The 56,872-nt window shown below is 62.3% G+C and carries 58 protein-coding genes; 28 read left to right on the plus strand and 30 right to left on the minus strand.

The annotated features are described in order from the left end of the window. From EPN31_RS01315 to rpsL, 4 genes are all read right to left on the minus strand, one after another. On the minus strand, positions 1-119 hold a 119-nt coding region (locus tag EPN31_RS01315; protein WP_291768640.1), incomplete at its 3' end, for a GTP-binding protein. A 66-nt stretch (positions 120-185) separates the two neighbouring features. After that, on the minus strand, positions 186-2,288 hold the full coding sequence (fusA, locus tag EPN31_RS01320) for an elongation factor G (protein ID WP_291768343.1): 2,103 nt from the start codon (positions 2,286-2,288) through the stop codon (positions 186-188). 41 nt (positions 2,289-2,329) lie between these two features. Beyond that, complete coding sequence (rpsG, locus tag EPN31_RS01325; RefSeq protein WP_291768347.1) at positions 2,330-2,800, minus strand: 30S ribosomal protein S7; 471 nt, start codon at positions 2,798-2,800, stop codon at positions 2,330-2,332. Positions 2,801-2,954: 154 nt separating this feature from the next. Continuing rightward, positions 2,955-3,329, minus strand: a complete 375-nt coding sequence (gene rpsL / locus EPN31_RS01330; protein WP_291768350.1) for a 30S ribosomal protein S12 — start codon at positions 3,327-3,329, stop codon at positions 2,955-2,957. A 374-nt stretch (positions 3,330-3,703) separates the two neighbouring features. Between rpsL and EPN31_RS01335 the strand changes: the two genes are divergently transcribed. The 9 genes from EPN31_RS01335 to EPN31_RS01375 all read left to right on the plus strand — a co-directional run bounded on the left by EPN31_RS01335 (position 3,704) and on the right by EPN31_RS01375 (position 11,950). Beyond that, positions 3,704-4,597 (plus strand): VOC family protein, encoded by an 894-nt coding sequence (locus tag EPN31_RS01335; RefSeq protein WP_291768353.1) that lies wholly within the window; start codon positions 3,704-3,706, stop codon positions 4,595-4,597. Next, on the plus strand, positions 4,594-5,475 hold the full coding sequence (locus EPN31_RS01340) for a sugar phosphate isomerase/epimerase (protein ID WP_291768356.1): 882 nt from the start codon (positions 4,594-4,596) through the stop codon (positions 5,473-5,475). The genes EPN31_RS01335 and EPN31_RS01340 overlap by 4 nt, the downstream gene beginning before the upstream one ends. After that, positions 5,459-6,289, plus strand: coding sequence for an amidohydrolase (locus EPN31_RS01345; protein ID WP_291768359.1), 831 nt, complete (start codon positions 5,459-5,461; stop codon positions 6,287-6,289). The genes EPN31_RS01340 and EPN31_RS01345 overlap by 17 nt, the downstream gene beginning before the upstream one ends. Before the next feature lie 46 nt (positions 6,290-6,335). Continuing rightward, the gene (aroE, locus tag EPN31_RS01350) at positions 6,336-7,163 is read left to right on the plus strand and encodes a shikimate dehydrogenase (protein WP_291768363.1); all 828 of its coding nucleotides are present in this window, start codon (positions 6,336-6,338) and stop codon (positions 7,161-7,163) included. Between the two features lie 165 nt (positions 7,164-7,328). Further along, positions 7,329-8,498: an ABC transporter substrate-binding protein gene (locus EPN31_RS01355; protein WP_291768366.1), complete on the plus strand. Its 1,170-nt coding sequence runs from the start codon at positions 7,329-7,331 to the stop codon at positions 8,496-8,498. Positions 8,499-8,602: 104 nt separating this feature from the next. Then, entirely contained in the window at positions 8,603-9,478 is an 876-nt protein-coding gene (locus tag EPN31_RS01360) for a branched-chain amino acid ABC transporter permease (protein WP_291768370.1), read from the plus strand. A gap of 9 nt (positions 9,479-9,487) precedes the next feature. Then, complete coding sequence (locus tag EPN31_RS01365; protein WP_291768374.1) at positions 9,488-10,468, plus strand: branched-chain amino acid ABC transporter permease; 981 nt, start codon at positions 9,488-9,490, stop codon at positions 10,466-10,468. Next, complete coding sequence (locus EPN31_RS01370; RefSeq protein WP_291768377.1) at positions 10,465-11,208, plus strand: ABC transporter ATP-binding protein; 744 nt, start codon at positions 10,465-10,467, stop codon at positions 11,206-11,208. Before EPN31_RS01365 ends, EPN31_RS01370 begins: the two co-directional genes overlap by 4 nt. A gap of 4 nt (positions 11,209-11,212) precedes the next feature. After that, positions 11,213-11,950, plus strand: a complete 738-nt coding sequence (locus EPN31_RS01375) for an ABC transporter ATP-binding protein (protein WP_291768380.1) — start codon at positions 11,213-11,215, stop codon at positions 11,948-11,950. A gap of 59 nt (positions 11,951-12,009) precedes the next feature. Here EPN31_RS01375 and EPN31_RS01380 read toward each other — a convergent pair whose 3' ends face one another. Genes EPN31_RS01380 through EPN31_RS01400 form a run of 5 tightly spaced genes read right to left on the minus strand, consistent with a single transcriptional unit; the run spans position 12,010 to position 16,211 of the window. Then, entirely contained in the window at positions 12,010-13,179 is a 1,170-nt protein-coding gene (locus tag EPN31_RS01380; protein ID WP_291768383.1) for an acyl-CoA dehydrogenase family protein, read from the minus strand. A gap of 12 nt (positions 13,180-13,191) precedes the next feature. Further along, positions 13,192-13,962, minus strand: a complete 771-nt coding sequence (locus EPN31_RS01385) for an amino acid ABC transporter ATP-binding protein (RefSeq protein WP_291768386.1) — start codon at positions 13,960-13,962, stop codon at positions 13,192-13,194. A gap of 31 nt (positions 13,963-13,993) precedes the next feature. Next, on the minus strand, positions 13,994-14,830 hold the full coding sequence (locus tag EPN31_RS01390) for a transporter substrate-binding domain-containing protein (protein WP_291768389.1): 837 nt from the start codon (positions 14,828-14,830) through the stop codon (positions 13,994-13,996). 49 nt (positions 14,831-14,879) lie between these two features. After that, positions 14,880-15,542, minus strand: a complete 663-nt coding sequence (locus tag EPN31_RS01395; RefSeq protein WP_291768392.1) for an amino acid ABC transporter permease — start codon at positions 15,540-15,542, stop codon at positions 14,880-14,882. Then, positions 15,543-16,211 carry an amino acid ABC transporter permease gene (locus EPN31_RS01400; protein ID WP_291768395.1) on the minus strand — a complete coding sequence of 223 codons (669 nt, stop codon included), beginning with the start codon at positions 16,209-16,211 and terminating at the stop codon, positions 15,543-15,545. Positions 16,212-16,454: 243 nt separating this feature from the next. Here EPN31_RS01400 and EPN31_RS01405 point away from each other — a divergent pair, with 243 nt between their 5' ends. The 5 genes from EPN31_RS01405 to EPN31_RS01425 all read left to right on the plus strand — a co-directional run bounded on the left by EPN31_RS01405 (position 16,455) and on the right by EPN31_RS01425 (position 20,553). Then, complete coding sequence (locus tag EPN31_RS01405) at positions 16,455-17,348, plus strand: shikimate dehydrogenase (RefSeq protein WP_291768398.1); 894 nt, start codon at positions 16,455-16,457, stop codon at positions 17,346-17,348. 65 nt (positions 17,349-17,413) lie between these two features. After that, positions 17,414-17,863, plus strand: coding sequence for a type II 3-dehydroquinate dehydratase (gene aroQ / locus EPN31_RS01410; RefSeq protein ID WP_291768401.1), 450 nt, complete (start codon positions 17,414-17,416; stop codon positions 17,861-17,863). Between the two features lies 1 nt (position 17,864). Further along, on the plus strand, positions 17,865-18,506 hold the full coding sequence (locus tag EPN31_RS01415; RefSeq protein WP_291768404.1) for a TetR/AcrR family transcriptional regulator: 642 nt from the start codon (positions 17,865-17,867) through the stop codon (positions 18,504-18,506). A gap of 125 nt (positions 18,507-18,631) precedes the next feature. Beyond that, on the plus strand, positions 18,632-19,453 hold the full coding sequence (locus EPN31_RS01420; protein ID WP_291768406.1) for a TIM barrel protein: 822 nt from the start codon (positions 18,632-18,634) through the stop codon (positions 19,451-19,453). 56 nt (positions 19,454-19,509) lie between these two features. Beyond that, a complete protein-coding gene (locus EPN31_RS01425; RefSeq protein WP_291768408.1) occupies positions 19,510-20,553 on the plus strand; it encodes a Gfo/Idh/MocA family oxidoreductase in 1,044 nt (347 codons plus the stop codon). Positions 20,554-20,617: 64 nt separating this feature from the next. On the opposite strand, the gene EPN31_RS01430 is transcribed toward EPN31_RS01425, so the two are convergent. Further along, positions 20,618-21,520, minus strand: a complete 903-nt coding sequence (locus EPN31_RS01430; RefSeq protein ID WP_291768410.1) for a LysR family transcriptional regulator — start codon at positions 21,518-21,520, stop codon at positions 20,618-20,620. Between the two features lie 120 nt (positions 21,521-21,640). Here EPN31_RS01430 and EPN31_RS01435 point away from each other — a divergent pair, with 120 nt between their 5' ends. Genes EPN31_RS01435 through EPN31_RS01450 form a run of 4 tightly spaced genes read left to right on the plus strand, consistent with a single transcriptional unit; the run spans position 21,641 to position 24,657 of the window. After that, complete coding sequence (locus tag EPN31_RS01435) at positions 21,641-22,585, plus strand: ketopantoate reductase family protein (protein ID WP_291768413.1); 945 nt, start codon at positions 21,641-21,643, stop codon at positions 22,583-22,585. Then, complete coding sequence (locus EPN31_RS01440; RefSeq protein ID WP_291768415.1) at positions 22,582-22,974, plus strand: VOC family protein; 393 nt, start codon at positions 22,582-22,584, stop codon at positions 22,972-22,974. Before EPN31_RS01435 ends, EPN31_RS01440 begins: the two co-directional genes overlap by 4 nt. 4 nt (positions 22,975-22,978) lie before the next feature. After that, positions 22,979-23,437, plus strand: coding sequence for a MaoC family dehydratase (locus EPN31_RS01445; RefSeq protein WP_291768417.1), 459 nt, complete (start codon positions 22,979-22,981; stop codon positions 23,435-23,437). Beyond that, on the plus strand, positions 23,437-24,657 hold the full coding sequence (locus EPN31_RS01450; protein ID WP_291768419.1) for a CaiB/BaiF CoA-transferase family protein: 1,221 nt from the start codon (positions 23,437-23,439) through the stop codon (positions 24,655-24,657). The genes EPN31_RS01445 and EPN31_RS01450 overlap by 1 nt, the downstream gene beginning before the upstream one ends. Before the next feature lie 34 nt (positions 24,658-24,691). Here the strand turns inward: EPN31_RS01450 and EPN31_RS01455 are convergent, their stop codons facing one another. Together EPN31_RS01455 and EPN31_RS01460 are read right to left on the minus strand one after the other, a co-directional pair. Further along, positions 24,692-25,483, minus strand: coding sequence for a shikimate dehydrogenase (locus tag EPN31_RS01455; RefSeq protein WP_291768643.1), 792 nt, complete (start codon positions 25,481-25,483; stop codon positions 24,692-24,694). Positions 25,484-25,589: 106 nt separating this feature from the next. After that, positions 25,590-26,564, minus strand: coding sequence for a LysR family transcriptional regulator (locus tag EPN31_RS01460; protein WP_291768422.1), 975 nt, complete (start codon positions 26,562-26,564; stop codon positions 25,590-25,592). A gap of 124 nt (positions 26,565-26,688) precedes the next feature. On the opposite strand from EPN31_RS01460, the gene EPN31_RS01465 reads away from it, so the two are divergent. The 6 genes from EPN31_RS01465 (at position 26,689) to EPN31_RS01490 (ending at position 32,645) form a co-directional block, all read left to right on the plus strand. Further along, the gene (locus EPN31_RS01465; RefSeq protein WP_291768425.1) at positions 26,689-27,270 is read left to right on the plus strand and encodes an isocitrate lyase/PEP mutase family protein; all 582 of its coding nucleotides are present in this window, start codon (positions 26,689-26,691) and stop codon (positions 27,268-27,270) included. Positions 27,271-27,459: 189 nt separating this feature from the next. Further along, positions 27,460-28,737, plus strand: coding sequence for a sugar ABC transporter substrate-binding protein (locus tag EPN31_RS01470; protein ID WP_291768428.1), 1,278 nt, complete (start codon positions 27,460-27,462; stop codon positions 28,735-28,737). A gap of 183 nt (positions 28,738-28,920) precedes the next feature. Further along, complete coding sequence (locus tag EPN31_RS01475; protein ID WP_291768431.1) at positions 28,921-29,841, plus strand: carbohydrate ABC transporter permease; 921 nt, start codon at positions 28,921-28,923, stop codon at positions 29,839-29,841. A 3-nt stretch (positions 29,842-29,844) separates the two neighbouring features. Continuing rightward, positions 29,845-30,690, plus strand: a complete 846-nt coding sequence (locus tag EPN31_RS01480; RefSeq protein WP_291768433.1) for a carbohydrate ABC transporter permease — start codon at positions 29,845-29,847, stop codon at positions 30,688-30,690. A gap of 98 nt (positions 30,691-30,788) precedes the next feature. Next, positions 30,789-31,460, plus strand: coding sequence for an RraA family protein (locus tag EPN31_RS01485; RefSeq protein WP_291768436.1), 672 nt, complete (start codon positions 30,789-30,791; stop codon positions 31,458-31,460). A gap of 78 nt (positions 31,461-31,538) precedes the next feature. Beyond that, positions 31,539-32,645 carry an ABC transporter ATP-binding protein gene (locus EPN31_RS01490; protein WP_291768438.1) on the plus strand — a complete coding sequence of 369 codons (1,107 nt, stop codon included), beginning with the start codon at positions 31,539-31,541 and terminating at the stop codon, positions 32,643-32,645. Here EPN31_RS01490 and EPN31_RS01495 read toward each other — a convergent pair. From EPN31_RS01495 to EPN31_RS01560, 14 genes are all read right to left on the minus strand, one after another. Further along, on the minus strand, positions 32,642-34,240 hold the full coding sequence (locus EPN31_RS01495; protein WP_291768440.1) for a GMC family oxidoreductase: 1,599 nt from the start codon (positions 34,238-34,240) through the stop codon (positions 32,642-32,644). The genes EPN31_RS01490 and EPN31_RS01495 overlap by 4 nt on opposite strands. An 11-nt stretch (positions 34,241-34,251) precedes the next feature. Next, on the minus strand, positions 34,252-35,043 hold the full coding sequence (locus EPN31_RS01500) for a shikimate dehydrogenase (protein WP_291768443.1): 792 nt from the start codon (positions 35,041-35,043) through the stop codon (positions 34,252-34,254). A gap of 37 nt (positions 35,044-35,080) precedes the next feature. After that, positions 35,081-35,845 (minus strand): SDR family NAD(P)-dependent oxidoreductase, encoded by a 765-nt coding sequence (locus tag EPN31_RS01505; protein WP_291768446.1) that lies wholly within the window; start codon positions 35,843-35,845, stop codon positions 35,081-35,083. Beyond that, positions 35,835-36,833 (minus strand): NAD(P)H-quinone oxidoreductase, encoded by a 999-nt coding sequence (locus EPN31_RS01510; RefSeq protein ID WP_291768449.1) that lies wholly within the window; start codon positions 36,831-36,833, stop codon positions 35,835-35,837. The genes EPN31_RS01505 and EPN31_RS01510 overlap by 11 nt, the downstream gene beginning before the upstream one ends. A gap of 256 nt (positions 36,834-37,089) precedes the next feature. Then, a complete protein-coding gene (gene lpdA / locus EPN31_RS01515) occupies positions 37,090-38,487 on the minus strand; it encodes a dihydrolipoyl dehydrogenase (RefSeq protein ID WP_291768452.1) in 1,398 nt (465 codons plus the stop codon). A gap of 7 nt (positions 38,488-38,494) precedes the next feature. After that, complete coding sequence (locus EPN31_RS01520) at positions 38,495-39,769, minus strand: pyruvate dehydrogenase complex dihydrolipoamide acetyltransferase (protein WP_291768455.1); 1,275 nt, start codon at positions 39,767-39,769, stop codon at positions 38,495-38,497. 1 nt (position 39,770) lies between these two features. Then, positions 39,771-41,978, minus strand: a complete 2,208-nt coding sequence (locus EPN31_RS01525; protein WP_291768458.1) for a thiamine pyrophosphate-dependent enzyme — start codon at positions 41,976-41,978, stop codon at positions 39,771-39,773. Between the two features lie 14 nt (positions 41,979-41,992). After that, positions 41,993-42,811, minus strand: a complete 819-nt coding sequence (locus EPN31_RS01530; RefSeq protein WP_291768461.1) for an SDR family NAD(P)-dependent oxidoreductase — start codon at positions 42,809-42,811, stop codon at positions 41,993-41,995. Between the two features lie 64 nt (positions 42,812-42,875). Continuing rightward, positions 42,876-43,352, minus strand: a complete 477-nt coding sequence (locus EPN31_RS01535) for a VOC family protein (RefSeq protein ID WP_367188286.1) — start codon at positions 43,350-43,352, stop codon at positions 42,876-42,878. A 30-nt stretch (positions 43,353-43,382) separates the two neighbouring features. Next, a complete protein-coding gene (locus tag EPN31_RS01540; protein WP_291768646.1) occupies positions 43,383-44,105 on the minus strand; it encodes an ABC transporter ATP-binding protein in 723 nt (240 codons plus the stop codon). Next, the gene (locus EPN31_RS01545) at positions 44,105-44,860 is read right to left on the minus strand and encodes an ABC transporter ATP-binding protein (protein ID WP_291768467.1); all 756 of its coding nucleotides are present in this window, start codon (positions 44,858-44,860) and stop codon (positions 44,105-44,107) included. Before EPN31_RS01545 ends, EPN31_RS01540 begins: the two co-directional genes overlap by 1 nt. Beyond that, complete coding sequence (locus EPN31_RS01550; RefSeq protein ID WP_291768469.1) at positions 44,857-46,140, minus strand: branched-chain amino acid ABC transporter permease; 1,284 nt, start codon at positions 46,138-46,140, stop codon at positions 44,857-44,859. Before EPN31_RS01550 ends, EPN31_RS01545 begins: the two co-directional genes overlap by 4 nt. Positions 46,141-46,144: 4 nt before the next feature. Next, positions 46,145-47,086, minus strand: coding sequence for a branched-chain amino acid ABC transporter permease (locus EPN31_RS01555; protein ID WP_291768473.1), 942 nt, complete (start codon positions 47,084-47,086; stop codon positions 46,145-46,147). 77 nt (positions 47,087-47,163) lie between these two features. After that, complete coding sequence (locus tag EPN31_RS01560; protein ID WP_291768476.1) at positions 47,164-48,411, minus strand: branched-chain amino acid ABC transporter substrate-binding protein; 1,248 nt, start codon at positions 48,409-48,411, stop codon at positions 47,164-47,166. Between the two features lie 342 nt (positions 48,412-48,753). On the opposite strand from EPN31_RS01560, the gene EPN31_RS01565 reads away from it, so the two are divergent. After that, positions 48,754-49,491, plus strand: coding sequence for a FadR/GntR family transcriptional regulator (locus EPN31_RS01565; protein ID WP_291768479.1), 738 nt, complete (start codon positions 48,754-48,756; stop codon positions 49,489-49,491). A 21-nt stretch (positions 49,492-49,512) separates the two neighbouring features. Continuing rightward, positions 49,513-50,256: an SDR family oxidoreductase gene (locus EPN31_RS01570; RefSeq protein WP_291768484.1), complete on the plus strand. Its 744-nt coding sequence runs from the start codon at positions 49,513-49,515 to the stop codon at positions 50,254-50,256. Between the two features lie 54 nt (positions 50,257-50,310). Here the strand turns inward: EPN31_RS01570 and EPN31_RS01575 are convergent, their stop codons facing one another. From EPN31_RS01575 to EPN31_RS01590, 4 genes are all read right to left on the minus strand, one after another. Then, a complete protein-coding gene (locus EPN31_RS01575) occupies positions 50,311-51,015 on the minus strand; it encodes an ABC transporter ATP-binding protein (RefSeq protein WP_291768487.1) in 705 nt (234 codons plus the stop codon). Then, positions 51,008-52,789: an ATP-binding cassette domain-containing protein gene (locus EPN31_RS01580; protein WP_291768490.1), complete on the minus strand. Its 1,782-nt coding sequence runs from the start codon at positions 52,787-52,789 to the stop codon at positions 51,008-51,010. Before EPN31_RS01580 ends, EPN31_RS01575 begins: the two co-directional genes overlap by 8 nt. A gap of 19 nt (positions 52,790-52,808) precedes the next feature. Beyond that, a complete protein-coding gene (locus tag EPN31_RS01585; protein WP_291768493.1) occupies positions 52,809-53,675 on the minus strand; it encodes a branched-chain amino acid ABC transporter permease in 867 nt (288 codons plus the stop codon). Between the two features lie 91 nt (positions 53,676-53,766). Then, positions 53,767-54,960: an ABC transporter substrate-binding protein gene (locus EPN31_RS01590; protein WP_291768496.1), complete on the minus strand. Its 1,194-nt coding sequence runs from the start codon at positions 54,958-54,960 to the stop codon at positions 53,767-53,769. A gap of 221 nt (positions 54,961-55,181) precedes the next feature. On the opposite strand from EPN31_RS01590, the gene EPN31_RS01595 reads away from it, so the two are divergent. Together EPN31_RS01595 and EPN31_RS01600 are read left to right on the plus strand one after the other, a co-directional pair. Further along, the gene (locus EPN31_RS01595; RefSeq protein WP_291768500.1) at positions 55,182-56,237 is read left to right on the plus strand and encodes a substrate-binding domain-containing protein; all 1,056 of its coding nucleotides are present in this window, start codon (positions 55,182-55,184) and stop codon (positions 56,235-56,237) included. A gap of 137 nt (positions 56,238-56,374) precedes the next feature. Next, positions 56,375-56,797: a thioesterase family protein gene (locus EPN31_RS01600; RefSeq protein WP_291768503.1), complete on the plus strand. Its 423-nt coding sequence runs from the start codon at positions 56,375-56,377 to the stop codon at positions 56,795-56,797. Positions 56,798-56,872 lie beyond the last annotated feature (75 nt).

Here is a 56,872-nt window from a genome sequence, read left to right on the forward strand (position 1 = left end):
CTCTTGCGTGCCAGCACCGTCGTGATCGCCGCCGTCAGCGTCGTCTTGCCGTGGTCAACGTGTCCGATCGTGCCCACGTTCACGTGCGGTTTGGTCCGTTCAAACTTGCCTTTTGCCATGATAAATCCCGTATTCCTGAGAAATTTGAAGGGGAAGCGCCCGATCCCGAAGGATCGGACCGCCCATTACTTGCTGCGAGCAGCGATGACTTCTTCGGCGACGTTGCGCGGCGCCTCCGCGTACTGCTTGAACTCCATCGTGTAGGTGGCACGACCCTGGGTCTGCGAACGCAGGCTGGTCGAATAGCCGAACATCTCGGCCAGCGGAACTTCGGCCTTGATGATCTTGCCACCGCCCGGAATGTCGTCCATGCCCTGCACCATGCCACGGCGGGACGACAGGTCGCCCATCACGGTACCGGCGTAGTCCTCGGGCGTCTCGACTTCCACGTGCATCATGGGTTCGAGCAGCACCGGGCTGGCCTTGCGCATGCCGTCCTTGAACGCCATGGACGCGGCCATGCGGAACGCGTTTTCATTCGAGTCCACATCATGGTAGGACCCGAAGAACAACGTGACCTTGACATCCACCACCGGGTACCCGGCGACCACGCCAGCCGGCAAGGTCTCACGGATACCCTTGTCCACTGCGGGGATGAACTCGCGCGGCACCACGCCGCCCTTGATCGCGTCCACGAACTCGTACCCGCCACCCTGGGGCAGCGGTTCGAGCTTGAGCACCACGTGACCGTACTGGCCGCGGCCGCCGGACTGCTTGACGAACTTGCCTTCGACTTCGTCGCAGGTCTTGCGGATGGTTTCGCGGTAGGCAACTTGGGGCTTGCCCACGTTGGCTTCCACACCGAACTCACGGCGCATGCGATCGACCAGAACTTCCAGGTGCAGCTCGCCCATGCCGGAGATGATGGTCTGACCGGATTCCTCGTCGCTGTGCACGCGGAAGGACGGATCCTCGGCAGCCAGGCGGGACAGGGCGATGCCCATCTTTTCCTGGTCAGCCTTGGACTTGGGTTCCACGGCCTGCGAGATCACGGGCTCGGGGAATTCCATTTTCTCGAGCAGGATGTGATCGCCCACGTCGCACAAGGTCTCGCCCGTGGTCACGTCCTTCAGGCCCACCACGGCGGCGATGTCGCCCGCCACCACTTCCTTGATTTCGGAGCGGTTGTTGGCGTGCATCTGCAGGATGCGGCCCACGCGTTCTTTCTTGCCCTTGGCCGGGTTGTAGATGGTCTCGCCGGACTTCAGCACGCCCGAATACACGCGGATGAACGTCAGCTGGCCCACGAACGGGTCGGTCATGAGCTTGAATGCGAGCGCGGACAGGTCTTCGCTGTCGTCAGCCTTGCGCTCGATCACGTTGCCCTCGTCGTCCGTGCCCTTCACCGGCGGAATATCCACCGGCGACGGCAGGTAGTCGATGACCGCGTCCAGCATGCGCTGCACGCCCTTGTTCTTGAAGGCGGTGCCGCACAGCATGGGCTGGATCTCGCAGGCGATGGTGCGCAGACGGATGCCCAGGTTGATTTCCTCTTCGGACAACTTGCCCGATTCGAGGTACTTGTCCATCAGCTCTTCATTGGCCTCGGCCGCTGCTTCGACCAGGTTCTCATGCCACTCGTTGGCCTGATCGACCAGCTCCGCGGGGATGTCGATGTAATCGAACTTGGTGCCCTGGGAGGCTTCGTCCCAGACGATGCCCTTCATCTTCACCAGGTCAACCACACCCTTGAAGCTGTCTTCGGCGCCGATCGGGATCACGACGGGCACGGGATGGGCCTTCAGGCGCGTCTTCATCTGGTCGTAGACCTTGAAGAAGTTCGCACCCGTGCGGTCCATCTTGTTCACGAAGGCCAGGCGCGGCACACCGTACTTGTTGGCCTGGCGCCACACGGTCTCGGACTGCGGCTGCACGCCGCCCACCGAGCAATACACCATGCAGGCACCGTCGAGCACGCGCATGGAACGTTCGACTTCGATGGTGAAGTCCACGTGTCCCGGGGTGTCGATGATGTTGATGCGGTGCTGCTCGTACTGATGGTTCATCCCGCTCCAGAACGCCGTGGTCGCCGCCGACGTGATGGTGATGCCGCGTTCCTGTTCCTGTTCCATCCAGTCCATGGTGGCAGCACCCTCATGGACTTCGCCGATCTTGTGGTTCACGCCGGTGTAGAACAGAATGCGCTCGGTCGTGGTGGTCTTTCCGGCGTCGATGTGCGCGGAAATGCCAATGTTGCGATAGCGCTCGATGGGGGTTTTGCGGGCCATAATGCTTGTCCTAGTAAATAACCGTCTGATAACCGACTGGATTACCAGCGGAAGTGGCTGAAGGCCTTGTTGGCCTCGGCCATCTTGTGAGTATCCTCACGTTTCTTCATGGCGCCCCCGCGGCCTTCGGCGGCTTCCATCAGTTCGCCGGCCAGACGCAGGTCCATGGATTTTTCACCGCGCTTCTTGGCGGCCTCACGCAGCCAGCGCATGGCCAGCGCCAAGCGGCGCACGGGCCGGACTTCGACCGGGACCTGGTAGTTCGCACCACCCACGCGGCGCGACTTGACCTCGACCACCGGCTTGATGTTGTTGATTGCAGCGTTGAAGACCTCGATGGGCTCCTTCCCGGTCTTGGTCTGGATCTGGTCCAGAGCGCCGTACACGATGCGTTCCGCCACGGCCTTCTTGCCGGACAGCATGACGACGTTCATGAATTTGGCCAGATCGACACTGCCGAACTTGGGATCAGGGAGAATTTCACGCTTGGGTACTTCGCGACGACGGGGCATTTCGAATTCCTTGTGACGATTCAGTTGAACTGTCCTGGGACAGCCACGGCTTCCATGTCGGAGAGCCACTTACCTGCCGGAAGATGCGTTTTCCGGCTGCACGTTCGGTCCCCACGGACCGATGAAAAACAGCTAAATCAGCGCGCGGGCCTGATTACTTCTTAGGGCGCTTGGCACCGTACTTGGAACGGGCCTGTTTGCGGTCTTTCACGCCCTGCAGGTCCAGAGAACCACGCACGATGTGATAGCGCACACCCGGAAGGTCCTTCACGCGGCCGCCACGCACCAGAACCACCGAGTGTTCCTGGAGATTGTGGCCTTCGCCGCCGATGTAGGAGATGACCTCGAAGCCATTGGTCAGGCGCACCTTGGCGACCTTACGCAAGGCCGAGTTCGGCTTCTTCGGGGTGGTAGTGTAAACACGGGTGCAGACGCCGCGTCGCTGGGGGCAATTTTCCAGCGCCGGGCTCTTGCTGCTCTCGCGACTGACCTGGCGCGGCTTGCGCAGCAGTTGAGCAATGGTAGGCATGACCTTTACGCATCCTTTGTACTTGCGTACATTTACGTCAATATTCATGGGTCTGGCACTACGGAGTCTGGTGCTGTGACTGAACCCCGAATCCCAGGCGGTTCATGCAAAATCCGCCGGGCACGAATGACGTAAAGAGCGGGTCTTGCACGATGGGGCCTGGCATGTCAAACACGCTCAAGCCCCGATGCTGCCAGGCAAAATCATGATCGATTTCAAAGACATGAGACAGGCAGCGCATACTGCTGCCAAATGCCAATAACCCAGCAAGCCTGTAAGTTTAGCATGGTCGCGAACTCGAAGGCAATATGCTCTACTGCCATTATGATAGAGGCGCAAATGGGTAACCAGGCGGCAAACCAGACGGAGCGATCATGACCCGCGCAGGCACCGAGGAAAGCAACCCGCTGGGAATGCAGGGGATCGAGTTCGTCGAATACCTGTCCCGGCATCCGGACGAACTGGGTGGGGTGCTCGCCCAGCTCGGGTTCCGCCTGATCGCCAGACACCGCTCGCGCGCCGTCTTCCTGTACCGCCAGGGGTCGATGAACATCATCATCAACGCCGACGAGGCGGCGCTCTCCAGCCACGACCGGCCTGACGAGGGCGATCAGATCAACGCCGTGGCATTGCGCGTGGCGGACGCCAACCTGGCCTACCGCCGCTGCATGCAATGGGGAGCCTGGCCCATCCCCACCCGCGCAGACGTGATGGAACTGAACATCCCCGGCATTCACGGCGTAGGCGATTCGGTGATCTATCTGGTGGATCACCGGCGCAATGTCTCCATTTACGATGTGGACTTCGAGTACGTCAGCGACGAACGGGAAGTCCCGACCGTAGTGCCAGGGCTGCACTTTTTTGGCCTGGTGCAGTACATCAACCCAGACCGAACCGCCGAATGGATCGATTTCTACGCCCAGCTCCTGGGGTTCCGCGCGCTGCCGCCCGACACGCACTTTGGCATTCTGCCCAACGGCACGATCCTTCAAAGCCCCTGCGGGCACTTCTACCTGCAGCTGGTCGAACCGATGGGCGACGCGCTGTTCGATGTCGAATGGTATGAACAGTTTGCCCGTCTCGCCTTCGGCACACCGGACGTCGCGCTCACGGTGCGTTCCCTGGAGGCCCGCGGCGTACCCTTTGAAAACAATGAATTCTCGAGGCCGGACAGCCACGGTGCCGTAACCTCCGGACTGTCCTACGACGTGAACTTCGAGCTGGTGCGCCAGGACCCCGCGCCCCCACCCGCCGGAGACCAGGCGTGAACCGCAACAGTCTCGGCCTGGATCTGGCCTGTCTGGCAGGGTCCCTCGAAGAGCGCCTGACAGCCGCCAAGGCGGCTGGTTTCTCGCAGGTCATGCTGTGGGCGCGCGATCTGGTCAACTACCCGAGCGGCTACCACGCAGCGCTGGAACGGGTGCACGCCAGCCGGCTGCGGGTGACGGGCCTGCAATTGATGCGCAACTACGAGGGCATGAACGGCCCATCGCACGAACATCGGCTGGATATCGTCAAGGCGCTGCTGGACGTCTGTGTGGACGTGGGGGCGCCGCTGCTGCTGGTGCGGGCCTCGGCCGCCATCGAAGCCCAATTCGACCCCGCCCGCGCCGAAGCCGACCTGTGCAAGCTCGCGAACCTGGCCGTGCCCACCGGGGTACGCATCGGCTTCAAGGCCATCCCCTGGAGCCACTCAGTCGCGGACACCGCCCAGGCCTGGGAGCTGGTGAGCCGGGTCCGACACGCCAATCTGGGCCTGGTGCTCGATGCGTTCCACTTCATCGCCGGCGGCCGGGCACTGGAAAGCCTCAACGAGATTCCGCCCGAGAAAATTCTGCTGGTCCAGCTTGCGGACTTCGGGGTGCCGGTCTTCCATGAACTGGGCCAGAAGACCGGCGACCATCTGCGCGTATTCCCGGGCGATGGTGTACTGCACGACAAGGTCGCGGCTTTCGTGCGACACCTGGACTGGCTGGGCTATGACGGGGACTACAGCCTGCTGGTCTTCAACGAGGACTACCAGGCGCTGCCGGCGCAGGCTGTCGCCCAGTTCGCGGCGCGCTCGGCGGCCTGGGTCAACACCCAGGTGCTGCGCCGGCGGCTGCCACTGAATCGAAAAGGACCGGGCCATGACCATCTTCGATGAACCCAAGATCGACTGTCACAATCACGTCATCGATCCTCTGCATTTTCCGTACATCGAAGGCACACGCTACCGCCCGAGCGGCCAGGAAATCGGTACCGCCATCCAGTTTCGCGCCGTCATGCAGGCATACGGCGTCCAGTACGCGCTGGTCGTGCAGCCCACCTCGGGCTACGGGACCGACAACCGCTGCATGCTGGACGCGCTCGCGCACGGCGAAGGCCGTCTCAAAGGCATCGGGCTGGTTTCCAACGATGTTTCGTCCGCGCGGCTGGCTGAACTCAAGGCGCAGGGCGTCCTGGGCGTGACCGTGAACCTGTCCATCGAAGGCGTGGACTACTTCAGCCATGCGGACACGCTGTTCAACCGGCTGGCGGACCTGGACATGTTCGCGCAGATCCAGTACCAGAAGGATCAACTGGTCGGCCTGCTGCCGCTGATCGGGCGCACCCGGACCCGGCTGCTGTTCGACCACTCCGGCTGCCCGGATGTCCGCGCGGGCCTGAACCAGCCAGGGTTCCAGGCGCTGCTGCGCCTGGCCGACAGCGGCCGGGCCCACGTGAAACTCTCCGGGATGTCCAAATATTCCAACGAGCCCTACCCCTTCGAAGACACCAAACCCTACCTGCGGGCCTTGCTGGCTGCTTTCGGCCCCCAGCAGTGCCTGTGGGCGTCCGACTGGCCGCACCTGAAGGCTCCCGAGCGGCTGGACTACGGTCCATTGCTCATGTACGCCCAGGCCCTGATGCCCGACGCCGCCATCCGGCATCAGGTCATGTGGGAGACTCCGTTCCATCTGTTCGGCTTCGGCGGCTGAACGCGCACTATCGTAGTAATCTTCATGGTTTCGTGGAGGCTCCGACATGACTGACCGCTACGCCCTCGTGGGCAACCCTGTGGCCCAATCCAAATCCCCCATCCTGCACGCGGCGTTCGCTCGCCAGTTGAATCAGGACATGACCTACGAGGCCATCCTGGCCACGAAGGAAAACTTCCACGAAACGGTGCGCCGGTTCATCGACGAGGGCGGAAAGGGCATGAACATCACCGCCCCCTTCAAGCTCGACGTGCTGGATCTGGTCGACACGATGTCCGAGCGTGCGCAGGCGGCGCAGGCCATCAATACGCTCAAGTTCGACGAGAACGGCGTGTACGGTGACAACACAGACGGCGCCGGGCTGGTCAGCGACATCCAGGAATACATGGGGGTCAAACTGAAGGGCCGACGTCTGCTGGTGGTCGGCGCGGGTGGCGCTGCGCGGGGCATCTTCCTGCCGCTGCTGCAAACCGAGCCCGCCTACTTCCTGGTGGTGAACCGCACGGCACACAAGGCCCACGAGATCATCGGCGACCACGCCGACCCTGGCAAGGTGGAAGCGGGTGCCATCGAGCTCGCCGCAGACGGCCAATTCGACGTGGTGATCAACGCGACGTCCGCCAGTCTGACGGGCGATCACTTGCCGCTGCCGCAAGGCACCTACGCCAAAGGCTCCCTGGCGTACGAGCTGGCCTACAACAAGGGGCGCACGCCCTTCATGGACGACGCCACCCGGGGCGGGGCGGCACGGCTGGCCGACGGTCTGGGCATGCTGGTGGGCCAGGCTGCGGAAGGCTTCCTGCTGTGGCGCGGCATCCGCCCGGACGTCACGGAAGTCATGCGCATGTTGCGCAGTACGGTCAAGCCGATCTAGGAATCCCCAGCGCCCCGCCAAGGGGTACGGCCCATACGTTCGCTGTGAACATGCACGAACTAACCAGACCGTACACTAGGATGTGCCCGTATTTCAAAGGCCTGCGGCACCATGCTATAAGCAGCAAAAGCCCCCGTTTCGCGCCAACACCATCAAGGAGACAACATGAAAACACGGGTTCTGTTCACAAAATACGCAATCGCCAGCACACTGGCGTTCGCAGCCTCAGGCCTGGTCCTGCCAACATTCGCCGCCGACACGGTCAAGATCGCTGAAATCATCGAGCTGACCGGTCCGGGCACCACGTCCGGCACCAATTTCCGCGATGGCGCCAATCTGGCGATCAAAGAGGTCAACGCAGCGGGTGGCATCCTGGGCAGGAAGATCGTCACCACCGTGGCCGACACACAGTCCAACCCCGGCATCGCCAAGGGCCTGGCCCAGAAAGCCGTGGACGATGGCGCCTTTGCGGTGTTCGGCCCGGTCTTCACCGGATCCGTCATGGTGAGCATGGCCGTCACCTCGGCGGCCGAGATTCCGAACTTCACGGGAGCCGAGGGCGCACCCATCACCCAACAGGGCAACAAGTACATCTTCCGCACCAGCCTGACCCAGTCCGACGCCATGCCCAAGGTGGCACGCTACCTCGATACGCGCAAGGACATCAACACGATCGCCGTGCTCTTCGTGAACAATGACTTTGGCGTGGGTGGGCGCGATGCCATCGTCAACGCGCTGAAGAAGACCCACGTCAAGGTCGTGGACGTCATCTCCACCGCCCAAGGCCAGGTCGACTTCAGCTCGGCCGTCGTGAAGCTCAAACAGAGCAACGCCGACGCCTTGTTCGCCTACACCAACGAAGAAGAATCCGCCCACCTGCTGCGCGAACTGAAGAAGCAGGGGTGGAACAAGCCCATCATCGGTGAAACCACGATCGCGGGTCAGAAGGTCATCGAATTGGCGGGCGCCGCCGCAGCCGACGGTGTCGTGGCCGATGTGGGCTTGACCGTAGACGCACCCGTGCCGGGCATGGCCAAATTCAACAAGGACTTCCAGGCTGCCTACCACTACGTGCCCGACCACAACGGCATCAAGGGGTACACCGGGATCTACATCCTGAAAGCCGCCATCGAGAAAGTCGGCAAGTTCGATCCCAAGGCCGTCGCCGCCGCCATGCACGGCATCCACCTGAAGGCCAAGGACCACCCCGGCATCCTGATGGACGTGTCCTATAACGACAAGGGCGACCTCGACCGCGAAAGCTTCCTCGTGAAGATCGTCAACGGCGAGCAGAAGATCGTCGGCGTCTTGCCGCCGCTGGGATCGGGCTCCTGAGCCACTGAACCACCGGCCGGCGTGGCCCCCGCGGGTCACCCCGGCTGGTCATTTTCCCGGGCAGGTGTCCGGGTCCGCCGCCCCTTCGTCGCACGAGCGTTCCGATGATCAATTTCATGCAGCTGGTGATTTCCGGCATGGCGACCGGCTCCATCTACGCCCTGGTTGCACTGGGCTTCACGCTCCTGTGGCAAGCCTCGGGCACCATCAACTTTGCCGCGGGCGAATTCGTCATGCTCCCGGCCTTCTCGATGCTGGCCTTCCAGGCCCTGGGTTTGCCGCTGCTGGCGAGCTTCGTACTCACCCTGGTGGTCGCCACCGCGGTGCTGGGGTATGGCTTCAAACGGGCCATCGTCGACCCGATGCGCAAATTCGGTGTCATGCCGCTGGTCGTAGCCACCATCGGCCTGGCGCTCATCATGCGCAGCGGCGCGCAGATCGCCTTTGGCGCACAGGCGATGCCCTTCAAGAACATCTTCGGCTACCACGTCTTCAGCATTGCGGGCGTCCACGTGTCGGCCAGCGACATGGGCATCCTGGCCTGCACCTTCGTGGTCGTCTTCGGGCTGCAGGCGTTCCTGCAACATACCGTGACCGGCCGCGCCATGCAGGCTGTCGCACAAAACACCGAGACGGCGCGTGTGCTGGGGATCCGCGTCAACCGCATGATCTTCTACACCTTTGCCATCAACGCCATGCTGGCCACCCTGGCCGCGCTGCTGGTCACGCCCATGTACCTGGCCAAATTCGACATGGGTATCCTGCTGGGCCTGAAGGCCTTTCTGGCCGCCATCATCGGCGGGTTCAACAATTCACGGGGGGCGCTCCTGGGCGGGGTGATCATCGGCGTGAGCGAAAACCTGGTGGGGGCCTATATTTCTTCATCCTATATGGACGGCGTCGCACTGGCGCTCTTCCTGCTGGTGATCCTGTTCAAGCCCGATGGCCTGCTGGGCGCCCCCGTCGTGCGCAAGGTCTGAGGGGCTGCCATGAAGAAACTGCATCTCGCACTGGGCCTGATCAGCATCATCGCATTGATCGCAGCGCCCCACTTCTTCAAGACCTACGGGGTGTACCTGCTCACCTACTGGCTGGTCTACGTCATCGCCAACCTGGGGCTGAACCTGATCGTGGGCTACGCGGGACTGAAGGCGCTGGGTCACGCCGCATTCTTCGGGGTGGGGGCCTATACCTCGGCCATTCTGATGAGAGCCGGGATGGACTTCTGGCCGGCCATGGCCGTGGGCATGGTGCTGTGCTTCGTGCTCGGCCTGCTGGTGGGATTCCCCGCCCTGCGGGTACAGATGCACTACCTGGCCTTTGCGACGCTGGGCCTGAACGAAATCTTCGTCCTGGTCGTCAAGAACGAGAGCTGGCTCACGGGTGGCACCTTCGGCATCTCGAACATTGCGCGGCCCAGCCTGTTTGGCTATGTTTTCAAGGCACCCATTCCTTTCTACTACTTCGTGCTGGCCTTCGCTCTGCTGTCCTTCTTCATCCTGTGGTGGATCGTGCATTCACCCTGGGGCAAGGCCTTCACGGCGCTGCGCGACAACCCCATCCGCGCCGAAAGCCTGGGCGTGAACATCCAGCGCTACACGCTGCTCACCTTTGCCATCGGCGGGGTCTACGCCGGGATGGCGGGGTCGCTGTTCGCCTCCCTGGTGCAGTACATCGACCCTTCTCCCTTCGACGTGCAGATCTCGATCCTCATGTTCCTCATGGTCATCATCGGCGGTCCGGGCTACCTGCTGGGTCCGGTGCTGGGATCGTTCATCGGCGTCTTCGCTCCTGAATGGCTGCGCTTCACCCAAGGCTGGTATCTGCTGCTCTTCGGTCTGGTCGTGGTCGTGCTCATGGTCTGGCTGCCAGGCGGCCTGCTGTCCCTGCGTCAGCGGCTCGCCTCACGCCGCGAAGCCAGGGCGCACGAACTCGCGCGCCTCCAGACCGCTCACCGGAAAACCGCATGAAGCCCATTCTGAGTGTCAAGGGGCTGAAGAAGTCCTACGGGGCCATCCAGGCCGTCAACGACGTATCTTTCGACGTCATGCCGGGCGAGATCTTCGGCGTCATCGGCCCCAACGGCTCGGGCAAGACCACCATGTTCAACAGCATGCTGGGGCAGATCCAGGCAGACGCCGGGCAGATCTTCCTCAACGGGGAAGAGATCACCAACCTCAAACCCCAGCAATTGAGCATGCGGGGCGTGGGACGCACCTTCCAGACATTGCAAGTCTTTGGCAACATGACGGTGCGTGACAACCTCATCGTGGCCGCCCAGGAACACCACGGCACCATGCTCAACCGGCTGTTCGCCGCGACAGACTCGGGCCTGGGGCCGCAGGCCGATGCGCTCATCGAGATGTTCAACATTGCCCACGTGAGCCGTAAGCCCGCCGGGGCGCTGAGCTATGGCCAGCAAAAGCTGGTGGACATCGCCATGGCCTTCATGAGCGAACCGTCGCTGGTGCTGCTCGACGAACCGTGCGCGGGTGTGAACCCTCTCCTGGTGGTCGGGATCTCACGCATGCTGAAGGAACTGAACCAGCAGCGCAAAAGCTCGTTCATCGTCATCGAGCACAACATGGACTTCGTCATGAGCCTTTGCCAGCGCGTCATGGTCATGGTCGAGGGCGAGGTGATGATGATAGGGACGCCCGCCGAGGTGCGCGCCAACAAGCGGGTGCTGGACGCCTATCTGGGGAGCTGAGTCCATGTCCGATATCGCAATCGAGTTCGAAGACGTGGTGGCCGGCTACAAGGATCTGATGATCCTCAACGAGCTGTCGTTCACCGCGCGCGAATCCGCCATCACCCTGCTGCTGGGCCCCAACGGGGCGGGCAAATCCACTGTGCTCAAGACGCTCTTCGGCCTGCTGCGCGTACGCGCGGGCAAGATCCGCCTGCACGGCGAAGACATCACCCATGCCGATCCGCGCGATTTGCTGGCACGCGGCATCGCCTTCGTTCCTCAAGGGCGCAATCTGTTCAGCCAGCTCACGGTGTACCAGAACCTGGAGTTGGGCGGCATCACGCTGGGGATGAAGACCACCCACGAGCGCATCGCAGAGGTCCTGGACCGGTTTCCCCGACTGAAAGAGCGGCTGCATTCTCAGTCGTCAACGCTTTCGGGGGGCGAGCAGAAGCAACTCGAGATCGGCCGCGCCCTGCTGCTGCGGCCCAGGGTTCTGCTCATCGACGAACCGTCTATCGGCCTGTCACCTCAGATCGTCGCGGGGGTGTTCGACCTGTTGCGCGGTCTGGTCGCCCAGGGGCTGACAGTGCTGATGGTGGAGCAGAACGTCAACAGCGCGCTGAAAGTCGCCAATGACGCCGTGGCACTGGCATCAGGCACCTGCGTGCTGCAGAAGCCGGCGGCGGAACTGCTGGCCGACCCCGACATCGAACGCCTGTTTCTCGGCACGGCCGCCGAAGACTTCGAGGACAAATAGCGCACGAGGCAAGGCATGCGCCCCGGCGTTCTAGGTTTTATGCTGCGCTGGCGTCTGTCCTACAGCGTGCCGTAAAGTGCCTCGCCATGCCTGGACAGGCTGCGCGCGATGACGCTGCGGTGAATTTCCGAGGTGCCGTCGAAGATCCGGAAGATCCGCGCATCACGGTACAGGCGCTCGACCGGAAGATCTGCGCAGTACCCCATGCCGCCGTACACCTGGACGGCGCGGTCCGCTACGCGCCCCAGCATCTCGGAGCAATAGACCTTGGCCATGGAGATTTTCTCGCGCGGATCCTTGCCCCGATCGATGTCGTGGGCGGCGTCCCAGACCATCCAGCGCGCTGCATTGATCTCGATGGCGCTGTCGGCCAGCATCTGCTGAATCATCTGGAAATCCGCGATGGCGCGCCCGAACTGCTTGCGTTCATTGGCATAGGACACCATCAGGTTCATCAGACGCGTGGCCTTGCCGACGGCCCGGGCGCAGACCTGGGCCAGGCGTACCCGTCCCAGCGTTCGCAGGATCTGGCCAAAGCCCGTGTTTTCCTCGCCCAGCAGACAATCGTTCGAGAGCGGGACCTCGTCGAAATGCAGCTCTACGTGGCTGGTGCCGGTGAGCCCCATCATCTTTTGGTTGCGCCCCACCGTCAGCCCGGGCAGCGCCTTGTCCACCAGGAAAAGTGAAATTCCCCGCGTACCCGCCTGTGGGTCGGTGACGGCCGACACCACGAAAAAGTCGGAGAATTCGCCGTCGCTGATGAAGTGCTTGCCGCCGTTCAGAACCCAGCGATCGCCCTGACGGGTCGCCCGGGTGCGAATGCCGCCCGCATCCGACCCCGCACCGGGCTCCGTAATGGCAATGGCGCAGGTCCGTTCGCCCCGCACCGTCGGCAACAGCCAGCGTTCACGCTGCGCCGCGTTCGCGTTCAGCAGGACCTCGTAGACGTTGCCGAATGCCCGGCGGATCAGGATGTCCTTGGCGTGGCCGAATTGCTCTTCGGCCAGCATGGTGTCGAGTGCCGACAGGCCACCACCACCGAACTCCTCCGGGATGTTCATGGCATACAAGCCATTTTCCCTGGATTTCTCGAATAGCGCGCGCGCCAGGAGCGGGTCCAGGAAACCCTTTTCCTCGATCCCCTCTTCCAGCGGAAGGAGTTCCTTTTCAACGAATTTGCGTACCGTCTCGACCAGCATGACCTGTTCGACGGAAAGTTCCAGATCCATGTACGGTCCCCTTCAGCGATGCAGAATGTCCCCCAGGAAGGCCTTGGCACGGGGATGCTGGGGATTGTCGAAGAAGGTCGCGGGAGGCGCTTCTTCCAGGATCCTGCCCTCGGCCATGAAAATCACCCGATTGGCCACGGACCGGGCAAACCCCATTTCGTGCGTCACGCAGATCATGGTCATGCCATCTTCGGCAAGACCCACCATGGTGTCCAGCACTTCCTTCACCATTTCGGGGTCCAGCGCCGAGGTGGGCTCGTCAAAGAGCATCACACGGGGCTCCGTGCATAGTGCGCGCGCAATGGCGACGCGCTGCTGCTGCCCACCCGACAGTTGCGCCGGGTATTTGTCGGCCTGGTTCAGCACATGGACACGATCGAGCAGGCGCCGCGCCCGTTCTTCGGCCTGCTCCTTGGACTGCTTCAGCGTATAAATGGGCGACAGCGTGCAGTTTTCGAGCACCGTCATGTGCGGAAACAGGTTGAACTGCTGAAACACCATGCCCACATCCAGGCGCACGGCATTGATGGCCTTGGGGTCGTTCGTGAGCGAAATGCCGTCCACGGAGATCTGACCTCTGGAATAGCTCTCGAGGTGATTGATGCAGCGGATCAGCGTGGACTTCCCGGAGCCCGAAGGCCCGCAGAGCACAATCCGTTCACCCGGCTGCACCGACAGGTTGATGTCGATGAGGGCGTGATAATCGCCATACCACTTGTTCACCTCTTCCATGAGAATCATGGGGCCAGCGGACTGGACGGCGGCGGATCGGATAGTGCTCATGAGGAACCTTCTGGGAACGGCGCGAATCGGATTACTTGGCCACAAACGGAATGCCGGGGATCGAGGCCGGGAAATCCATCATGGAGTAGCCCATCCATTTGGTCTGGATCTTGGCGAGTTCTCCATTGGCCTTGATCTTGCTGATGAAGGCATTCAGCGCCTCGTTCAGTTCCTTGTCGCCCAGGGGAGAGCAGGCGCCGTTGTACAGGCGGGTGAAGGTCAGCTTGTTCTCGAACGTACCCGGCTTTGCATCATTGAGGCGCTTGACGTAGAACGCGTTGCCGCCAACGGCCTGGACCTGGCCGGACAGCATGGCCTGGATGGTGGCCGCATCGTCATCGAAGCGGCGGATGACCGTTCCCTGGGGGGCGGCCTTGGTGATGTCAATGTCCTGCACGCTGGAGCGGGGCACCCCGATGGTGTATTTCTTCATGTCGGCATCGGTCTTCACAACCGTGGTCTTCGGAGCGACCAGCGTGATGCTGTTGGCGATGTAAGGTTGGCTGAACTGAACCGCCTTCGCCCGCTCGGGCAGCATGGCCATCGTGGCGAACAGGACGTCGACACGGCCCGAGGTCAGCGCAGGAATGCGGTTGGCGACCTCGAGTCCCACGAATTTCGCCTTGACGCCCAGGTACTTGGCAAACAGATTGCCCATGTCGGCATCGATGCCGTCCGCTTTACCGGTGGTGGCATTCACATAGCCCCAGGGCGGGTTTGCGGCCTGGATGCCGATGACGATCTCGCCCTTGGCCTTGATCTGGGCCGGCGTGGCGGCCGAAGCGGGCGCGCTGAACAGCAATGACGTGGAAGCCAGCAGGCTGGCCGCCGCGAAGAGCCCGCAGGCTTTGAGTGTGGTGAATTTCATGAGGCTTGTCTCCTGTGGCTGGAAAAACCAGCGGTGATGATGAAGGTTTTCAACGGTTTGATGAATCGCTGGCTGCCAATCGGGCTTCAAGCCGGGAACCGTAGATGGAAAGCGGCCAGCACAAACAGAAATATACGACCCCGACCCCCCCGTAAACCAGCAATGGCGTGAAAGTCTGATTGGCCACGATGGTGCCGCTGCGGGTCAGTTCGGTGAACCCCACGATGGCGGCCAGCGACGTGCCCTTGATCAGCTGCACCAGGAAGCCGACGGTGGCCGGCAGAGAGATGCGCAACGCCTGCGGCAGGATGATCTTGCGCATGCGCACCCAGTAGCTCACGCCGAGCGCCGTGGCGGCCTCGGTCTGCCCCTTCGGGATGGCATCGATCGAACCCCGCCAGATTTCGCCCAGGAAAGCGCTGGCGTACAAGGTGAAACAAACGGCCACCGATACCCAGGCCGTGATGTTGAACCCTATCAGCGCCAACCCGTAATATGTGACGAACAGCTGCAGCAGCAGCGGCGTGCCCTGAAAAATGCCAATGTAGGTGGCCGTGACGGTACGCAGGAACTTGAAGCGCTCTGAGGTGCGGGCCAGCGAGATGGCGAATCCCACGACACCGCCCATCACGACGCCAATGATCGAAAGCGCGATGGTCCAGCGCACGCCGCCCAGCAGGAACACCCATTCGGGAAAGGTCGGGTTGTGCATTTACTTCACCGGATACTGGAACAGCTGGTTGAACACGGCGCGCAGGCCCAGCAGCATGATGGTCGAAATCACGAGATACATGCCCGTGACGGTGAAGAAGACCTCGAAGCTGCGGAAGGTGTCGGATACGATGCGCTGCGCCACCGAGGTCAGCTCGTAGGCCGAGATGGCGGAAGCGATACTGGTGGTGAGCGTCAGGAGGATGAACTGGCTGGACAGGGAGGGGAACACCGCACGCATGGCGGGCTTCAGCACCACCAGACGAAACACGTTCAGCTTGCTCAGGCCCAGGGCGAAGCCCGCTTCGATCTGCCCTTTCTGGATGGACTGAACCCCACCGCGAATGATTTCGATGGCATAGGCCCCCCCATTGACACCCAGCGCAATGATGGCCGTGGGCGTGGGGTTCAGCCGCACACCCGCGAGCGGCAGCGCAAAGAAGATGAAATAGATCTGGACCAGAAAGGGCGTATTGCGAATGATCTCGACGAAGGCAATGACAAGATTCCGAAGCACACGATTGTGCGAGCTGCGCAAGATGACGCCCAGGATGCCGATGACCGTGGCCAGCGCCATCCCCGCCAGCGCCAGGCCCATCGTGCCCGCGCACCCGGCCAGCAGTTCCGGAAACTGCTGGAAGACGGGTTCAAAGTCGAACTGATAAGCCATGACTCATTCCGTCCGGATCGTATTGGAGACAACCATGAGAAATCACAATATGTACTATATAGTTAACTAGAAGATACTGTTTTTGATGATCAAATCACAGCGCTTTGTTCTTGAGGTAAATCAACGTTTTTCCCAGTAGAGATGCGACTTCATGTGTTTGACGGATCAGGATTGACGTACTATCTGACAACTCGTATATTACTCGAATGTACCAGATGGTACGCTACATGTTTACCCTAATCCATGCGACTCAAGACAGAAAAACCGGCCATGTTGCTCGGGCTCATCGGCGAAGGAATCGGGCAGTCCCTCAGCCCCACCCTATACGAAAATGAAGCCGCGCACCACGACATCCTATGCATCTACCAGCGCGTGGATCTGAACGAACTGCATCTGACCGCCGACGCCCTGCCCGAGCTCCTCACCGCTGCCGAACGCTTCGGGTTCCACGGGCTGAACATCACCCACCCCTGCAAACAGGCGGTCATTCCGTACCTGCACAGTCTATCCGATGAGGCCCGTACCATCGGCGCCGTGAACACGGTGGTCCTTCGCGGCGGCCAGCGGATCGGGCACAACACCGACCACTATGGGTTCACCCAGAACATCAAGACCAACCTGCGGGATCGGGCCATCGGGCATGTGGTACAGCTGGGCGCCGGCGGTGCCGGGTCGGCAGTCGCCGACGCGATCCTGCGGCTGGGCGCCACCAGCCTCACCCTGTTCGACCAGGTCAGCGACCGCGTCGAACACCTGGTCCATGCGCTGCAAGCACGCTTCCCACAAGCCAGGGTCAGTGTGGGCCATGATCTGGCGGGCGCCATGCACCAGGCCGACGGCCTGATCAACGCCACCCCGGTCGGCATGCGCACGCACCCGGGCACCCCCCTGCCGCCCGCCCTGCTGGAAAGCCGCCACTGGTTCGCCGAAATCATCTACTTCCCGCTGGAAACCGAACTGCTGCACATCGCACGGCAAAAAGGCTGCCATACAATCGACGGAATCGGCATGGTGGTGCACCAGGCCGCCCGCGCATTCGAGCTTTACACCGATGGCATCCCGGCCGACGTGACCCGCATGAAGGACCACATCACCGACGTGCTCTCGAAGCGCGCCAGTGCCGCAGGCCAGCACTGACCGATCACCCGGACCGGGACCTCGCACCCCCCACTCGAACTACTTTGACCCACGAGGCGACACCCATGAAGTTCCTCCTTCTGCACGGCATCAACCACAACATGTTCGGCAAGCGCGACCCCAAGCAGTACGGAACGATCACGCTGGAACAGATCGACGACAGGGTGCGCGGCCTGGCAAAGGAACTGGGCGTCGAACTCGAAACCTACCAGACCAACTTCGAGGGCGCCATGTGCGAGCGCATCCATCAGGCATACCTGGACGGCGTGGACGGCGTGATCATCAATGCCGGTGCCTGGACGCACTACAGCTACGGCCTACGCGACGCGCTGGCCATCCTGACCGTGCCCATCGTAGAGCTGCACATGTCGAACATCCATGCGCGCGAAGAGTTCCGCCACAAATCCGTTCTCGCTGAAATCTGCCTGGGCCAGATCGCCGGCTTCGGGGTCGACAGCTATCTGCTCGCGCTGCGCGCGGCGGTCTCGGCGGCACAAGCCCGGAAGGCTGCGTGACATGCCCAGGACCTCGGCGGCCGTCAGCCGCAGCAACGATCCGGCCGCGACGCGCCAGAACATCCTGGACGTCGCCATCCGTGAGTTTGCCAAAAAAGGCCTGGCTGGCGCCCGCATCGACGAAATCGCCGCCCAGACGGCCACCAGCAAGCGCATGATCTATTATTACTTCCAGAGCAAGCAGGGCCTGTACCTTGCCGCCCTGGAAGAGTCATACCGCGGCATTCGTCAGATCGAGGGCACGCTGCACCTGGAGGATCTACCGCCCATCGAGGCCATGCGCACGCTGGTCGGATTCACGTTCGACTACGAATCCCAGAACCAGGATTTCGTGCGTCTCGTCATGAACGAGAACATGCACTACGGGCACTATCTCAAGCAGTCCGATACCATCAACGACGTGAACTGGCCGGTCATCAGCAGCATCCGTGACATCTACGCCCGGGGCTGCAAGGAAAACCTGTTCAGAACCGGGCTGGATCCGGTCGACATCCACGCGTCGATCAGCGCACTGTGCTTCTACAACGTGTCGAACCAGTACACGTTCTCGCTCATCTTCCGGCGCGACATGATGTCCCCCGGAGCCTCCGCGAAGCGCCGCACCAGCGTCATCGACATGATCCTGCGCTACATGCAAGTCTGATCGGGCGAGACCGAGACACTGAGAAACACGAGGCGGAAGTGAGCTTCCGCTCTTTTTGAATATAAATGTACTATACAGTTCGTATAAGAGGCTTCCACCTCTCCCCTCATTGAAGGATGAGCATCATGCAAAGAAGTTATTCCCTCGCTCATTTGACCGTTCTGGAACTGGACCCGCCCACCATGATCAGGGCGGCAGCCCAGGCCGGATATCAGGGGTGCGGACTGCGCCTGCTGCCTTTCGCACCGGGCGGCACCGCCTACCGGCTGATGGACGACCCAGCGTCGCTGCGCAACACACTGGCTTGCATGCAGGACACCGGGCTCCGCATCCCGGACATCGAAATCATCCGGATCGAAGGCCCTCTGGACGTGCGTTCCTATCTGCCGTTCTTCGAGGCCGGACAGAAGCTGGGCGCGCGGCACGTGCTGGTCACCGGAGAAGACCCCGACCAGAACCGCCTCATCGAGTCGTTCGCACGCCTGTGCGAAGCCTGCAAGCCATACGGACTGACGGCCGACATGGAGTTCATGCCCTGGATGACCGCCGACTCCGTCCGCACAGCGCGCAAGATCGTCGAAGCGGCCGGCCAGGACAACGGCGGCATCCTCATCGACCCGATCCACTTCCAGCGTTCGACCAGTACGCTGGCCGACATCCAGCAACTGCCGGACCGCATGATCCATTACGTCCAGATCTGTGACGCGCCGGCCAAAGGGCCGACGGACACCGACGGGCTCATTCACGCCTCCCGCCACGAACGCCTGCTGCCGGGTGAAGGCGACATTCCGCTGAAAGACATGTTCCGGTGCTACGCTCCCGATCTCACCATCAGCGTGGAAATCCCCAACACGAAACGGCGCGCACAGGTCGGCACACAGGCGTGGATCACGCAATGCCTGCAGACTTCGAGAAAAGTCGCCAACGCCGCGACGACGGCCCATTAGCATCAAGGACCGGAACCGACAATCACATCTGGGATCAGACAGGAGGAGAAAAAGTCATGACCACCACCCGTATCGCCGTCGTGGGCGCCGGCTATATCGGCAGGGCTCATATCGAAGCCGCGCGACAGAGCGAGACCTGTTCCCTGTCGGCGATCGTGGACCCGGTACCGGCCTCCGGGCAGCTTGCCGCGGACTTCGGGGTGCCGCTGTATGCAACGATCGACGAACTGCTGGCAAAGGACCGGCCCGATGGCGTCGTCATCGCGACCCCCAATCACCTGCACGTGGCGCACGCCCTGCAGTGCATCGCGGCCGGGCTGCCGATGCTGCTGGAGAAACCGATCGCGCCCACGGTCCCGGAGGCCGAATCACTGGTGCGGGCCGCCGACGAGGCGGGTGCCAGGATCCTCATCGGTCACCACCGGGCGCACAGTCCCATCATGGCCAAGGCCTGCCAGGTCATCCAGTCCGGCGTGCTGGGCCGGCTGGTGACCGTGACGGGCAGCGCGCTGTTCCTGAAGCCTGACCACTACTTTGCCGATTCGCCCTGGCGCAGCCAGCCGGGGGCCGGGCCCGTGTTGCTGAACATGATCCACGAGGTCCACAACATGCGCATGCTGTGCGGCGAGATCGCCAGCGTACAGGCGTTCGCCTCCAATCAAGTGCGCCAATTTGCCGTTGAAGACACGGTGGCCATCAACCTGCGATTCGCAAACGGTGTCCTGGGGACGTTCATGCTGTCCGACACCGCAGCCAGTGCGCGGAGCTGGGAACAGACTTCACAGGAAAACAAGGCCTATCCGACCTATGAAGACGAGGACTGCTATCTGGTGGCCGGCACGAACGGCAGCCTGGCAATCCCCACGATGCGCCTGAAAACCTACCCTCGCCCAGCGGACCGATCTTGGTGGAAGCCGTTCGAGGTCGGGGTCGTCGGGATGGTGCGCGAGGATCCGATCAAGCGCCAGATGGAGCACTTCGGCGCCCTGGTACGTGGCGAAGCGGACCCCTTGGTGTCGGCGCTTGACGGACTGCAGAACTTGCGCGTCACGGAAGCGATCGTGGCGGCTGCGAAGTCGGGGTCCACGGTCGAACTCTGACTTCAACCTCTCGGTGTCGGCGCGGTGACGACGCTTCGGGGCGTTTCGGGGCCTATAGGAGGCTTCACACCCCGAACAACTGCACTACCACGCCCCTCAACCAGCGGTTTCCCGGCTCATGGTGATAGCGCGTGTGCCAATGTTGACGCACAGGAAACCCGTCGATGGTCAGCGGACAGTTCAGCACCTGGATGCCGCTGGCTTGCGCAAGCGTCTCGCCGATGTGGCGCGGCAGTGTGGCGATCAGGTCGGTTGTCTGAATGATGGCGCCCAGCCCGAGAAAACCCGGCAGTTCAAGCACGACATTGCGATGCACGTCCTCGCGTGCCAGCGCCTGATCCAGCAACTGGGCGCCCGTCCCGGCGGCAACCGCTACATGCCCTTGCTCACGATACTGTTTCATGGTGAGACGACCGTGCAACCGGGAATGCTCCTGGGTGGCCAGGCACACCCAGTCCTGGTCATACAGATGCTGCTGATACATTCCGCCACTGAGCCAAGGCACATAACCAATGGCAAGATCAGCCTCGCCCGATTCCAGCGCCTGCTCGGTACGGCCGTCGATTCTCACGGCATCCAGCCGCACGCCAGGCGCCTGTTCCCGGACGTGCGCCAGCAAACGCGGCAGCAAGGTAATGTGACTGGCGTCCGTCATGCAGATGCGAAAGCGCCGCCGAGCGGTCCCCGGGTCAAAGGCGACGTCCCAAGCGGCGAGCCGCCGCATCATCTCGAGGATTTCGCGGCAGGTTCCAATCAGGGCATCCGCTTGCGGGGTGGGGACCATCCCGCGCGGGGTGCGGACGAAGAGCGGGTCGCGCAGGTACGCACGCAGATGCCGCAGCCAGATGCTGATGGTGGGCTGGCTCTGCCCCAAGCGCTCGGCCACGCGCGTCACGCTGCGCAGGTCGTAGAGCAGATCGAAGAGCTGCAGCAGCTTCAAATCCGGAACATCGCCAAGCGCCGCCATGACGGCCTCCATTATTTATTTTCACAATGTACAGATTGTGATCATTGTATTGTCAACATGACTGGTCTCGCCTATCGTTGGTGGCACGATCGTGGACTGCATCCACTCAGGAGAACAGCATTGAAAATCGCAATTCTCGGGTCCGGCGCCCTGGGCTGCACCTTTGGAGCAGCCCTGACCGAAGCCGGCCATGAGACCTGGCTGGTGGGGCGGTCGGCCGCCCACACAGAAGCCATGCGGCAAAACGGTCTGCAGGTAGAAGACGCCAACGGCACGCGCCGCGTCGCGGTCCATGCCACCAACCAGGCCGCCGAAGCGGGTCCCGTCGATCTCGTAGTCGTCCTTGTGAAATCGATGCAGACCGAGGCCGCCATGCGCGGCGCGCTTGCGCTGGTGGGGCCGGACACCCTGGTGATGTCCTTGCAGAATGGCCTTGGGCATGAAGAAATCCTCAGCCAGATTGTCGGGCGCGAGCACGTGCTGGCCGGCAAGACATATGTGGGCGGAGTGCTGCTCGGCCCCGGCCGTGTCCTGTCGGGCATCCAGGGCAAGCCCACCCTCATCGGCGAGCTCGACGGCGGGATCACACCGCGCGTGCAGCGTATTGCCGAAGCATTCAACGGAGCCGGGCTGGTCACCACCATCAGCAACAACATCATCGGCACCATGTGGGACAAGCTGCTCATCAACGTTGCCACCGGCGCACTGAGCGGAATCACCCGGCTCACCTACGGCCAGCTCTACGATGAGCCGCTGTTGAAGGCTACCGCGCTGGCGGCCGTCGCCGAGGCGATGGAGGTTGCCGGCGCCATGGGTATCCGCCTGTCCATCACACAGCCCGAGCAGGCGTGGGAGATGGCCTCCAAAGGGCTGCCCTACGCCTTCAAGGCCTCCATGCTGCAGAGCCTGGAAAAAGGTTCCGTCACCGAGGTCGATTTCGTCAACGGATCGGTCGTACGCTATGGTCAGTCGGCGGGGGTCGCCACGCCGGTGAATGTGACGCTCGTGGCCTGCCTAAAGGGCGTGGAGCGGGCAATGAAAGACCAACAGGGAGCCTCGCAATGAGCACGCCGAAAACGTACGTGGAACATGTCGCCATTCGGGTGCGGGACATCCACTGGCACCTCCGCTTCTTTGAACAGGTCCTGGGCATGACGCTGCGCGAGATCCGGGGAACGCCGGAAGCGCCCACGCAATGCTGGACCCACGAGGGAATACAGCTCATTCACGCGCCACAACAGGCCACCGCACACGGGCCACTCGCGCACATCGGGATCATGTGCGAAGACCTGGAAGCCTCACTGGCCCTGGCCCAACGGCACGGTGTCGAAGTGACCGAGGGAAAACGCGACTGGCTCCAGCTGCCTGACGGCATTGTCATCGAACTCATCCAGGCCAGCCCTGCCGGCAGTGTGTCGCAGGTACTGGCCGTCAACCCTAGAATGAAGCCATAGCCACATGTCAGCCGCTGAAAAATACTGGGACGATGCTCAAGTGGGCGACGAATGCGACAGCCCCAGCTACCGGGTCACAAAAGAACGCATTCTCGCCTACGCCGACCTGACCGGCGACCACACGCCCGTGCATGTGGACGAGGCCTACGCCAAGGCCAGCCACTTCGGGGGCCTGGTCGCGCACGGCCTGTTCGGCCTGTCCATCGCGGACGGACTCAAGACCCAGAGCGACTACCGCTTCCTGCCGGGCATGTCGCTGGGCTGGACCTGGGATTTCCGCCAGCCCATCCGGGTGGATGACGTGCTGCACGTCCATTTTCGCGTGGATTCGATGCGCGCCAGCAAGAGCAAGCCGGATTGGGGCATCGTCGTGCTCGCCTCCGATCTGATCAACCAGGACGGACTGACCGTCCAGAGCGGCGAACACCGCCTGATGGTGCCGCGCAAACCAGGAGCATTCTGATGCAGGCCAGTCCTCTCAAGGGCATTCGCGTCGTCGACTACAGCCACTTCCTGGCGGGCCCGTATGTCGGGCGCTGCCTGGCCGCGATGGGCGCGGAAGTCATCAAAGTCGAGCGCCCAGGCGCGGGCGACGCCGGCCGCCGCCACTCCGCGATCCTGGATGATCAGCAAAGCGGCTACTTCCTGCAGCTCAACATGGGCAAGAAGGGCGTGAGCGTCAATCTCAAGGACCCGCGTGGCAAGGATTTCATGCTGCGCCTGTGCGATTCGGCAGATGTCTTCATCGAAAACTACAGGCCCGGTGTCCTCGACAAACTGGGGTTCGGCTTCCAGGCGCTTTCACAGCGCAACCCGAAGCTCGTGTACTGCTCCATCTCGGCCTACGGGCATACGGGCCCCGACTCCCATCGTGCGGGCTTCGGGCTGATTGCGGAAGCCAAGAGCGGGATCATGCAGATGGTGGGCACGCCCGACGCGCCGCCCCCCATGCTGCGCATCGCGCTGGGCGACATGTACACCGGGATTCACGCGGTCGCGGCCATCAATGCGGCCCTGCTTGGCCGCACGACCAGCGGTCGCGGCCAGCACATCGACATGGCCATGTATGACGCACTGGTGTCCATGCACGACTACGCCGTACAGTGCTACACGCTGCAGGGTCAACTGCCCGAGCCGGCCGGACACGATCTGCCGACCTCGACGCTCTACGGGTCCTTCCGGGCATCGGACGGTGACCTCGTGATCGCCGCGCAAGTGGACGACGCCTGGAAGCGGTTCGCCGCACTCATCGAGACCCACGGCGGACCGGGCGGGTTTGGCACGGACGTGCGGTTTCACACTACAAACGGTCGCAACGCCCACAGGGCTGAGATTCTTGCTGTCGTAGAGCCGTGGGTCGCGGCGCGACCCGTCGCACAAGTGCTGGGACTGCTGGATGCAATCGATGTCCCCTGTGCCAAGATCCAGCGCATCGACGAAGTGCTGCGCGACCCGCAGATCGAGGCCAGGGGCATGGTTCTCGAGCAACACCACCCACGCTATGGGACGCTGAGGCTGCCCAATCTGCCGTTCCGGTTTTCGGATTGCGAGTCGACTGTCCCCGACGTCGCGCCCGATCTGGGGCAGCACAACGCCGAAGTCGCCCGGTCGCTGGGTTTCAGCGACGCGGAAATCGACGCGATGGAACGCGACGGCACGCTGTATTCCAGAGGGGGTACGTAGCCGCCGCGCGCGTCGCGAGCCACCGACCCAGTTCTCATTCCGTATAGAAACGGAGCATGTGCTGGGCCACGCAGGCGAACATTTCCGGCCCCGTGACTGTGCGGCAACCGGCGGCCCGAGCGGCAGCAATCAGCGGCGAAATCTCCGGAACCGTGATGGCATCCCCCACCACCATGTGGGCCGTCAATGACGCGATCCGCACCGGACAGGGATCCTCTGCCCGCATCCCCATGGGCGTCGCATTGACCACCACGTCCATCCCGGCTGGGTCTGCGGACGCAGCAGAAACGGCGCCAAGCTTCAGCGTGGACAATCGATCTACCAGGTGCTTTCGACGATCGCCATCCTGGTCGCAGATCGCCAGCGACCCCACGCCCGCCGCCAGGAGCGCCTCGGCAATCGCTGACCCGGCACCCCCCGCCCCCACGACCAAGACGCGCACTCCATGCGGATCCAGCCCCGTCTTGCGCAGCGCCTGTACGAACCCCAGCCCGTCGACCTGATCGCCAAACCAGGTCCCATCGGCCCGACGTCGGGCGACGTTGACCGCCCCAAGCAGCCGGGCCCTGGGCGTCAGATCGTCACACTGCTCGGCGATACTGAACTTGTGCGGTACCGTGGCGATCACCCCGTCGACATTCTGTGTCGCCTTCACGCCCGCGAAAAAGGTGGCGAATGCTTCGCGGCTGACGTGAGCAGGCAATACCACCGCATCCATGCCCAGGGTCCCGAACCCGGCCGTCATTCCGCCGGGTGACTTCACTTGCTCGATGGGGTCACCGACGATGTAGTAAACCCGCGTTTTTCCAGACAAACTCAGCACGATTTTCGGTCCTTGGTTTTCCCGCCGGGCTCCGCCGGCGCAGGAACCGTATCACGCTACTGCCTGGGCGGCGATCCGGCAAGATCTGCGCCGCCGCACCGCTGCCGTACTACGGCGCCACATCCTCCACCTCCGCCTCCCGGGTCTGCTGGCGTGCGCTGCGCTTCAATGCATCGATCAGCAACCCCGCCGACGGTGACAAGTCGGACCCCCGGCGCGTCACCAGCTCGTAGGGCTCGGTGCGCGCCCGGATGGTCACCGGCAAAATGGACACAAGCCGTTTGGCGGCAAAGATCTCGGCTGTTTCCCGGGAGACCAGACTGACCAGGCCGGGGTCCGCGTTCAGCAAGAGGATAGTGACGAAAGTCGATGAGGCTTCGATCGGATGCGTGGGCATCTCCAGTCCCTGCTCCATGAGTTCCCGTTCGAGCAACCGCTGAGCCGGCATGCGGTTCGGGTACAGCACCCAGCGGCGGGTGCACAGATCCGCCAGGGATGACACTCCGCCCCGCGACAGCGGGGAGTCGGGCCCGGCCACGACGGCAATCCGCTCAGCGCCGAATTCGACACGATCGAAGATGTCCGGATTCGCACAGACGGCGGTCCGGCAGATGGCCACATCCAGCAGGCCCTCGCTCAGGTCCGCGAGCAGAGAGGCGCTTGTGCCTTCCCGAAGCTTCACAGTGATTCCGGGGTGGTTGCGCTGCATGTTGATCACGGCCCGCACCGCAATGGTTGGAAAGGCGCCGGCAACGGCGCCCAGAGACACCGTACCGCCCTGCCCGGCTTCCAGCGCCCGGACCTCCGCGGACATTCGGGCCAGTTCGGCGGACATGACGCGGGCATACCGGATGACGCATCGGCCAGATGGCGTGGCCACTACGCCATGGGCGGAACGCTCGAACAACTGGACGCCGATGGCGGATTCCACCTCCAGCAGAATCTTGGTGACAGCAGGCTGGGTCAGGCACAGAAGATCGGCCGCTCGATGCATGGACCCGGATTCATCCAGTGTGATGAGAACCCGCAGGTGGCGAAAACGCAGCTTGGTTACCAGGGCCTGGATGTCTTCTGTCGTGTCCATATGGGTCATAACGATTCCTCATCACCGGATGTCTCATTGTCACTATCGGCGCCACAGGTGTCCAGATACACTCAAAACCACTGAATACACAGCGTTTGATTTCCTGATTCAATGGAGCGCCGCAATGACCGCTGAGGGTCCGTGCCTGGCCGAACGACTCGATCGCGGAGATTTCATCGTCGCCCCAGGGTGTCACGATGCACTGGGTGCCAGGATTCTCGCGCAGGCTGGATTCGGGGCGATCTATCTGTCGGGCAATGGGCTGTCGGCGAGCCTGCTGGGCGCACCCGACATCGGCCTGCTGACGCTGACGGAAATGGCTGAACGCGCCCGCGCGGTTGCGGCGGCCGTGCCGGTGCCGGTCATTGCGGACGCCGACACGGGATACGGGAATCTGAACAATGTCGCCCGTACCGTGAAACTCTACGAGCAGGCCGGGGTGGCCGCGCTGCACCTCGAAGACCAGTCCACCCCCAAGAAATGCGGCGCGATGGATACGCTGAGCCTGATCGACGCCGACGAACACGCCGAAAAGATCCGCGCGGCTACTGCGGCTCGCACCCATTCCCGATTCCTGATCATCGGCCGGTCGGACGCGCGCGCATCGCTGGGGCTAGACGAAGCCATCCGCCGAGGGCAGACCTATGCGCGGGCTGCCAGCCGCCGAGCAAGCGACTTCGCTGGACGAATACCAGAAGATCCTTGATCTGAACGCCTATCACTGAACTAGCGTCAGACGATCATATCGAAAGCAGCGCGCCAGACGAAACAGAGGAATACCGAACAAACAAATCACGGTTAGGAGACTCCGACAGCCAGCAACAAGATGAATGTCGAAGCCGCTTATACGCAGGCATCATCAACAAAGCCACCGGAGTGGCTGTAGGAGACTGACATGAAGTTTTTGTGGAGTTGTATCAAGATACCGGCGATAGTTGCCGCCGCGGCTTTCGCATTCGGAAGCCCCGCCTCGGCAAAAGAAGATCCGCTGGTCGTGGCACTCATCACCAACATCAGCGACTACCACACGGTAAAGCCGTTGATGGACAAGTGGACCAAAGAGACCGGCCACCCGGTGAAGATCATCGAGGAGAGCACGGAAACCTATCTGACGAACTATATACTCGCAGCCCGCACTGGCACTCCAAAGCTGGACGTCGTGTACTTCTGGGATTATTCAACGGGTTCGCTTTATCCGTTTCTGACTCCGCTGGATGGCAGCGCCGATCCAGCCTTGAAACTGAGCAAAACCGATGAAGACGACTTCATAAAGCCTTTTCTCGACCCTTACAATGGCCACCTGTATTCCATCCCGTACAGCATCGATGTGAGGCTGCTCTATTACCGGACTGATCTGTTCAAGAAGGCCGGGATCTCCGAGCCCCCAAAAACGTGGGATGAGTTGATGGCCGATGCCAAGGCCCTGACCAAAGACACGAACGGCGGTGGCGTCACCAACCAATGGGGCTTCGTATCAGTGGGCAAGCCGGCCGGTTTCTGGAACATCTCCACCTTCACGGATTTCCTGGTCCAGGCAGGCGGACACCTCTTCGTCGACGGAAAGCCGGCGTTCGATACCCCGGCCGGCGTGAAAGCACTGCAGTTCTACGTGGATCTCTACAACTCGGTGATGCCGCCGGATTCCACAACGTACACCAGCAGCAACGTCCATACCGGCTTCCTGAACGGCTCGTTCGCGATGGCCAACCACTGGCCCTATATGCAAGGCATGATCGAGCAATCGAAGCTGGCCGGCAAGACAGGGTATGCGATGGAGCCGACGCCACCGGGCGGGATCCACGGCACAATGACCAACACGTGGGGCTTCGGCATCATGAAGAACTCCACCCAGAAGAAGCTCGCGTTCGACTTCATCAAGTGGATGACGAGCACACAATCGGGCATCTATGAGTTCAGCAAGCAGCAGGATTACTCGCTGAGAAAGTCCGTGTATGCCTCACCTGAAGCAAAGGCACTGGTGCCGGCAAGCTATTGGGACTTTTCTCAGTTTGTCTTCAAGGTCATGCAGGGTAACCAGCCCGTTCGCCCGCCATCACAACAAGCAGCACAGGTACTGCTGGAACAGATCGACAACGCTCTGCACCGCAAGGTCACGCCGCAACAGGCTCTGGATACCGCAAAACAGAAGATAGAAGCCCTGCCAAAGGCGTAGGAACCCTGCTCTGCAATATTTGCGCAACATGGCAGCGTGTACCCGATGCCGTCGGCGCGACGGCACGGATCGTGTCCCGCCTCCGGGAGAATCTCGCAATACCCGGGGGCGGGACATGGCACGAGCATCCTATGATCGGTCGGGGAACGTATCTCCTATTTCATCCGGACAGATGAGGGCCATGTGGCTAACCTGAGAGACAAGCTTCAAGATTGCATCCGGCGATGGACGACCGAGACGGACGCCGTCGGCTTGTTGTTCACGATTCCAGGTCTGCTTCTCCTGGTGGCAATACTGGCCTACCCGGTGTTCCAGGGCCTCTGGCTGAGTCTGCAGCACTACGATCTGTCCAGTATCGCCGCACCTTTTTTCGTCGGCCTGCAAAACTACATACAGGCCTTCCACAGCGACGATTTTCTCGCGGCGCTCTGGCATACCCTGTATATCGTCGCGGTTGCGCTCGTGCTGGAATTTGTCCTGGGCCTGGCACTTGCCCACCTCTTCAATCAGGAGTTTCCGTTTCGGCGCATCCTGCTGGGTCTCATCCTAGTTCCCTGGATGGTCGCCCCGGTCGTTGCCGCGCTCGTATGGTCGCAGCTTCTCAACGAGAGCTACGGAATCGTCAACTATTTCCTCTTGAAGACGGGGCTGGTCCACCACAGCGTCGGCTGGCTGACGAATCCCACGCTAGCCTTGCACGTCATGATAGGAGTGGACGTCTGGCATGAGACCCCATTCGTCTTCATCATCCTGCTGGCGGGTCTCCAGGGAATCAACAAAGATGTGTACGAAGCGGCGGAGCTCGATGGAGCCGGACCATGGCAGCGCCTTTGGTTCGTCACGCTGCCAATGTTGCGCCCGGCCATCGCCTTGGCCCTGCTTCTGAGAACCATGATCGCCCTGCGATTCTTCGATATCCCCTGGATCATGACAGGGGGCGGGCCCGCGGGTGCGACGGAGGTGCTCGGCACCCGATCCTACGAAGCCGCCTTCATGTCGTTCAAGCTGGGGTATGGGTCCGCCATCGCCACTGTGATTCTCATCCTCTCGTTGATCTTATCTTTGGCATACATAAAGATCCTGTACAAGAAAAGGGCGTCATAAGCCATGGGCCACAATGAATCGTCTCGCGGCAGGAAACTCGTCTATCTGGTGATCGCGCTGATAGCCGCCGGAATTTCACTTCTGCCGGTGATATGGCTCGTCTTCACGTCGTTCAAAGATCACGACGAGATATTCGCATCGACACCGACACTGGTACCGCATCACTTCACCGCCATCCAGTACATCAATCTCTTCGTCAAAGACGACTATGCCCAGTACATATGGAACAGCATCGTCATTTCCGCAATAACCACCGCCGTGGTATTGCTGCTTGGCATTCTGTCCGCATTCGGCTACTCCAAATTTTTCAGCTTCAAGGGCAAAAACACGATGTTCCTGTTCGTGCTGATTTCCAGGATGTTGCCGCCGATTGCCATCGTGGTGCCGCTTTACGTCCTATTTGCCGCATTTGGCCTTTTGAACACGAGACTCGGGCTGATTTTCATCAATTCGGCAATCGCCTTGCCGCTGGCGATATGGATGCTGACCACGTTCTTTGACGACATTCCGAAGTCACTGATCGATGCCGCCAGGATCGATGGGTGCAATTCGTTTGGCATACTCTGGTACGTCATCATCCCGCTATCGAAATCTGCGATAGCAAGCACCGTCACCATCACCTTTCTGACTGCGTGGAACCTGTTCCTCATACCGCTGATTTTCGGCAAGAGCGACAGTACTCAATTGTTGCCTGTGGCGATTTCCAAACTTGCATACGGCGAGTATGGAACCGCCTGGGGAGGACTTGCCGCCCTGTCGGTGGCAATGATCGTGCCCGTCGCGCTGATCGGGTTGTTCGGCCAGCGATATCTAGCCTCCGGACTGACCGCGGGAGCCGAGAAGGGCTGACCATCGACGGCGGATGATGGCTCCGAATTCGCCCGTCATATGCCGCGGCTTTCACACCGACTGGAGCCAGCGACGGATTCTTATCACGTGAGGAAGAAATGCTCAAACAGATCAATGAATTCAACAGAGACCGGGACATGCTCGAACAGTTCGACAGCATCTTGTCGACCTATTCGATCTCGGCCGTGATCGCCGATTCACAGTACAGAACCGGCGTGATGGATAGCGGCATCAAACCCGTCTTCCGTGCAAAGGTTTGCGGCCAAGCCGTCACCGTCCAGCTCTCGAAAGGAGATCTGGTCGACCCATTGAAGGCTTTGGAGGTCTCCCAGCCGGGAGACATCATCGTGGTGGACGCCGGCGGTGATCTCAATACATCAGTATGCGGCGGACTCATGGGAGGGTTGGCCAAGAATCGCGGAATCAGGGGCATGATCGTCGACGGCGCGGGCCGTGACATCGATGAGCTGGAAGACATTCATTGGCCCATCTGGGTCAGAGCGGTTACTCCGCGCGGCACCCACACCATGTTCTCGGGCCGAAAGGACGAGCTGTCCATCAACGTACCGATCTCGGTGGGTGGAGAACTGGTCAAGCCGGGGGACTTCATTGTCGCGGATCTCCTGGGCGTGGTGGTCGTGCCGTATGAAAACGCGCGAGAGGTCGTGCAAAAGGCCAGGGAGCAGGCGGCGCGCGAAGCGGCAACTCGCGAGCAAGTTGCACAGGGGGCCACGGTGGATGAACTACTTGCCAAGTTTGGCCGCATATAGGTCTTGGAAGCCGGGTACCCATCAGACTGCTGCAGACCAGGACCCCCTAGAGCCCTGAACAACAAAGGACATCGTTTCATGGCAATCGTAGAACTCCGACAAGTCAGCAAGCGTTATCCTGGTGCGGAACAATTAGCGGTGGATGACTTCAACCTGGTGACGAAAGACGGTGAATTCATCGTGTTGGTCGGTCCTTCCGGCTGCGGCAAGACGACGACGATGCGCATGATTGCGGGCTTGGACCGGCATACTCATGGGCAAATCCTTATCAATGGGCGCGATGTCAGTGGTGTCCCGGCCAAGGATCGCGATATCGCCATGGTGTTCCAGAGCTACGCCCTATACCCGCATATGACTGTGCGCGAAAACATGGGGTTCTCGCTCAGGCTGAAAAGATACGGCAAGACGGATATCAGCAAGCGAGTCAATGAGACCGCCGCAATACTGGGCATCGAGAAACTGCTTGACCGCAGGCCCAAGGATCTGTCGGGTGGCCAGCAGCAGCGTGTGGCGCTGGGACGCGCGATCGTACGCCAACCGCAAGTCTTTCTGATGGACGAACCACTGTCGAATCTCGACGCGAAGCTTCGGGTGGACATGCGGGCCGAGATCGTCAAATTGCACCACCAGCTTGGTGTCACGACGTTTTATGTCACCCACGACCAGATCGAAGCCATGACCATGGGCCAGCGTATCGCCGTCATGCGAGACGGCGTCATCCAGCAACTAGATCCACCCAACAGCCTTTACAAGAAACCGGTCAACGTCTTCGTGGCGGGATTCATCGGTACACCGTCCATGAATTTTCTTGCCGCCATCGTCGATGGCAATCGCGTGTCTGGAAAAGGCTTCTCGTTGCTGCTCGACGATGCGAAGCACAGCGCCATCGGCGAACGCGCGGAAGTATTGGTGGGCATTCGGCCAGAACACCTTCATTCAGCAACCGCAGGCGCGCTCGATCTGAAATTCACGGGTGCGATCGAGGTGGTGGAGCCTGTGGGCTCGTTCACCATGATCCAGGTTCGCGTCGGTGATACCGTCTTGACAGCGCAAATCGGATCGTCGGAACCCGCCAAGATCGGCGACCCCGTCGTACTCACCTGCCAATCGAACCAGATTTACTTGTTCGATCCACGGACTGATCTGGCATTGAGCGGAATCGACGGCCAATCGGAAACACACTAGGATGCATCCTGCAGGATCAGATCCGCGCCCTTCTCTGCCACCATCATGACGGCGCCCTGGGTATTGCCGGATACCATGGCCGGCATGACCGAAGCATCCACGACTCGCAAGCCGGACAAGCCCTTTACCCGCAGCCGAGAATCGACCACCGCCAGCGGATCGGCACCCATGTGGCAGGTACCGATGGGGTGATAAATGGTCTGCCCGTTGGTGCGCGCAAAGTCCAGCCACTGCTCGCGCGTACGGATCTCCGCACCCGGGCTGATTTCCTGGGCAACGTAGCGGGCCATCGAGGGTTGGGCCACGATACGCCTGGCCACCTCCATGCCGCCGATCAGGCTGTCCTGATCCTCCTCGCAGTCCAGGAAATTGGGACGTATCGACGGGCCGTCAAACGGGTCGGCGGTGCGGACATGGATGCTGCCTCTAGACTGAGGCCGCATCTGCGCGACGCCCATTGTCATTCCCGGTAAATGATCCAGAATGCGCTCGGCAGCGTTGGAATAGCTCGCGTGCATGAAGAAATACTGGACGTCGGGCGCCGTCAGCTCGGGGCGGCTTCTGATGAAGCCAAACACCAGTCCCGTTCCCAGGGTCAGGATTCCCGTATGGCGGGTGAAATACTCTCCTACCGCCAGCGCAAGCCGCCAGCCCCGGGTCAACTCGTTGAGCGACTGCGTGTGATGCACCCGCCAGTTCATGCGCGTGCAGAAGTGATCGATGTAGTGCTCGCCCACACCGGGCAGGTCATGACGCACGGTCACACCCGCACGCTGCAGGATTTCGGGGCAGCCGATGCCGGACAGCTCCAGGATCTGCGGGGTCTGTATCGCACCCGCCGCCATGATGACCTCGACCCGGGCCTGGACCGGGACATCCTGTCCATTCTGGCGATAGGTCACTCCCGTGCACCGGTTACCCGCTTCATCCAGGTCCACGCGAAGCACATGCGCCCGCGCCCGGATGGTGAGATTGGGCCTGCCGCGCGCGGGCTTCAGGTATCCATCGACCACGCTCCAGCGCCGCCCGCGGTGCTGCGCCACCTGATAATAGCCAAAGCCCTCTTGTGAGGCGCCGTTGTAATCGGGATTCAGTGGCTGGCCGTCCTCGCGGGCGGCCGCCAGCATGGCAGCCGACAGCGGATGCCTTTCCGCCACCTCGGTGATGTGCATGGGTCCGTCGTGCCCGCGCAAATCGCCGCCCCCGGCATAGTTTTCAAACCGGCGGAAATACGGCTCGACATCGGACCACGCCCAGCCCGAAGCGCCCAGTTCATTCCAGCGATCGTAATCGGAGGGTTGGCCACGGACGAAGATCATGCCGTTGATCAGCGTGGACCCACCCAGCCCCTTGCCGCGCGGCACCGCGATGCGTCGGTTCAGCGTATTGGACTCCGGCTCCGTCTCGAAGCGCCAGTTGAAGCGCGGGTCCACCAGCAGCTTGCTGAAACCGGCCGGGATCGGAATCCAGAATCCCTGTTCGTCGGTACCGGCCTCCAGCATCAGCACGGTATGCCTGCCGGACGCCGTCAGGCGGTTGGCCAATATGCACCCGGCCGTCCCGCCACCGACGATCACGTAATCGAAGGTTTCCATGGTGACTGCCCTCAGGCCTGATCCAGCATGAAGCGCACCATCAGAACCACCTGACAGTCCAGCATATGACGGCCATAGTGGACGGTGCAGCCACGCTGGCGGGCCGCTTCAAGCAAGGGGGTGACTTCCGGCTTCATGATGATTTCGGCCACCAGCGTCCGCGGCTCCAGCCCGGACACGTCCATCGGCAGCGGATCCTCGGGCCGCATCCCCAGCGAGGTCGCATTCACGACCATGTCATAGCCCCGGGGATCCGCATCGCCAACAGCGATGTCGGCCTGCGGCAAAGCGCGCCGAACGTGCTCCACGACTGTCTCCGCCTTTGCTCGGGTCCGATTGGCCACGGTTACTCGGCGTGCGCCGGCACCCGAAAGAGCAAACGCGATCGCTGACGCGGCACCACCTGCCCCAAGCAGCAACACCCGCTTGCCGTCCGGATCATGACCCTGTGCCAGCAATCCGCCCACGAACCCGGCCCCATCGAACATCTCACCCATCAGGCGGCCATCCACAGTCCGGCGGACCGTGTTGACCGAACCGATGGCACGCGCTGCGGGCCCAAGCTCGTCACACAGGCTGGCCATCGCGATCTTGTGAGGCACAGTCACAACGAAGCCGCTCAGGTTCTTCATGCGGCGCAGCCCGCTCAGGACTTCCTCCAGATCCGTAGAAGCCACATGCATGGGCACCAGAATGGCATCCAGACCGTGCGCCGCAAAATGTTCATTCAGAACCTGGGGCGTCCTGACCTGCGCCACAGGGTCCGCGAGGATTGCAAACAAACGCGTGTTTCCCGTAATCATCCCTTTTCTCCGTCTTGTGCCGGGGGGCTGCGGACCGTCAGGTCATCAGCCAGCCGCCGGCCACGTCCACGACCTGGCCGGTCACGAAGCCGGCCTCCGGCGACGTCAGAAAGGCGCAGACCTCGGCGACTTCGGAAGGTTCGCCCAAGCGCCGCAACGGTGTCTCGCGGATGATGGCATCGTTGGCCGTACCGGCCACCGTTTTCAGCAGCGGTGTATTGATGCGCCCCGGCGCAATGGCATTGACGGTAATGCCGTGCGGCCCCAACTCCGCGGCCGCATGGCGTGTAAAGCCGATCAGCGCGGCCTTCGTGGTGCTGTAGTGCACGGCGACGATGTCGGTCAGCGGTGCCTTGCCCGCGACGGAGGACATCGAGACGATGCGGCCGAATCGCCGTTCCTGCATGCCGGGCGCCAGCAGGTGTGTCAGATAGAAGGCCGCATTCAGGTTGACCCCCACGACTCGGTCCCACTCCGCGGGATCCATCGCAGCAATCGTGGCCGGATGCCCGTCGTGCTTGGGGGAGATACCTGCATTGTTCACCAGCGTGTCGATCGGACCCAGCACGCTGCAGATTCTCTCGACCGCGTGCTGGCAGCCATCGGGTGTACCCACGTCCGCCGCCACGAATACCACCGTGTGACCCTGTTCACGCAAGCGTCGGCACATGGCGTCGCCACGGGCCTCGTCCAAGTCCACGATCCCGACATGCGCGCCTTCTGCCACATAGCGATCCACGATGGCACTGCCGATGCCGCCCGTGCCCCCCGTCACCAGGACGACTCTGCCCTCATGCCTCATCTTTTCCCCCATTGACATCGAGAATGATCTTGCCGATATGCCGGCTGCTTTCCATCAGCTCGTGCGCGGCGCGTGCCTCAGCCAGCGGGAATACCCGGTGGATGACCGGCAGGCAGCGCCCCGATTCCAGGATGGGCCAGACATTGGATTCCACCGATGCCGCCAGCTCAGCCTTTTGCTGCACCGACCGCGCCCTCAAGGTGGACCCCGTGAAAGTCAGACGGCGGAGCATGATGGGCATGGCATCCAGCTCCACGCGGCTACCCTGCAGAAAGGCAATCTGTACCAGCCGCCCCTCCAGTGCCAGACACCGGATGTTGCGCGGGATGTAGTCTCCGCCCACCATGTCCAGCACCACATCGACCCCCTTGCCGCCGGTCTCCCGGGCCACCACCTGGACGAAATCCTCGTCGTGGTAATTGATCGCCACGTCAGCCCCGAGCCCTCGGCAGGCTTGCGCCTTGTCCGCATTGCCCACGGTCGTCAGGACTCGGGCGCCATGCGCCTTGGCAAGCTGGATGGCCGTCAGACCGATGCCGCTGGAACCGCCGTGCACCAGCACGCTTTCACCCGCCTGAAGCCGGCCGCGCTGAAACAGATTCGTCCAGACGGTAAAGTACGTCTCCGGCAAAGCGCTGGCCTGGACCATGGACAGCCCGTGGGGCACCGGAAGGCAATGGCCGGCATCCACCACGCAATACTCGGCGTAGCCGCCACCCGGGGTCAATGCACAAACGCGATCGCCCGCTTTCCAGCGCATGACGCCCGTGCCCACCCGAACAATCTCCCCGGATACCTCCAGCCCCAGATACGGCGAGGCATCGGGCGGTGGCGGGTAGGATCCCGACCGCTGCAGAACATCCGGGCGATTGACTCCCGCGTAGTGCACCGCGATGAGCACCTGTCCGGATCCCGGCTCCGGCACCGGGGCATCCACGAGCCTCAGGACGCTCGCATCTCCGCCCTCACCATGGTCGATCAATCTCATACCTGTATCCTCAATATTGAAGCGCTTCAAAAAGCGTATCAAAAAACGGCCGGATCTGTCAGGCACGAAGTCCCACACGTCCAGCCTTCTTCGGGTGAAGCCGCACCATGCACCCGCTGCGGCAACTGCAACAACACTTTAGCGCAACAAAATCCATCCGGCCACAAGCAATCGCAACACAGGTACGAGCCGGGCCGCCCGGCCACCGCCAACGAACCAAGCGGAGAACAGTCACGGCGACTCGTTCAAAGGATCTCTAGATGTGCAATGCCCGTTCATACGCCGCGAGAACAGCCTCATGCATCGCCTCGGACTGCGTGGGATGCGGGAACACCGTCCGCATCAGATCCTCCTCGGTCGCCTCCAGCCCCATGGCGACCGCATAGCCATGGATCATCTCCGTCACCTCGGCCCCCACCATATGAGCACCCAGGAGTTCGCCACTGGCCGCGTCCATCACGACCTTGACAAAACCCTCGGTATCGCCGAGGGCAATTGCCTTCCCGTTGGCGGCGAATGGGAAGCGGCCCACACGCACCTCACGGCCCCCGGCATGCGCCTGTGCCTCTGTCAGGCCCACATGCGCTACCTGTGGATGGCTGTATGTGCAAGCTGGAATCCGTGTTGCGTCCAGCGGATGCGGCTTGCCTCCAGCAATGGCCTCCACACAAGTTACCGCCTCATGCGAGGCCTTGTGTGCCAGCCACGGGGCGCCCGCCAAGTCGCCAATGGCATACACCCCCGGCTCATGCGTGGCACCCAGAGCGTCCGTCAACACATGAGAGCGCTCCACTCTGACCGCTGTCCGCTCCAGGCCCAGGCCCTCGTAGTTACCGACGATGCCGGCCGCAACCAGAACCACCTCCGCTTCCAGAGGTTGGGCTACCCCCTGAAGCATGATCCGCCACACGGCGCCGACCCGCTGGCTGCCGGCAACGCGCGCACCAAGATGAATCTCCATGCCCTGCTTACGCAACGAGGCTGCAACAAAAGCGGAGACTTCCTCGTCTTCTGGGGGCAGGATGCGGTCGGCCATTTCCACGATCCGCACCTGAACACCCAGCGCGTGATAGAAACTGGCGAACTCAACGCCGATCGCCCCGGCTCCGATGACCACCATGCGCGGTGGCAGAAATCGGGGAGACAGCGCTTCGCGGTAATACCAGACGCTGGCCGGATCGGGGTCCAGACCCGGCAGCACCCGCGCTCTGGCACCCGTTGCCAGAATGATGTGCGCCGCTCGAAGCGAGGACTCACGGCCGGATGCCTGTGACCCTTCGAGCCGGATGGCACCACCGCCTGCCAGGCTCGCGCAAGCGCGAATCACTTCGACGCCGTTCTTCTTCAGTAAATAGGAAACGCCGCGCTGCAGCTCTCCCGCCACCTTGCGCGAGCGGCCAACCATGGCCGGCAGGTCGGCCACGGGCTGCCCCACCGTCACCCCGTAGCGATCGGCCATTCGGACCAGCCGCAGCACGTCGGCGGACCGGAGCAAGGCCTTGGTGGGAATGCATCCCCAGTTCAAACACACCCCGCCCAGCTCGGCCTGCTCCACCAGCGCCGTGCGCAATCCCAGTTGTGCGGCCCGGATGGCGGCCACATAGCCACCCGGGCCGCCGCCAATGACCGCCACATCGTAATCAACCGATTTCATGATGTCTTCAGACCAGAGCCGCCAGAGGGTTTTCGATGATGCGACGGAAGGCGCCCAGCCATTCGGCGGCCACCGCGCCATCAATGGCGCGGTGATCGACGGACAACGTGACGATCATCATCGGCGCCACTTCCACGACGCCATCCGGACCCGCCACCACTCGCTGCTCGATGGCTCCAACCGCCAGAATGGCGGCCTGCGGCGGATTGATGATGGCGGCAAACTCCGTCGTCCCGTACATGCCCAGGTTGCTGATCGTGAAACTGCCCCCCTGGTACTCTGGCGGCGAGAGCCTGCCTTCGCGAGCTCGGGCGGCCAGGGCGGCGATCTCCGCGCTGACCCGCGACAGGGACTTGTCCTGGACGCCGCGAACGACCGGGGTGATCAGCCCGGAAGGCGTCGAGACCGCCACCGACAGATCCACCCCGGAATGGCGGATCAACGCATCGTCGGTCCAGCTGACATTCATGTCCGGGTGCTCCGTCAAGGCCACGGCCACCGCCTTGACCACGATGTCGTTGATGGACACATGGCGCCCGCCTTCGTTGATCTGCCGGCGCAGCGCGGCAAGCGCCTGCATGCGGCACTCGGACCGAAGATAAAAGTGCGGGATTGTGGTCTTGCTCTCGAGCAGGCGCCGGGCGATCGTGCGCCGCATGGCGGAATGAGGAACCGCGACGTCGCCCGGCGCCAGCGAGGCAGCCCGCGAAGCCACCGGCTCCGCCGGGACGGCGGGCGGGACGGCTGCCGCGGCGCGCGCAAGCGCCGCCTGGACGTCACGCTTCACGATCCTGCCGTGAGGACCGCTGCCGGCCAATCCCTGCAGGGGCAGACCCGCCCGCGCAGCCAGCCTGCGTGCGAGCGGACTGGCAAACACCCGCTCCGGCGCCGCGTCAGTCAATGACGACTGAGGCACCGGGGGAACAGCGGGCGCGGACGCCACTGGCACGCCCTGGCTGCCCGTCCCCGCCAGCGCCACTTTCGTCGCCGCCGCCCCAGCCGGTTGCCCCGACAGCAGCGCGTCCACATCGGTGGCCTGCTCACCGGGCGCGAGCAGGACCGCCACCGGCGCACCCACCCGGGCGGCCTGACCCGCCGGGACCAGGATGCGTCCAAGTTGCCCCGCTGATTCAGAGGTCAGCTCGACGACCGCCTTGTCCGTCTCGATTTCCGCCACGCATTCACCAACCGCGATGGCGTCACCTTCCGCTTTCGCCCAGGCGACAATGACCGCCGATTCCACATTGGCCGATACCTCCGGCATCCGCAACAGAGTCGCCATGTCAGTTGCCTCCCCGAGCCCGAACGGGCGCTCCCTGCCCGGCCATGATGCGTTCCAGGCCTTCCATCACCTCCTCGGTACGCGCGCAGGCCGCGCGTTCCAGAACCTTGGAGATACTGGGCGAGGCCTCGCCCCCGGTCACCCGCTGCACGGGCTGGTCCAGCCAGTCGAAGAACCTGCGCTGGATTTCGTCGCCCAGCCAGCCGCCGTAGGCAGTTCCGGACGACCCCTGTTCCACGATCAGCACATTGTTGGTCTTGCGGATGCTGGCACCCACCGTCTCCCAGTCCAGGCTCGCCCGATCAAGCCAGCGCAGGTCGATCACCTCGGCATCCACCCCGGTCTTTTCCACCGCATCCAGTGAATGCTGGACCATGGACAGATACGTCAGCACCGTGGCATCCCTGCCCTCGCGGCGCACGGCCGCGCGGCCAAAGGCCGTCTGGAAGTCGAAATCATCTACGGGCGCCAGACCGGTGCTGTTGTACAGGTCCACGTGCTCGATCACCAGAACGGGATCCTCGATCCGCAAGGCGGCATTCATCAACCCCACGTAATCGAAAGGCGTGGACGGCGCGACGATGCGCCAGCCCGGACTGGTGGCGAAGATGCCTGCGGGATCCATGGAATGCTGAGATCCGTAGCCCGTCCCCATGGCCACCTTGGAACGCAGCACCAGAGGCATCCGGATATCCCCGCCGAACATATGGCGCGCCTTGCCGATCTGGTTGAAAACCTGATCAGCCGCCACCCACAGGAAATCGGGGTACATGAACTCCACCACCGGACGAAAACGGCCGTTCATGGCAATGCCGCCGCCCAGACCCGCAAACGCGTTTTCGCTGATCGGTGTGCCGAGGACCCGATCCGGGAAGCGATCGTGCAGGCCCCGGGTGGCGCCATTGGTGCCGCCCTTGAGACGATGCACATCCTCCCCAAGGATCACGATGCGGTCATCCACCACCATGCGGCGCTCCATGGTCTCGGCAACCACGTCGATGAACTTGCGCTCCTCGAGCTTGCCCTTGAAGGTGGACTGTTCCTCGGTCCGCACACCGCGCAGTTCGTGGAGTTCGCTGCGCACGCCCACGTCGCGGAATCCCGGATCTGGCCACAACTCGGGCCGGATGCGGCGCTTGCCAGGCCGTTCCGGATCGGCCTCGATGAGGGCAGCCACGGCCTGGCGCATCCCTTCCTGCATCCGCGCGCGCAGCGTCTCCAGATCCGCGTCGGATGCCATCCCCAGGGCTTTCATGCGCTTGCCCAGCGCCGCCAGCGGATCGCGCGCGCGCCAGCTGGCCTCTTCTTCCTTGGATCGATAGCCGAACGCGCTGCCCGGATAACCCCCATTCTGGTGCAAATAGCGATAGACGTCCGCTTCGATCAGGGTGGGACCATTGCCGGCCCGCATATGGGCAACCGCCTGCCGCATGGCAAGATGCACGGCATAGGCGTCCATGCCGTCTACCTTCCAGCTCGGAATGTTGAAGGCGCCGCCGCGCGAGGACAGACGCGGCTCGGCGGTGGACTCTTCCACTTTGGTGGAGACGGCGTAGCGATTGTTCTCGATGAAAAAGCACAATGGCAGCTTCCAGGCGGCCGCCAGATTCATGGACTCCAGGACGGAACCGATGTTGGTGGCCCCATCGCCGAAAAACGTGACCGAGACATCATCGGTACCGGCGTGGCGATGCGCCCAGGCGGACCCCGCCGCAAACGGCACCCCGCCCCCAACGATCGCATTGGTGCCCATGACACCAGCCTCGGCCCAGCGCAAATGCATGGAGCCACCGCGCCCGCGGCAGAACCCCTGCGAGAGCCCCAGGATCTCCGCCAGCGTGCGCTGCAGCAGCGCCTGCACGTCCTCGCCCAGCGGCGCACGCGGGTCGGCGCGGCCGGGCCGGAGATGGGCCAGCGATTTCGCGAGGAAATGATGGTGCCCGCGGTGGGAGCCATTGACCTGGTCCGCCGAGCGCAGGAACGCGAGCGCGCCGGCCGCGCCGCCCTCCTGGCCAATACTGGAGTGAGCCGGACCATGAACCAGGCCTTCCATGGCCAGATCGACCACCGTTTCCTCGAAAGCGCGGATCAGATGCATGTGCGTCAGCAGCGTCCCCAGCACGTCGGGATCCGCCGTCTTCCAGTCCCTTTCGGTGACACGCAGTTCCGACCACTCGGATGCGGGTGTGAGTGCTATCAGCTTCGACATGAACAAACTCCAAATCAAATATATCCGTAGGCCGACCAGCCGCCGTCCGCGACGGCGACGTGACCATTGATGAACGCCGCGTTGTCCGAGGCCAGGAACAGCACCAGAGCCGCGATTTCCTCCGGGGTGCCCAGCCGACCCAACGGGGTCCGCCTCGACAGCGCATCCAGATCCATCCGCCCCCGCGCCACCAGGTCGTCCACCAGCGCGGTGCGCACATATCCTGGCGCAATGGCGTTGACCCGCACCCCTAGCGGACCCCATTCCACTGCCAGCGACTTGGTCAGCATGGCCACCGCCGCCTTGCTGGCGCAATAGGCGGCCCGGTTGGGGGCCGCGACCACGCCGTACATGGACGACGTGTTGACGATGACGCCGCGGCCCCGGGCCGTCATGAGGCGGCCAGCCGCGCGGGCGCAGTAGAAAACCCCATTCAGGTTGACGTCCATGGCCTTGCGCCATTGGTCGCCCGGAAGCTCCAGCGTCGGGCAATTCATGGAAATCCCGGCATTGTTGAGCAGCACATCCACATGGCCCCAGGCCTGTTCCGTCTCGGCAAAGACTTGGTCCACGGCCGCTTCGTCATTGACCAGCCCCTGGCGACACTGGATCCCCACGCCGGGATTCGCGGCTTCGAGCTCGGCCCGCACTCTTTCCATGCCCTCGGCATCCATGTCGAACAGCACCAGCCGCGACTGACAGGCGGCGAAGGCGTGAGCCATTGCACGCCCCAGACCGCTGGCCGCGCCAGTAATGAAAACCACCTTGTCAGCCAAACCGGCAAAACCATTCCCGCGCGCCATTCCGACCAGAGCGGCCATCGAGTCCTGCATCCTCATCTCCTACAACCGTCTTCACGCACCTGCCCATCGAGGTGCGAATCGCCGCGACCCAGGATCACCCCGCGGCCTGAAGGTCGGGCCGGTAGGCGGCGATGTCGTCGTACTGCACCAGTTCAACGATGTGGCCCTCCGGGTCCCGAAAGAAAACGAGCCAGGTACCGGGGCGGACTTCGACCGGTTCCGGACCCGTCATGCACTGAACTCCGTGGGCCAGCACGCGGCTGCACGCTGACCGGATATCGTCGATGATGAACGTGATGTAGCTGCTGCCCGGCTGGTCAAGGACAAAGGACGGCTGTGGCGCCGCGGCCGCCGGCGACTCCGGCGCGAGCAGCTTCAGGCGTTCGCCGTTGGAGGCCTGCAGCCGCACCACGACATAGGCCTGTTCGCTCAGCGCCGCCTGGCGGGCCTTGACCGCCGGAACCCGGATCTCGTTGACGAACGAGAGTCCCAGGACGGTTTCATAGAACTCGCGCATCTTCCGCAAATCCCGGACGTTCAAGCCCACTTCCAGGGGCGCGACCATTTTCATCGACACTTCAACCTCCTTGGCAATGACTATTCACACGGCCAACCATTCGTCCAGGAGAGTAGGATGCGCGGCAAGATCACCGGGCGTCCCCTCGAAGACGATCTGTCCGTGTCCCATGACACAGACCCTGCTTGAAACCTTCAGCGCGATCGTGAGCTTCTGCTCGACCAGGATCACCGCCACACCGCGGCGATGAATGTCCCGGATCATGTCTCCCACCGCCGCCACGATCTTGGGTGCCAGGCCCTCGGTCGGTTCATCGATCAGCATCAGCAGCGGGTTGCCCAGCAGGGCCCTGCACATGGTCAGCATCTGCTGCTCACCACCCGACAGGCTGCCGGCCATCGTGTTGCGGCGTTCCTTCAGCCTGGGGAAATAGTCGAACATCTGTTCGATTGTCCAGACCGGCGCCCCTGCCACCGCGGGCTGAACCCCCAGCCTCAGGTTCTCGTCCACCGTCAGATTGGTGAAGATCTCGCGCTCCTCCGGGACATATCCAATGCCGCTGCGGCAGACCAGAAAGGGGCGGCGGCCCGCCAGCTCCCGGCCCTGGAGGCGGATGGAGCCGGCGGCGGGCATCACTAGCCCCATGATCGCCTTCAGGGTGGTCGAACGCCCGGACCCGTTGCGCCCGAGCAAGCTGATCACCTCGCCGCGCGCCACGTCAAAACTGACGCCATGGAGGATATGGCTCTTGCCGTAATAAGCGTTGAGGTCGGAGACCTGAAACAATTGATCCGCGCCGCCCGCCATCACGCAGCCTCCTCACCCAGATAGGCTTCCTTCACGACCGGATTGGCTCGGATCTCGTCCGGGGTGCCGGTCGCCACGATGCGTCCGTACACCAGAACGCTGATGCGGTCGCTCAGACCGAACACCACATCCATGTCGTGTTCGACGATAAACAGCGTCTTCCCCTGAGTGACGTCGCGAATCAGATCCACCGCATAAGCGGTCTCCTCGCGCGACATGCCGGCCATGGGCTCGTCGAGCAGGATGACCGTTGGCCGGGAAGCAAGCGCCATGCCGATTTCCAGTGAGCGCTGCTCCGAATAGGACAGCTCGCTGGCCGGCGTGGACGCGCGGCCGGCCAGGCGCAGGCGCTCCAGCAGTTCCTCGGTCTCCCGGGTGACTTGGGTCCGGCGGGCAATGGATTTCCAGAACACGTACTGCAGGCCATGCTGGCGCATGACGGCCAGGCGCAGGTTTTCAAACACGGAAAGGCCGGGAAATACGTTCGTGATCTGGAACGAGCGCGCGAGCCCCAGGTGGTTGACCCGGTCAGGGGGCAGGCCCGAAATCTTCTGGTCGCCCAGGAACACTTCCCCGGCGCTCAGGCCCAGCTGTCCCGAAATCAGGTGGAACAGGGTCGACTTTCCGGCTCCGTTCGGCCCGATCAGCGCATGGCGCTCTCCCGGAACGAGGTCCAGATCCACGCCGTTGATGATGTCGATGGTGCCAAATGACTTGCGCACACCGCGCAGCGAAAGAGCGGACAGGCCGTTCATGACGAAGCCCCCGATGTCAGCACGCGAGCGTCGGCTTCACCGGTTGCGCCCGCGGCCGCCTCGACCGCCGCGCGCCACCGCCGCACGGCCTGGCGCAACACCAGCAGCCCGATGACGAACAACGCCACAGGCACGAGCCAGGTCGTGGCCGAAAGCGGGTGCCAGGCCTCACCGAAAAGAGGTACGGCCGGCCACTCCTTGCCGCTGAGTCGCGCCAGGGAGAGATAATCCTGGGAAAAAATGCGCTGGAGCATCTCCACGGAAAAAACCGTGCCGGCCACCAGCAGCACCGCCGCCACTCCGTACAGGATGAAGGCGACCGACAGGGCGGCAAACCCGCAATTGCGAACGCTAGCCGCGATCGCCCGCACCAGGCCGGCAATGCCGCGCGGGACGAACAGCATCACGACCACGAACAACAGCCCCTTGTACAGCAGCCAGGATGTGGTCAAGTCCGACACCACGTAGCCGAAGAAGGTCATCAGGGCCGCGCCGATGGCTGGCCCGAGAAAGAAGGTCACGCCGCCGATGAAGCTGTTGAGCAGCACCTCGGCCGACAGATCAAGATTGAACAGGACATAATTGGCGGACTCGATGTTGATGGCCTGCAGCGCGCCGGCCACGCCCGCGAACATGGTGGACACCGCGAAAACCATCACGCTGGCCGCGTGCACGTTATAGCCGAGAAACCGCATGCGGCGCGTGTTCTCCCGCAACCCCAGCGCCACCCGCCCAAGCGGCGTCCGTGTGAACAGGTACAGCAGGCCCAGGCACAGAAGCACCCAGGCCAGAGTCAGGTAGTACACCTGTGTATTGTTGCCAAAGGACAGCCCGAACGCCGGCATGCGCATGGTGGAGACGCCCGCCTCGCCACCAAACCAGCCACCCAGATGCGGCGCCAATGCGTACAGGAGTTCACCGATCGCCAGCGTGATCATGGCGAAATACACGCCAGTGCGCTTGGTCGCAAACCACCCAGCCACCAACCCCACCAGCAGCCCTGTCGCCGCGCCCACCAGCGGCATGAACGGTGTCGGCAGCAGGCCATCCCCGCCCAGTGCGTTCATGGCATGCACCGTGGCAAAGGCGCCGACTCCGAAGAACGCCGAATGGCCGAACGACAGCATCCCGGCCTGTCCGCAAAGCAGGCTGAACGCGCAGGCGAACAGGCTGGCAATCAGCATCTGGATACCCGCATTGACCAGGGACGGCGGCAGCACCACCGGTACGAGCACGAGTGCAAGGACAGTGACGGCACCCAGAATGATCCTGGATCGCATGGCATCACTCCCTTTCGCCCAGCAGCCCATATGGGCGCACCAGCAGGATCAGCAGCATCAGGGCGTAGGGAATCGTCCCGGACAGGCTGGAGAGCTTCAGCGTCAGCAGGCCGCCGACCTCCTGGGCCCACGAGCCCAGCCCCACCAGCGCGAGCAAGCTGGCCAGGCTGTAGTCGACGCCGACGCTGAAAGACGTGATCAGACCGATGAGCAGGGACGCCAGCAGTGCGCCTTCCAGCGACCCCAGGCCGCCGATCACCACCACCACGAACACCATGACGCCCAACTCGATCGCCATGTTGGGACTGGTGGTGTAGAACGCGCCCGCGACCGCTCCGGCGAGGCCGGCCAGCGCCGCCCCTACGCCGAAGACCGCCATGAAGACCACCGGCACGTCGTGCCCCAGCGCTTCAACCATGCCCGGCCGGTGGATGGCGGCCCGGACGATGATGCCGACCCGGGTATGCGTCAGCAGCAGGTAAATCAGCACGAACATCCCCACCGCCACCGCGCCGATCAGCAGCCGGTAAAAGGGATAGGTCGACGGACCGATCTGAAACGCGGAGAATGAAAGCGACGCCGGGATCCGGTAGTTGACCGGAAAGTTGCCGAAGAACAGCTTGATGAATTCGGCAATGATGAAGGACAGGCCGAAAGTGAGCAGCAGTTCGTGGGCATGGCCGTACTTGTGCACCGGCCGGAGAAAGTAGCGTTCGGCCACGACGCCCACCAGCCCCACGAGAATGGTGGCCACGATCACCGACAGCCAGAACCCCAGGAAAGGCTGCATGGCGTACGCGAAGTACGCGCCCAGCATGTAGAACGAGGCGTGCGCGAAATTAAGGATGCCCATCATGCCGAAGATCAGGGTCAACCCCGCCGACACCATGAAGAGAAGCAGCCCGTAGATCACGCCATTCAGGAGCGAGACGACGAAATAGTCCATATTGCCCTTGTGCTAGGAATTCCGTGCCGGGCGTCCCGAACGATCCGGAACGCCCGTTGCGAGCAAAATGGGGACGATCAACTTGGACGCCGCATTTTGCAAGCGCCCTGAACCGGCGCCTCGGCCTCGGCGGCGGTCAGCAGCTTCACGGGCTTGAATCCCATGTCCGTCCCGTCCACCTTGAATTTCGCCTCGGTGGAAACTTCCGAAACCACCATGGGCAGCAGGACCTGATGGTCGGCTGCCCGCATGGTCCATGCACCCATCGGGGTGTCCAGCTTGGTCTGCTCGATCTGGAGCGCCAGCTTGTTGATGTTGAGCTTGCCGTTTTCAGGAGCGACCTTCTTCAGCGCCGCACCGACCATCTCGATACCGAACAAGGTCTGGGGCTCGACGTAGACGGGGTAATGACCGACCTTGGCCTTGAACTCGTCGGCCATCGAAACGCCAGCGCCGCCGTTGGCTTCCGCATCAAACGGGTGCACCACATAGGCGCCCAGAGCCACATGACCGGCATTGGCCAGATTCCCAGGCTGATCCAGGAATGTGGTGGCGAAGCGCGCCTTCAGGCCACCCGCCTTCGCGGCCTTCATGAGCAGCAGCAGGTCGTTGGACCAGTTGCCCGTGATCACCGTCTGAGCGCCGCTGGCGATGATCTTTTGCACGTACGGGGAGAAGTCCTGGATCTTGTTCACATCATGCAGCGTCTCGCCCACGACCTTGTAGCCACCCTCGGCGGCATTCTGTCCGATCGCATTCTGCATATCCACGCCCCAGGAATAGTTCTGGTTGATGGAATAGACTTTCGTGCCCAGCGTATTGGCGGACTTCATGGCTTCCACCAGGGCCTTCACGCTGATGTCGGAATTTCCCGCAAAACGGAAGGCGTGGAAATTGCACTTGCTGCCCGTCAATTCCATGGCCTCCGCACCGACGTTGAGGAACAGCACTTCCCTGCCCGGGTTGCGGATATCGTACTTGCGGATATCTTCGCTGAGCTGGCCTGCGACGGCCGATGAGGCACCCTGGACCACCATCTGCGCACCGTCCGCGATCGCTGCCTTCAGCTTCTCGGCGGCGCCCGCCGGGGTTCCCTGGCTGTCGTATTGCAGCAGCTTGATGGGTTCGCCGCCCCAGCCGCCCTGGGCGTTGAGTCGTTCCACCGCATAGCGCGTGGCATCCCGGTACATCAGGCCCGTGGAAGCCTGAGGACCCGACAGCGTTTCCACAATTGCGATCTTCAGCGGCTCTGCGTTTGCCAGGCTGCCGATCACCGAAAGGGCAGCACAAAGCATCAACGGTTTGAAAATGGCTCGGTTTGCCATGAAATTGTCTCCTGAACTCAAGATTTCGTGCGGCCACCCGCAGGGCGGCCGGGTCATTGAACCGTGATCCAACTGGTCTGACAGGTGAGTCTATTAGTCGTAATTTTGACTGTCAATAAGAAATCACCCCATTGAGGGTTTTCACCGATCTGCCTCATTCCAGTCCTATGGATTCATCGAGTGAAACCATATTATTCATTTATATCAGTGGCTTGATTAACAATCGACAATTCATTTACCTGGGACACACGGCTCAAAACAGAACCAGATCAGGCAAAGCAAAAATCAGCCAACCTGTCAGGCAGCTTGAACCTCGGACACCCCATGCTCTAATATCAGCTTATGAAGACATACGAACTCCGGCCCGACGCCCGCCGGACGGTGGCTGAACCCACCAGCCTCCCGGACGAGGTCGCCAGCGAACTCATCACGGCCATCCGCGATGGCACGTACGGCGTCGGTGACCGGCTGCCCAGCGAACGCGAGCTATGCGAGAAATTCTCGGTGAGCCGCGCCGTCATTCGCGAAGCCCTGTCACAACTGAAGTCCGAGGGACTCACGGCGTCCCGGGCCGGCAGCGGCGTCTTCGTCACCGAGCCGAACTACCAGGATGCTTTCCGCCTGCAGCCGGTGGACCTGGACGAGAAGCAGTCGCTGGCCATGGTCATGGAGCTGCTGTCGGCCTTCGAATCCGCCGCAACACGGCTCGCCTCGCTGCGGCGCACCGAATCTGATCTGAAGAACATCCGGCGCGCGCTGGTCGGCATGGAGTACGAAATCGCCAACGACCACCTGGGCGACGAGCAGGACTTCGCGTTCCACCAGGCCATCGTCAATGCCACGCACAATCCGCACTACCAGGCGCTGAGCAAGCATCTGGAGCACAGCGTCCGGCGCCTCATCCGCCGGGCCCGCAGCAACACCAAGGCCAACTCCACCGACCTCGTCGAGGCCGTGCAGGAAGAACACAAGGCCATCTTCGCGGCCGTCAAGGCCGGCGACCCGGACGCAGCCGCGCAGGCGGCCGAACAGCACCTTGTCAACGCCGCCAAACGGCTCAAGCTCTACCTGAAGAGCTGAATTCACCCGGGAGCAACCCGAATGATCGGTTTTCAACACAAGACAGTAGTGATCACCGGAGCTACCGGCGGCATAGGACGCGCAACGGCCCAGCTCATGCACGCGGCGGGAGCCGGCATCGCCCTTTGCGACCTGTCCGCGGACAGCCTGGAATCCCTGCGCAAAGAGCTTGCGGGATCGGGCAACGCCGGGCTGGTGAGCAGTCACCCGCTGGACGTGTCGGATTCCAAAGCCTGCGACGCCGCCATCCACGACATCGCAACCCGTCACGGGTCTATCGACCATCTGGTGAATGCCGCCGGCATCTACCCCGAACAGACCGTCAGCGGCATGACCGACCAGCAGTGGCGTGCACTCATGTCCATCAATCTGGACGGGACGTTCTACATGTGCCGCGCCGTGCTTCCGCACCTGGGCGAGAACAGTTCCATCGTCAACCTGTCATCAATGGCCGGCCACCGCGGCAGCTTTTCACACGCGCACTATGCGGCCTCCAAAGGCGGCGTGAGCAGCCTGAGCAAGAGCCTGGCTCGGGAACTGGCTCCCCGGACACGCGTCAACATCGTGGCTCCCGGCATCATCGCCACCCCCATGATCGAACAACTAGTCCGCGAGAAAGGTACGGCCCTGCTGGGCGACACGCCCATGAAACGCTACGGCACGGCGCGCGAAGTGGCGGGTGTGGTGGCCTTTCTGTGTTCGGAACTCGCCTCTTTCGTCACCGGCGAGACTCTACACGTGAATGGCGGGCTGTATATCGTCTAGTGCTCGCCCGAACGAACCGCGTCGTACCCATCCGACACGCCAGGCAGTCAGCCGTCAATAGCCCAGATAGGCCCGCTTGATGTGCGGGTTCGCCAGCAGCTCGCTGCCGGTGCCCTCCTGGACGATGCTGCCGTTCTCCAGGACATAGCCGCGGTCGGCGAGCTGCAGCGTCTGGAAAACATTCTGCTCGACCAGCAGCACCGTCATGCCGCCCGACGTGATGCGCCGGATAATATCGAACATCTGGTCCACGAGCAGCGGCGAGAGGCCGACTGAAGGCTCGTCAAACACGAGCAGCTTCGGTGCGGACATCATGCCGCGCGCGATGGCCACCATCTGCTGCTCGCCACCCGAGAGGGAGCCGGCGATCTGACCTAGCCGCTCGCGCACACGTGGGAAGAGCTCCAGCACCTCGTCCATCTTGCGATGCGCATCCGCCCGGGCCGCCCGCTTGTAGGTTCCCATCAGCAGATTGTCGCGCACCGTGAAAGTCGGAAAGAGTTGGCGTCCCTCGGGTACCATCGTGATGCCCGCGTCAACGATCTCGAACGAAGGCTTGTTAGTGAGGTCCTGGCCCTCGAATTCGACCCGGCCTTCGGTAGCGGCCACGACGCCGCACAAGGCCTTCAATGTCGTTGTCTTCCCCGCACCATTGGCGCCGATGAGCGTGACCACTTCGCCGGCATTCACGTGAAAGTTCAGGTGATTGATGACCTGCGTCTTGCCATATCCGGCGCACAGATTGGTGACGTTAAGCATGCCGATACCCCTTACCCAGATACGCCTCGATCACTTGCGGGTTCTCGACGACTTCCTGAGGCGTGCCACTGGTCAGCACCTGCCCCTCGTTGATGACGATGACCCGATCGGAAAGTGCCATGACGGCCTGCATCATGTGCTCGATCATCACCACCGACACGCCGGACTCCCGGATCCTGCGGATCATGGCGATTGCCTTGTCGATATCGGTGGGATTCAGGCCGGCCATGACTTCATCAAGCAGCAGAATCCTGGGACGTGTCGCCAGGGCGCGGGCCACTTCCAGCCGCTTCATGCCACCCACGGTCAGGTTCCTGGCTTCGACCTGCAGCTGCTCCTCCAATCCCGTCTGCCGTGCAACGGCCAGCGCCTCAGCTTCGGCATGCCGCCTGTCCGTGGTGTGGATGAACGCACCCAGCATGACGTTCTCCAGGACAGTCAGCCCAGTAAACGGTTGGGCAATCTGGAACGTCCGGCTCATCCCCTTGTGCGCGAACTGGAAAGGCGCATGACAACTCGTCCAGTCACCGGTACGCGCCAGCATGCGCACCGTCCCCCTGTCCGGCCGCAGGAAGCCCGACAATTGGTTGAACACCGTGGTCTTGCCAGCCCCGTTGGGACCGATGATTCCCAGGATCTCGTTCTCGTACAACGTTAGCGAGACGTCATTCGTGGCACGCAGACCACCGAAGTTCTTGAACAGGTGGCTGGCCTCGAGCACAGGTTTCTCGCTGCGCGTGCAACCTGTGCCCAGCGGCTGCGCCGCGTGGCCACCCCCCTGCCCCCGCCCCAGGTACGGCAAGCGCGCAAGAACCTTCCTTTCGACATAATTGCCAAAGGCGCCGACCAGCCCATGAGGGATGGTCAGGACGACCACGACCAGGATGACTCCATAAATGAGGCCGTGCACGCCGTTGCCGACGCCACTGAGCCACGCCCGCGCCAGTTCGGCGATGGGCAGCACCAGGAAAGTCCCGGCCACGGGGCCGGCCACGGTTCCCATGCCGCCGATGAGTGCAAACATGGCGATCTGGATGGAAAGATCCAGAGAGAAGGCCGAGGCGGGGTCGATGAAGGTCAAGTAGGTGATGTGGAACGTCCCCACCAGGCTGGTGAGCATGGCCGAGATGACGGCCGCCAGCGTCTTGACGTTGGCCGTATTGATGCCGACCGCCAGTGCGGCGTCCTCACGCTCGCGGACCGCGAGCAGATAGTGCCCCAGGCGTGCCTTGCGAATCACCCACGAGGCCCAGAGCACCAGCAGGAACAGCACGAAGGCAATGATTAGGTAGTTGGTTTTGTCACGGAACACCATCCACTTCCAGCCTATGCTCAGGGGCAGGCTGATGCCACTGGAGCCGCCGGTCCAGCTTTCTTCATGGATGACCAGCAGCCGCACGACTTCCAGGATGGCGATGGTGGCCAGGGCAAAGAACGGTCCCTTGAGCCTCAACGTAGGATAGCTGATGATGACCGCCACGACCCCCGACACCAGGGCACCCGCGATCATGCCGAACCACGGCGAAATCCCGAAATCCTGGGTGAGCAGCGTGGCCGCATAACCGCCAATGCCATAGAACACGGCATGCCCGAGGGACAGCTGGCCCGCAAACCCGCCCACGATGTTCCACGCGACCGACAGCGATGAGAACACAAAGAGCAGCACGAACAGATTGGTCCAGAAGGGGCTGTCCAACGACAGCGGAACCAGAAACATCAGCGCGAACAGAGTCAGGCTGACATAGGTTTTTGGGTGTCGGATGTCGGGAAACACGCGCGAGACTCCTTGTGACTCAATCCGTGCCCAGGCCGAACAGCCCGCTGGGACGCAGTATCAGGATCAGCAGGAAGACGCCGAAATAAACGACCTCCTTCAGGTCCGGCGAGATGTAGTAGCCCGCCATCGTATCCACCACCCCGATGATCAGGGAGCCGACCACGGCGCCGTACAGATTGCCCATCCCGCCCAGCACCACGATGACAAACGCGGTCAAGACGAAATAGGTCCCGACTGTGGGAAAGACGGGGTACTGGGGTGACAGCAGGCCGGCGGCCACCCCCACAAACGCGGTACCCAAACCGAAGGCCACTACGTAGACCGATTTGACATTGACACCCATCAGCATGGCCGCATATCGATGCTGCGCAACGGCTCGAAGCGCGCGGCCCAGGTAGGTGCGATGCATGAACAGATGCAGCAAGATCGCCAGCATGATCGCGACGATGAAGGTCAGAATCTGGCCCGTCACCAGGGACAACGGCCCCACGGCCACTGAGCGCGTGCCGACCGTCACATGCGCCCGAAAGACGTCCGCGCCGAACACCACCAGCGCGAGATTCATCAGCAGGATTGATACCCCGACCGTTGCGAAAATCTGAATTTCCTCGCCCGCATTCAACAGCGGCTCGATGACAACCTTCTGCATGAGCGCACCCAGCGCGAACAGGATGACCACCACGGGCACCAGCGCGATATAGGGATGGATGCCCAAGTGCAATGACATGAGGTAGACAAGATACATGCCGACCATCAGGAACTCGCCGTGGGCAAAGTTCACGACGCGGACGACCCCGAAAATGAGCGTCAGCCCCAAGCTGATGATGGCGTAGACTCCGCCCAAAAGGAGGCCGTTGACGAGCAGCTGAAAAAAGATGTCCATGGACCCAGTCTCCGATTCTCACAGGCCGCCGACAGGAAAGCTGAGGTGCGGGGCCGATGCGCTGCCCCACCCCCCAATCACGCGGCCGCCATCACTTCTTGAAGACGGGCTTAGCCTGCGCCAAGTCCTTGGGCGCGATGGTCTTCAGGATGCCATCCTGCCACTGCATCAAATACAGCGTGGAGGCGACGTTCTGGCCATCCTTGTCGAACTTGAAACCCCAGCCGTTGGCCGTCTGCCCTGTCGGCACCTGATAGGCGAGAACCGCTTCGCGAATCTTGTCCTTGTCCAGAGATCCTGCCTTGCCCATCGCGTCCAGGAACGCCTTGGCACCGACATAGTTGGCCAGGCTGTGCCCCGACTGCGGCGTGGCGTTATAGGTCGATTTGTATTCGGCCAGGAACTTTTCCAGCCCCGGTGCGCCCTTCGGGTTGATAGAAATCTGCGGGAAGTCCAGGTTGAACACCCCATTGATATCCGATCCTACGGCCTTCCCCGTGTCGACGAGCGAGTACCCGCCACCAGCGCCAATCACAACTGCAGGATTGAAATTAGCTTCTTTTGCCTGGCGGAAGTAGAGCACCGTATCGTTCTGGTAGGACGTCTGCATCACGACATTGGCCTTGTCGCCCTTCAGGCGCAAGATGAGCGAAGACAGGTCCACGGACTTCGCCGAATACGCCAACTTCTGCACGACGGTATAACCAAGTGCCTTAGCGCGCTTTTCCTCGGTGGCCGCCACATCGGTGCCGTAAGGGCCATCTTCGTGAATGATGCCAATTCGAATGTCCTTTTTGTTCAAGCCCATCCCGGGGACAATCGTCTTATCCAGCGCACCCACGACGGCATCGCCAAACGTTTCGGTATTCGGGTTGCTGCGGAACAGGTACTTATAGCCGCGGGTCGTGATCTTGTGAGCCGTGGCGCCTAATTCGAAATACGGGATCCCTGCGAGCTCCGCGACCGGGGAGGCCGCGTAGGCGAGTCCGGAGGCGTAACTCCCGAAAATGGCCGCGACCTTGTCGGCAACGAGCTGCTTGGCTCCCGATACAGCCTGGTTCGGATCAACCGCATCCACCTTCACGATCTCGATCTTGTCGCCGTTGATGCCGCCGGCAGCGTTGCGCTCGTTGACCGCCAGCTCCAATCCGCGAAAACTCTCCTGGCCCAGCAACGCCAGGCCGCCACTGAAGGGATACAACGCCCCGATTTTCACGGGAGCCGCTGTCGCCGTCGCCGCCAGCACGCTCGACGCCAAGGCAATGACCAGTTTGCTGCACTTCATGTCTACACTCCTCATCCCGTGCGACAGATGCCGGATCCGGGAATTATTGTCAGGTTCGCACCTTCATTCTTCCGTATGGCGCCATACCGTGCCATACCCGTGTTGAAGCGCTTCAAAAACTCGCTCCAAAAAAAGGAAATGCCGGTTTCGTGATCACCTATAATCGTTGAAGCGCTTCATTCCCTTGTGCCAGATTATCACGACACCAAAATTCACTGTCAATGCCCAAACACCCTGCACGACCGGAGGGCAGTCACCGTCGCCCTACGCTGGCTGACGTCGCGAAGCTGGCGGGTGTGTCCCTGGGCAGCGCTTCGCGTGCGCTGTCCCTGCCGGCGCAGGTCAAGCCCAACACATTACAGGCCGTCAACCGGGCCGTCAGCCAGTTAGGCTACATCCGGGACGGAGCCGCCCGAGCGCTGGCATCGCGGCGTACCCACACCATCGCCGCAGTCTATCCGACCCTGAACAACCCGATCTTTGCGCACTCCACGCACTCCATGCAGCAGACGCTCTGGTCACTGGGCTTTCAACTGCTCATCGCCAGCCATGAATATCACGCCGACGACGAGGCGGCGCTCATCCGGGCCACGCTGGAGCGCGGCGTGGACGGGCTCATCATGGTTGGAACCGATCATCCCGCAGCCGTCTACACCATGCTGGAGCAGTACGACCTGCCCTACGTGCTGACCTGGTCGGTGGACGAGAGCAATCACCCCTGGTGCGTAGGCGTCTCGAACTTCGACACCGCCTATCGCCTGGCCCAGAAGGCGCTGACCAAGGGGCACCGGCACATCGGCATCTGCGGCGGGGACATCTCCCGCAACGAACGGGCACGGTGCCGGCGCAAGGGCATCCTCGCAGCTGCCGCGCAGGGCGGCGCGCAAGTCCGCGAGGAATGGATCGTCGAGTTTCCGTTTTCCTACGAAGGCGGCCGCGCCGCCATTCGACACTACTGGAACCTCGCCGACGGTCCCACGGTCATCCTGTTCGGGACCGACCTGCAGGCCATGGGTGCTCTGGACGAATGCCGCCGGATGGGCGTCCGCGTCCCGGACGACATTTCCCTCATCGGCTTCGACGGCATCGAAGAAGCGGCTATGCTGCAGCCCGCGCTCACGACGGTCCGCATTCCGGCCCACGAGATCGGCATGCGGGCCGCACGCATCATGGCTCGGTTAATTGCCGGCGAAACGGTAGAACGCCAGAAGCCGATGGAAGCCACCTACATTGAAGGCGGGAGCCTGGGCGCCCCGCGTCAGGCCTTCGCCTCCTGACTGGGCAGCCTGCCGCGAACCAGGGTTGCAGAACCTGCCCTGGCCGGTTCATGCTGGACAATCAGATGGATCTCATCGCGCAGTTCATCGGCGCGATCTAACGGGCTGATTCTCTTTCCGGACAAGGCTGACAAGCTATGAATGCGACGTCGCGCAGCGATTACAGGTATTTCCATACCATCCAGGCACGCTGGATGGACAATGATGTGTATGGCCACTTGAACAACGCCGTGTATTACTCGCTGTTCGACACGGCCATTGCGATGCTGCTTTCAGAATGCGGGGCAGAGCTCTTCGGTGCTGGCGGGCTGAACCGGCTAGTTGTGAAGTCGGGCTGCGAGTATCTGTCTTCTCTATGTTTTCCTGGCGCCATCACCATAGGGGTCAAAATCGCTGCCCTGGGCAACTCGAGCATCCGATATGCGGTTGCAGCCTTCGGAGAAGGCCTGGATGCCGCGGCCGCACAAGGCGAGTTCATCCATGTCTGCGTAGGTGCCGACGACCACAGGCCGACTCGCATTCCGGACAGTCTCCGCAAGGCATTGAGCCGCTACGCGTGATGGCTATTCGGCTCCATCTCTCGCGATGCAAAGTTCAAGGCACCCAGCCGGACGCTTAGCTTGATCGGCACCGAC

The organism is Castellaniella sp., assembly GCF_004321985.1.
Taxonomy (GTDB): Bacteria; Pseudomonadota; Gammaproteobacteria; order Burkholderiales; family Burkholderiaceae_B; genus Castellaniella.

Coding starts and splice junctions, on each gene's coding strand:
- fusA (WP_291768343.1), bottom strand. CDS start 2,288: ATGGCCCGCAAAACCCCCATCGAGCGCTATCGCAACATTGGCATTTCC.
- rpsG (WP_291768347.1), bottom strand. CDS start 2,800: ATGCCCCGTCGTCGCGAAGTACCCAAGCGTGAAATTCTCCCTGATCCC.
- rpsL (WP_291768350.1), bottom strand. CDS start 3,329: ATGCCTACCATTGCTCAACTGCTGCGCAAGCCGCGCCAGGTCAGTCGC.
- EPN31_RS01335 (WP_291768353.1), top strand. CDS start 3,704: ATGACCCGCGCAGGCACCGAGGAAAGCAACCCGCTGGGAATGCAGGGG.
- EPN31_RS01345 (WP_291768359.1), top strand. CDS start 5,459: ATGACCATCTTCGATGAACCCAAGATCGACTGTCACAATCACGTCATC.
- aroE (WP_291768363.1), top strand. CDS start 6,336: ATGACTGACCGCTACGCCCTCGTGGGCAACCCTGTGGCCCAATCCAAA.
- EPN31_RS01355 (WP_291768366.1), top strand. CDS start 7,329: ATGAAAACACGGGTTCTGTTCACAAAATACGCAATCGCCAGCACACTG.
- EPN31_RS01360 (WP_291768370.1), top strand. CDS start 8,603: ATGATCAATTTCATGCAGCTGGTGATTTCCGGCATGGCGACCGGCTCC.
- EPN31_RS01365 (WP_291768374.1), top strand. CDS start 9,488: ATGAAGAAACTGCATCTCGCACTGGGCCTGATCAGCATCATCGCATTG.
- EPN31_RS01370 (WP_291768377.1), top strand. CDS start 10,465: ATGAAGCCCATTCTGAGTGTCAAGGGGCTGAAGAAGTCCTACGGGGCC.
- EPN31_RS01375 (WP_291768380.1), top strand. CDS start 11,213: ATGTCCGATATCGCAATCGAGTTCGAAGACGTGGTGGCCGGCTACAAG.
- EPN31_RS01380 (WP_291768383.1), bottom strand. CDS start 13,179: ATGGATCTGGAACTTTCCGTCGAACAGGTCATGCTGGTCGAGACGGTA.
- EPN31_RS01385 (WP_291768386.1), bottom strand. CDS start 13,962: ATGAGCACTATCCGATCCGCCGCCGTCCAGTCCGCTGGCCCCATGATT.
- EPN31_RS01390 (WP_291768389.1), bottom strand. CDS start 14,830: ATGAAATTCACCACACTCAAAGCCTGCGGGCTCTTCGCGGCGGCCAGC.
- EPN31_RS01395 (WP_291768392.1), bottom strand. CDS start 15,542: ATGCACAACCCGACCTTTCCCGAATGGGTGTTCCTGCTGGGCGGCGTG.
- EPN31_RS01400 (WP_291768395.1), bottom strand. CDS start 16,211: ATGGCTTATCAGTTCGACTTTGAACCCGTCTTCCAGCAGTTTCCGGAA.
- EPN31_RS01405 (WP_291768398.1), top strand. CDS start 16,455: ATGCGACTCAAGACAGAAAAACCGGCCATGTTGCTCGGGCTCATCGGC.
- aroQ (WP_291768401.1), top strand. CDS start 17,414: ATGAAGTTCCTCCTTCTGCACGGCATCAACCACAACATGTTCGGCAAG.
- EPN31_RS01415 (WP_291768404.1), top strand. CDS start 17,865: ATGCCCAGGACCTCGGCGGCCGTCAGCCGCAGCAACGATCCGGCCGCG.
- EPN31_RS01420 (WP_291768406.1), top strand. CDS start 18,632: ATGCAAAGAAGTTATTCCCTCGCTCATTTGACCGTTCTGGAACTGGAC.
- EPN31_RS01425 (WP_291768408.1), top strand. CDS start 19,510: ATGACCACCACCCGTATCGCCGTCGTGGGCGCCGGCTATATCGGCAGG.
- EPN31_RS01430 (WP_291768410.1), bottom strand. CDS start 21,520: ATGGCGGCGCTTGGCGATGTTCCGGATTTGAAGCTGCTGCAGCTCTTC.
- EPN31_RS01440 (WP_291768415.1), top strand. CDS start 22,582: ATGAGCACGCCGAAAACGTACGTGGAACATGTCGCCATTCGGGTGCGG.
- EPN31_RS01445 (WP_291768417.1), top strand. CDS start 22,979: ATGTCAGCCGCTGAAAAATACTGGGACGATGCTCAAGTGGGCGACGAA.
- EPN31_RS01450 (WP_291768419.1), top strand. CDS start 23,437: ATGCAGGCCAGTCCTCTCAAGGGCATTCGCGTCGTCGACTACAGCCAC.
- EPN31_RS01460 (WP_291768422.1), bottom strand. CDS start 26,564: ATGGACACGACAGAAGACATCCAGGCCCTGGTAACCAAGCTGCGTTTT.
- EPN31_RS01465 (WP_291768425.1), top strand. CDS start 26,689: ATGACCGCTGAGGGTCCGTGCCTGGCCGAACGACTCGATCGCGGAGAT.
- EPN31_RS01470 (WP_291768428.1), top strand. CDS start 27,460: ATGAAGTTTTTGTGGAGTTGTATCAAGATACCGGCGATAGTTGCCGCC.
- EPN31_RS01480 (WP_291768433.1), top strand. CDS start 29,845: ATGGGCCACAATGAATCGTCTCGCGGCAGGAAACTCGTCTATCTGGTG.
- EPN31_RS01485 (WP_291768436.1), top strand. CDS start 30,789: ATGCTCAAACAGATCAATGAATTCAACAGAGACCGGGACATGCTCGAA.
- EPN31_RS01490 (WP_291768438.1), top strand. CDS start 31,539: ATGGCAATCGTAGAACTCCGACAAGTCAGCAAGCGTTATCCTGGTGCG.
- EPN31_RS01495 (WP_291768440.1), bottom strand. CDS start 34,240: ATGGAAACCTTCGATTACGTGATCGTCGGTGGCGGGACGGCCGGGTGC.
- EPN31_RS01500 (WP_291768443.1), bottom strand. CDS start 35,043: ATGATTACGGGAAACACGCGTTTGTTTGCAATCCTCGCGGACCCTGTG.
- EPN31_RS01505 (WP_291768446.1), bottom strand. CDS start 35,845: ATGAGGCATGAGGGCAGAGTCGTCCTGGTGACGGGGGGCACGGGCGGC.
- EPN31_RS01510 (WP_291768449.1), bottom strand. CDS start 36,833: ATGAGATTGATCGACCATGGTGAGGGCGGAGATGCGAGCGTCCTGAGG.
- lpdA (WP_291768452.1), bottom strand. CDS start 38,487: ATGAAATCGGTTGATTACGATGTGGCGGTCATTGGCGGCGGCCCGGGT.
- EPN31_RS01520 (WP_291768455.1), bottom strand. CDS start 39,769: ATGGCGACTCTGTTGCGGATGCCGGAGGTATCGGCCAATGTGGAATCG.
- EPN31_RS01525 (WP_291768458.1), bottom strand. CDS start 41,978: ATGTCGAAGCTGATAGCACTCACACCCGCATCCGAGTGGTCGGAACTG.
- EPN31_RS01530 (WP_291768461.1), bottom strand. CDS start 42,811: ATGCAGGACTCGATGGCCGCTCTGGTCGGAATGGCGCGCGGGAATGGT.
- EPN31_RS01535 (WP_367188286.1), bottom strand. CDS start 43,352: ATGAAAATGGTCGCGCCCCTGGAAGTGGGCTTGAACGTCCGGGATTTG.
- EPN31_RS01540 (WP_291768646.1), bottom strand. CDS start 44,105: ATGGCGGGCGGCGCGGATCAATTGTTTCAGGTCTCCGACCTCAACGCT.
- EPN31_RS01545 (WP_291768467.1), bottom strand. CDS start 44,860: ATGAACGGCCTGTCCGCTCTTTCGCTGCGCGGTGTGCGCAAGTCATTT.
- EPN31_RS01550 (WP_291768469.1), bottom strand. CDS start 46,140: ATGCGATCCAGGATCATTCTGGGTGCCGTCACTGTCCTTGCACTCGTG.
- EPN31_RS01555 (WP_291768473.1), bottom strand. CDS start 47,086: ATGGACTATTTCGTCGTCTCGCTCCTGAATGGCGTGATCTACGGGCTG.
- EPN31_RS01560 (WP_291768476.1), bottom strand. CDS start 48,411: ATGGCAAACCGAGCCATTTTCAAACCGTTGATGCTTTGTGCTGCCCTT.
- EPN31_RS01565 (WP_291768479.1), top strand. CDS start 48,754: ATGAAGACATACGAACTCCGGCCCGACGCCCGCCGGACGGTGGCTGAA.
- EPN31_RS01570 (WP_291768484.1), top strand. CDS start 49,513: ATGATCGGTTTTCAACACAAGACAGTAGTGATCACCGGAGCTACCGGC.
- EPN31_RS01575 (WP_291768487.1), bottom strand. CDS start 51,015: ATGCTTAACGTCACCAATCTGTGCGCCGGATATGGCAAGACGCAGGTC.
- EPN31_RS01585 (WP_291768493.1), bottom strand. CDS start 53,675: ATGGACATCTTTTTTCAGCTGCTCGTCAACGGCCTCCTTTTGGGCGGA.
- EPN31_RS01590 (WP_291768496.1), bottom strand. CDS start 54,960: ATGAAGTGCAGCAAACTGGTCATTGCCTTGGCGTCGAGCGTGCTGGCG.
- EPN31_RS01595 (WP_291768500.1), top strand. CDS start 55,182: ATGCCCAAACACCCTGCACGACCGGAGGGCAGTCACCGTCGCCCTACG.
- EPN31_RS01600 (WP_291768503.1), top strand. CDS start 56,375: ATGAATGCGACGTCGCGCAGCGATTACAGGTATTTCCATACCATCCAG.